Here is a 57,671-nt window from a genome sequence, read left to right on the forward strand (position 1 = left end):
CAACCCTAACGCAGAAGAACCCCTGGTTCCCTCCGGCTGTGGGTCGCAGAAACAATCAGGCGCCCCCCCCCTGGGGGGGGTGCGTTCCGCTCGCATGCCGCCCCGAGCCGGACCCCCAAGCTCGTACCCCGGGGCGGACGTGCCCTGGAGCGGACGTGCCCTGGAGGGCCGGACCGCCGAGCGGTCTCCCCGTGTCCGAGGGGTTTGACTCTCCGAGGGGTTTGGCTCCGAGAAGAGCGGCAAGCCGAACAGACAGGCACCGGAAGCAGGGTGACGGCCAGTCGGTCCACGGAACCCGCCCAGGAGGCGCTCATGTCGAACCCGACCCGAGTCCTCGTCCGCGGGGAGCCGTGCGCCGCACCGGTCAGCCGGCCCCGCCGCCCGACCCGCTCCCCGGCGACGCCGCCGTCGCGGCCGCCGGAGGCCGCCGTCCCGTCCGAGGACCCCAGTGCCTCGGGCCGGAGCGGGGAGAGTCGCACGTACTGCTCCCGCCGTGACCCCCGACGCGCCGCGCCGACGGGACGGGCGGGAGGGGCGGGCAGGAGGGGCGGGAGGGGCCGGACGGGCGGGCCGACGGTCGCGCCGCCGGTGACCACCGCGGGCGGCCCCCCGGCGACGGCGGGAACGCCCGTCGCGGACGGTGGCGGGCACCACGCGCCCCCGCGAACGGCCGGTACGGCGCGGGCCTGACTCCGCACCGTGCCGCGCCGGACGGAAGCCCCCGAGCTCGACGGGGGCTTCCGTCGTGCCCGCCCCGCTCCAGCGCGCCGTACATCCGCGCCGCCCCCGCGAACCGGTCAGGGGCGTGCCACCGGATCGGGGTGGCGCGAGTCCGCTCCCGCCCCGTGCTTCAGAGGAGGACCTTCATGAACGAACGGAACGGCGGCAGGCCGGAGTACGGGCCGACGGAGGCGCGGCACGCCGGGAAGGCGCGAGAGCCGGACCGGGCCCCCGGTGCCGGCACCGGGGGGCACGACGGGCGCGGCGAGACGGAGGAGGAGCGCGCGGACCGGCGCTGGCAGGAGCTCCTCCAGGAGATCCGGGTCGCCCAGACCGGCGTCCAGATCCTCCTCGGCTTCCTCCTCACCGTGGTGTTCACCCCGCCCTTCCACGCCCTGGAGCGGACGGACAGGACGGTCTACGTCGTCACGGTCGTCCTCGGTTCGCTGGCGACGGGTGCGCTGATCGGCCCCGTCTCCTTCCACCGGATCGTGGCGGGGCGGCGGGTCAAGCCCCAGGCCGTCGTCTGGGCCTCCCGGCTCACCTTCGCCGGCATCCTGCTGCTGCTCGCGACGCTGACGGCCGCCCTGTTCCTCATCCTGCGGGTGGCGACGCACGACCCGTACGTGCCCTGGCTGGTCTCCGGTGTCCTCGCCTGGTACCTGATCTGCTGGTTCGCCCTGCCGCTGTGGGTCCGCACCCACTACGCCGGCGGAAGCTGACCGGAGCACGGCCCGGGGGAGGCCCCGCGGCCCGACGCGCGTACCAGCCCCGTACCGCCGCCGGCGGGGGACGCCGCAGAGGGGCGGCCCGCCGGCCGGCGGGCCGCCCCTCTCCGTGCCGGACGAGGTGCCCTCGTCCGTCGGGTCAGTGCTTGAAGACGTCCTTCGCCTTCTCCTTCGCGCCGCGCGCGTCGCCCTTGGCCTGCTCGGCCCGGCCTTCCGCCTCGAGACGCTCGTCGTCGGTCATCCGGCCGACCGCCTCCTTGACCTTGCCCTTGGCCTGCTCGGCCTTGCCCTTCATCTTCTGCTCACCGGACACGAGGGATCGCTCCTTCTCCGTGCGACACATCTGACAACAGGACGCCTCACCGGAATCGGAGAGAACAAACCCATGGAAATCGGGTGCGGCGCCGCTCAGCGCGCACCGGAGGGGAGGTTCTCCTTGATCTTGGCGATGGCGAAGCCCCACCCCTGCGACACCGTCGGCTTCCCCGGCACGGCCACCTCCGCCGGATTGGTCAGCACGTCGAGGAGAACCGGGCCGGGGAGGGCGAGCGCCTTGCGCACGGCCTCGTCCAGCTCGCCCGGCGCGGTGACGCGGATGCCGGTCAGCCCGAGCGCCTCGGCCACCGCGGCGAAGTCGGGGTTGTCCAGTACCGTCCCGAACTCGGGGAGCCCCGCCTGCTCCTGCTCCAGCTTGACCATGCCGAGGCGGCGGTTGTCGAAGACGACGAGTTTCACCGGCAGCCGTTCGGAGCGGATGGTCATCAGGTCGCCGAGCAGCATGCCCAGACCGCCGTCGCCGCAGAAGGCCACGACCTGCCGGTCCGGCGCCCACAGCTGGGCCCCGATGGCCTGGGGCATGGCGTTGGCCATGGAGCCGAGGTTGTAGGAGCCGATCAGCCGGCGGGTGCCGCGCATCCGCACGAGCCGCGAGAGCCACACGGTGGCCATCCCGGTGTCCGAGGTGAAGATCGCGTCGTCGGCGGCGTGGCGGTCGACGGCCGCCGCGAGGGCCTCGGGACGGATGTCCGCCTCCCGGTTGTCGAACACGGCCCGCACCCGTCCGAGCAGCCGCCTGTCGTGGGCGGGATCGGCGAGGCCGGCCTGGCCCTTCCGCCAGTCCGCGTACCGCTCGCGGGCCTCGTCGAGGTGGGAGCGCGACGGGACGGGCGCCAGCAGCGGCAGCAGGGCCCGCAGCGTCGCGCCCACGTCCCCGGCGAGCCCGACGTCCACGGGAACGCGGCGCCCGAGGTGCTCCTCACGGGCGTCGATCTGCACGACCCGGCAGTCCTCCGGATACCAGTCCCGGTAGGGGAAGTCCGTCCCGAGCATGATCAGCGTGTCACAGGAGTCCATGGCGTGGGCGGCGGCCGGATTCCCGATGAGGCCGGTCTGACCGACCTCGTACGGGTTGTCGTCCTCGAAGCCCTCCTTGCCCTTCAGGGTCAGCACCATCGGCGCCGACAGCAGGTCGGCGGCTCGCAGCACCTCCTCGCGGGCCTCCCGGGCACCGCGCCCGACCAGGAGGGTGACCCGCGAGCCCCGGCCGATCGCCTCGGCCGCCTCGGCGAGCGCCGGGTCGTCGGGACGCGTGACGGCCGGGCGCGGCAGCGCGAACCGCGTCGGCCGGTCCTCCTCGACCTCCCGGTCGCCGAGGTCGCCGGGGACGGTCAGCACCGCGACGCCCCGCCCGGTCACGGCCGCCCGCACCGCGGACTCCAGCAGCCGGGGCATCTGGGAGGGAGAGGTCACGGTGGCCCGGTACACGGCCACGTCCCGGAACAAGAGGTCGTTGTCGACTTCCTGGAAGTAGTCCCCGCCCATCTCCGACAGCGGCACCTGACCGCAGACCGCCAGGACCGGCGCCCCGCTCTTGGCCGCGTCGTACAGTCCGTTCAGCAGGTGCACCGAGCCCGGTCCCACCGTGCCCATGCAGACGGCCAGTTCCTGGGAGAGCTGGGCGTGCGCTCCGGCGGCGAAGGCGGCCGCCTCCTCGTGGCGGAAGCCGGTCCAGTCGATCCCCTCAGTGGTCCGGATGGCATCGGTGAGCGGGTTGAGCGCGTCGCCGACCACGCCGAAGACACGGCTGACACCGAGGTCCGCGAGCCCGTCGACGATCACCTGTGCGACGGTACGAGTCATGGGGTCTCCCTTCACTGTGGACGCCGACCGGTCCACCGGACGGTGAACCGGTCCGGACGAGCCGCCTTCCCGTCGCCTGCCCAGGTGTCCGGAACCGATGCGGCGAGACCCGCGGGCCCGATCCCCCGGGTTTAGCCCGCGGGAGTCCGGCGAGACGAAGCCCATGAGTGCTTCGGAGAACACCGGAAGGAATCAGTTCCCCTGGACCGGCCCCTACGTCGTCCCGGACCAGCCCGGCCCCACGCGGGCGGACGACTCCGACGTGGACGAGGGGGACGAGCCGACCCCTCTCCGGGAGCCGCGCGTCCTGCCCGCGCCGTTCGCCGAGAAGGCCCGCGCGGCCGCGTACGTGGCCCGCGGCGCCGGGAGCGACCTGTGGGCCGCCGTGCGTGCGCACCGGACCGTGACGGCCGGTGCCGCCGCCGGCACGGCGGCCACGCTCGCCCTCGCGTACGGGTGGGGGCGCCGGGCCGGGCGCCGGGCCGCGCGGCGCGACCTCGGCCCGGTGGCCCTGCTCTTCGGACGCCGCGGCTGAGCGGGCGGCGCTTCCCGCCCTCCTGGGAGGCCGGTGCGCGTGTGTACGCCCTCCGGCCGTCCCCCTGCCTTTCGTCACCGTCCTCACGGAGGTAGATCCGCATGCTCCCCCTGCTTCTCGTCCTGCTGCTCGTCCTGCTCCTCTTCGGCGCCGGCTTCGCCGTCAAGGCGCTCTGGTGGGTCGCCGTCATCGTGCTCGTCCTGTGGCTGCTGGGCTTCGTCGCCCGGCCGAAGGGCGGCACGGGCCGCTGGTACCGCTGGTAGGCGGCCCCGCGGCGCCCGCCCTCCCAGGGCGTGACCGAGCCCGGCACCTCCGTCGGAGAGTGCCGGGCTCGGCCGTGTGCTCAGCCGCTCAGCACCGAGTCGTCCTCGGGGCGCGCGCCCGGCAGGCGATGGCGGGCCGCGATCAGCGCCGCGTCCACGTCACGCGTACCGGTGGCGACGCACAGCGTGTACGCGAGGTCGTCCATGCGCCGCCGTACCTCCTCGCCGCCGTTCTCGGCCTGGAGCACCTTGAGCGTCGTGTACTGCTCGATGAGATCGCGCAGGACCACGGGGTGGGCCATCAGCACGTACTGCTCCCCTCGTCGTCGGGGCGGGGGACCGCCCAGTTCGACGCCCGTGTACCCCGGCGCCGGTGTCGTACGCCCGTACGCCGTCAGTCCCCGGCCGGAGAGGACGGGTTCCGGCCGGATGACCGGCACCGGCCTCCTCTTGTCGATCACGGAGGGGTAGTGTCGCCATGATTGCCGTACGGCAACGATTGCGGCGGCCGGAGCCGGGTGCGACGCGCGCCGAGCGCGGACGACCGCTCTCCGGGTACAGCCGTCCGACAGCCTCGAACGCCGGCCCATGGAAAGCAGGGAACATGCTCGAGCGAGAACCGAATCTGGATGTCGAGGTCGAGATCCGCGACGACCGCACGGCGGTGCTGATCGTGGCCGGTGAGCTGGACATGGAGACGGCCGGCCGGCTGGAGGAGCTTCTGACGGAACAGTTCGGCCAGGGGCGGCGCCGTCTCGTGCTGGACCTGTCCGCCCTCGACTTCATGGACTCCTCGGGGCTGAACGTCCTGATCAGAGCCGTCATCAAGGCACGGGAGACCGGCGGCGACCTGTATCTCGCCGCGCCGACCCCGCCCGTGCGCCGCATCCTGGAGATCACCGGCGTGACGACGACGATCCCGCCGCACGACGGCGTGGCGGACGCGCTGGCCGCCGCCGGCGGCGCGAGATAGCGGACGATGGCGCGGCCCCCCTGTGCACGGATTACAGGGGAGCGGGCGGCCGGCCCGCGCGCTGAGGGGGACGCGGCTGCCGCGGCCCACGCAGATGCCGGGGGGTCAGGCCGAACTGACGTCCCTCAGCGCATCGCGCGCGGGTGACGGGGCGGCGGCCGCTCCGCTCCCTCCCACGGCCTCGTGGAACCCGGTGAGCCCCTGTAGCAGCGCCTCGCGGCTCGTCGGCGACATGCCCGCGATGACCGCGAGCAGGGCCTCCTCGCGCCGCGCCCTGAGGTCCCGCAGGTACGCCTTGCCGTGCACGGTCAGGTGCAGTTCCAGCTGGCGCCGGCTCACGGGGCTGGGCAGCCGCTGCACGAACCCCAGCGCCTCCAGCCGGTCGCACATGCGGCTCACCGAGGGCGGTGCGGAGCCGAGCAGCTCGCCCAGCGTGCGCAGGCTGATGCCCTCCTCGCGGTCCAGGCTGTACAGCACGCGCAGCTGACCCGCCGAGACGGGTCTCGACGACACCATGTGCCGGCCGCGCTCCCACAGCACCTCCAGCAGCTCGACGAGCTCCCGGGCGGACTCTGCCGTCCGCTGCCGTTCCCGCCGCGGTTCCCGTGGCGGCGGGGCGGGGTTGCCGTTCATGCCTGCCGACCCTCCTCGGACGCCCCGGGCCGGGAACAGCGGCCTTGCGACGGTCCGGTCATCTCTGCCTGTCTCGCGCACCTGCACGCCGCGACCTCCGCCGGCCTGCTGTCCGTCGACTGCGGACTCACGACCCCGCGCCCCGTGGAGCCCGTCCGGACACCTGCCGGGATGCCGCACGCGCCCGTGGACGCGGGCCCCGCCGGCCGCGTCTTCCGACCCGGCAACCCTATCTTTTCCGTGATGCCGGGCCCACGGCGACTGTTTCCCCGCCCGTTACGGTCCGCGGCGACCGATTCGGCGTCCCGGGGCGTCGCACAGGCGCCGCACGGGACACCCCGTGGCGCGCCGGACGCCGTCCTCGTACGCTGTCCCGACCGGCGCGGCCACGAGGCCGCGAAGCCGGGCGAGGGACGGCACAGGGGGCCCGCACCGACCGCACCGGCGTCCCCTGGACGCGCTGCCGGCGGGTGTGATCCGCGTTGCGGACGGTGTGGGAACCATGAACAGGGGAAAGGCGGGTACGAGGAGCCCAGCCGCCGACCCGGGACGAGGGGAGTACCAGCGCCATGACGGACGCGATCACCGCGGAGCGCGCGGTCCCGGAGCCCCTGCTGTCCGCGGGCGCGGTCTACGACGACGCCTCCCGCCGCGGGGCCATCGCCTCCGCCCGCGCCTTCACGGCCGACTTCCTCGCGGCCGCCCCGACCGTGCTGCCCGGACCGGTCCGTGAGGAGCGCGTCGAGCTCGCGCAGCTGGTGGTCAGCGAACTGGTCACCAACGCGATCCGGCACACGGCCGGCCCCTGCCGGCTCCTCCTCGAACTGGGCCGCGACGCCCTGGACATCTCGGTCTTCGACCAGGAGGCGGCCGCCCCCGTGCCCCGCGGACACGACCCTCGCCGCGTCGGTCAGCACGGCGTCGAGATCGTCGTCGCCGTCTGCGAGAGCGTCACGGTGGAGCCCGCCCCGGAGGGGAAGCGGGTCCGCGCCCGCCTCTTCCTCCTGCCGCAGTACGCCGGCACGGCGAAGCCGCCCGACCGGCCGTCGCGCTGACCCACCGGCACCTCACCGGCCCGCCGGGCGCCCCACGGCCCCCGAGGGACGTCGGAGGTCGCGATCCGACGGCCGGTCACCGGCGGTCGTCCGCCCGGCGGACCCGACGTTCCAACGCATGCCGCTCGGCCTCGGTCAGGCCGCCCCACACGCCCGACGGCGGGTGCGGCTGCGCCAGGGCCGAACGCAGGCACGGCTCGCGCACCGGGCAGCGCCGGCAGACCTTCTTGGCCTCCTCCGCCTGCGCGAGGGCGGGAGAGCCGGTCCCCACCGGGAAGAACAGATCGGGGTCGACCTCCTGACAGGCCGCGGCCGCACGCCAGCCGTCCATGTGAGCCTCCTGGCACATGCATGAGGGAACGAGGGGATTGGTCTCCCCGTTCGCCTGACCGTTCGTCCGTCCGTGAAACCCGGGCGGAACCGCCGGAACCGAAGGCGACACCCCGAGCGGCGCGGCGGAGGACCCCGTACCACCCGGTCCCTGACGGCCTTTCACGACCTTCACCGAATCGCGACCGAATCGGCGCATCCGCCACGACGGCTCGAGGTGTAACAGGGACGGGACGGGTCAGGCGAAGACGGACCCGCTCGCTGACAGCCCCTCAGCCGGAGGACCACCATGCCCCAGCACCCCGACGCGCCGCTCCCCGCACCGCGCGTCCTCACCCGGCCCATGGCCATGGCACTGCTCGCCCCGGACACGACGATCCGGATCGACGCCGTCGTCGGGTACGACTCCCGCGACCCCCACGCCCTGACCATCGCCTTCCACCTCCTCGGCGAGGACCCGGTGGTGTGGCGCGTCGACCGCGAGATGATCCTCACCGGATCGCTCCGGCCCACCGGCGACGGCGACATCCGTCTCCGTCCCGACCCCGACGGCGGACTCCTCCTGCGGCTCGGGCCCACGGGACAGCGCGCCGTCGTCAGGTGCGAGCAGGAGGCACTCGGCCGCTTCGTGCGCGACACCTTCGTCCTGGTGCCACAGGGCACGGAGGAACACCACATCGACTGGGAACCGCTGCTCGCGTCCCTGAGGCTCTGAAGTGCGGTGCGCCGGACCCGCCGTACGGGGACGACACCCGTCCGCTCACGGAGTCCGTGGACCGGCCGCCTCAGCCGGGAGTGCCGGGGGCGGCCGGGCGGAAACAGGCCGTGACGTCCTTGCCCCGCGGACAGGGGCGGGTCCGCACGTCGTCGGCGAGCGCGTCGACCAGGAGCAGTCCGCGCCCGCCCAGCGCGCCCTCGTCCGGGCTGCGGGGCTCGGGAACCAGCGGCGAGGCGTCGTGCACGGTGACGTGCAGGCACTCCTCGTCCCAGGTGAGGATCAGCTGTGCGTCGCTGTGGGCGTGCACATGGGCGTTGGTGACGAGTTCGGAGACCGTCAGCACGACGGAGTCCGCCACGCCGGGAGCGGTACGGTCCCAGCCGAGCGCCGCGAGGTGCTCGCGCGTCCAGTCCCGGGCCGTCTTCACGCTGCTGCCCAGCGGCAGCGACCGCGCCCAGCCGACGGCCCTCATCGAGGGATCCCGTGTCATGACTCTCCTTCGGACGACCGGTTCGGGGTTCGTCTGCCCTCGACCGTGAGGAAGGAACCGACCGGCAACACCGAGGAGTTGCCGGGTGTGGAAGCAAGAAGTCCGGGTACGCGAGAAGCCTCAGGGCCACGCGTCCGATGAGGAACACACGTGAAAGGGGAACGGTGTGACGGTCACCACGATGTCGGCCACGGGAATCGAGTCCGGAGCGGGGACGCTGCCGCAGATCCCTGACACGTCGGCGGTCGCGCCCAAGGACGCCAGGGCCCTGTCGAAGGTCTTCTTCCAGGAGCTCGCGACGCTGGAGGAGGGGACGCACGAGTACCAGTACGCGCGCAACACCCTCATCGAGATGAACATGAGCCTGGTCCGCTACGCCGCCGGGCGGTTCCGCCACCGCGCCGACGAGATGGAGGACATCGTCCAGGTCGGCATGATCGGCCTGATCAAGGCGATCGACCGGTTCGAGCTGTCGCGCGAGGTCGAGTTCACCACCTTCGCCGTCCCCTACATCGTCGGCGAGATCAAGCGGTTCTTCCGGGACACCTCCTGGGCGGTGCACGTACCCCGCCGGCTCCAGGAGGCGCGGGTGGAGCTGGCCAAGGCGACCGAGGAACTCAGCACCCGCCTCGGCCGGATGCCGACGGTCAAGGAGCTCGCCGACCTGATGAGCCTCACCGAGGAGGAGGTCACCGAGGCGCGGCTGGCCTCCAACGGCTACAACTCCTCGTCGCTGGACGCCGCCCTCAGCGGCGAGGACGAGGACGGCGACGCCTCGCTGGCCGACTTCATCGGCAGCGAGGACCCCGCCATGGAGCTGGTGGAGGACTTCCACTCGCTGGCCCCGCTCATCGCCGACCTCGACGAGCGCGACCGCCGGATCATCCACCTGCGGTTCGTCGAGGAACTGACCCAGGCCCAGATCGGTGAACGGCTGGGCTGCTCGCAGATGCACGTCTCGCGGCTGCTCGCGCGCACCGTGAAGCGCCTGCGCGAGGGCCTGCTGGGCACCGCCGCCGACTGACCGGGCGGGCCCGCCGGGGGCGCGGCGCCCCGCCTCCCGTCGCAGGTCCCGCCTCCCGAAGGCGCCCGACCGCCGGTCGGGCTCGAAGCCCGCGGTGCCGGCCCGGGAGGCCGGTGCCGGCCCGGGCGGCACCGGCCGGAAGGCCGTAGGGCACGGTGCGGACACTGCGGTCGCGCCCGCTCGGAAGGATGATGGGTCCATGGAAGGGCTGCCTTTCATTCCTCCCCCCGGGGCGGACGAAGGCGGGCCGCTCGGTCCGCCCCCGGCCGCCTTCGCCCTGCTCGCCGCGGACGGAGTGCTCGTCGGGTGGAGCCGCGAGGCCGAAGCCCTCCTGGGGTATCCCGCCGCGCAGGTCCTGGGGCGCCGGGCGGCCGACCTGCTCGTCACCCCGCACACCGATCGCCACGGACCGGAGGAGCGGGGGCCGGACCAGCGGCCGCGGCTCGACGGGACGCGCAGTGCCGTCGTCGACGTGCGCCATCGCGGCGGACACACCGTACGTGTGGCGGTGACCCTGCGCCCCCTGACCTCCAGCGCCGACGGGGACCCCGCCGGCCGGTCCCCCTCCGCCGTCCTCGTGGCGGCCGAGCTGGAGCAGCTCCGCTGGTGGGAGACCCGGCAGGCGATGCTGCAGGGGCTCGTGACCCAGTCGCCGGTGACACTGACCATCTACGGCCCCGGTGCGCGCCTCCTGTGGGCCAACGCGTCCAGTGTCCGGGAGCTCGGCGGCGACCTCACGGCGTCCCTGGGCCGCTCCATGACCGAACTCTTTCCCGGCGACGTCCTCACCACCCAGCACCTCGTCCCGCCCGAGGACTTCGTCCAGCAGATCCTCGACACCGGTGAACCGGTCATCGACGTGCACTTCCGAGGCCGGGCCCCGGCCGACCCGCGCCGTGAGCGCGTCTGGTCCTCGTCCTACTTCCGGCTCCTTGACGGCAGGGGAGAGCCGGTGGGGGTGTGCGAACAGTCCATCGACGTCACCGACCACTACCGCGCGCAGCAGCGCCTCGCCCTCCTCGCGGAGGCCGGTGCCCGGATCGGTACGTCGCTCGACCCGTTCGGAACGGCGGCGGAGCTCGCCGGGACCGCCGTGCCGCGGTACGCGGACACCGTCCTGGTCGACGTGGCGGCGGAGGTGCTCGCGGGAGAGGAACCGAGGCCCGCCACGGCGTGGGACCTGGTACGCGTGGCCGATTCCGACGCGGAACCCTCCCGGGTGGGCGAGCGGGTCTCGTACGCCGCCGGAACGCCGCAGGCCGAGAGTCTGGCCGGGCGCCGAGCGACCGCGGACGCCGAGATCGCGCCGACACGGCTGTACGTCCCGCTGATCGTGAGAGGGACGCCCTGGGGCCTCGTCACCTTCGTGCGGGGCGGCGAATCGGAACCCTTCGACGACGGCGACCGGGCGGTGGCGAAGGAGCTGGCGTCGCGGACCGCCGTGTGCATGGACAACGCCCGGCGGTACCGCCGGGAGCACACCGCCGCGTTCACGCTCCAGCGCAGTCTGCTGCCCCGGTCGCTGCCCGAGCTGAGCGCCGTCGAGGCGGCGAGCCGCTACCTGCCCGCCGACAGCCACCTCGGCGCCGGCGGCGACTGGTACGACGTCATTCCGCTGTCCGGCGCGCGTGTCGGACTCGTCGTGGGGGACGTCGTCGGCCACGGGCTTGGGGCCGCTGCCACCATGGGGCGCCTGCGCGCCATGGTGCGCACCCTGGCGGAGCTGGACCTCGCGCCCGACGAACTCCTGGCCCGGCTGAACGACCAGGTCGGCAGGGACGCGACCGACGTGCGGGGACCGGACGAAAGCGGCGCCGTCGGAGCGACGTGCCTGTACGGAATCTACGATCCGGCCTCCCGTACGAGCACCTGGGCGGCGGCGGGACACCCGGCGCCGGCCGTGGCGCAGCCGCACGGCGCCGTCGGCTTCCTCCGCCTGCCGCCCGGGCCTCCGCTGGGCGTGGGACGGCTTCCGTACGAGAGCGCGGAGGTGGAGCTCGCCGCCGGAAGCCTGCTCGTGCTGTTCACCGACGGCCTCGTGGAGGCCCGGGGCCAAGGCATCGCCGAGGGATCAGACCGTCTGGCGGCTGTGCTCGCGGAGCGACGAGGATCGCCGGCGGACCTGTTGTGCTCCCAGATCGTCGCCCAGCTGGTGCCGGACCGTGTGCGGGACGACGCGGCGCTGCTCGTCGTACGCACCCGTGCGCTGGACGCACGCCAGGTGGCGGCCTGGGAGCTGCCCCCGGACCCCGCGCTCGTCGCGCGCGCACGCGCGATGGCCGCGGAACAGCTCGGGCGGTGGGGACTGGACGATCTGGCCTTCACCACGGAACTGGTGGTCAGCGAGCTGGTCACCAACGCGATCCGCCACGCCTCCGGCCCGGTCGGTCTGCGCCTGATCCGGGACCGCAGTCTCATCTGTGAGGTCTCCGACTCGCAGCACACCTCACCGCACGCCCGTTACGCCGGCAACGACGAGGAGGGCGGACGCGGACTCTTCATGGTCGCCCAGCTCACCGACCACTGGGGTACGCGCTACATGCCGGCGGGCAAGACGATCTGGGCGGAACAGTCCTTGCCCGCACCGTGACGCCCGCCCGCCCTGGAGGTCACGGCGCGTGCAGGCGTACGGCCAGGGCGGCGATGTCGTCGTCGAGGCTGCCTCTGCTGTGGCGGAGGAGCTCGTGGTGCAGGGCCGTGAGCAGATCACGCGGAGGTGTGGGGGGCTGTCGACGCATCCACGCTGTCAACGGGAAGAACTCGCCGTCCCGGGCGCGGGTCTCGGCGATCCCGTCCGTGTAGAGGAGCAGGAGTTCACCGGGAGCGAAGTCGAAGGTGTCCCCGCGGTACTGGTCGCCGATCAGTTCCGCGAGGCTGAGCAGGGGCGACGGGGCGGACGGCTCGAGGGTGCGCACGCCGTACGCGCTGTGGACCAAGGGCGGGGGGTGACCGCAGTTGACGATGGTGATGCGGCTGCCCCGGTGCGGGACCTCGACGAGCAGCGCGGTGGCGAAGCGTTCCATCGGTGCCTCGGGCGGATGGGCGGCGTTGTGCCGGGCACAGCTGGCGTCGAGCCTGCGGGCGACGTCCGCCATGGACGCCTCGCCATGTGCCGCCTCCCGGAAGGCGTTGACGATCGCCGCGGCGGCCCCCACCGCCGGCAGGCCCTTGCCCCGTACGTCGCCGATGAGCAGCCGTACCCCGTACGGAGTGTCGACCACCTCGTAGAAGTCCCCGCCGATGCGGGCCTCCGCCGCGGCCGCGAGGTACAGCGACTCGATCTCGACGTTGCGGAAACGGTGCGGCAGGGGCCGCAGCACCACCTGCTGGGCCGCGTCGGCGACGAGCCGCACCTGAAAGAGCGTGCGTTCCCGTTGCAGCCGGACATGACTTCCGTACGCGGCGGCCACGGTGACCGCGACGATCCCGCCGCCCGTCCACCACGTCCCGAGATCCGGGAAGACGAGGCTGAGGCCGATCATCAGGAGGAGGCAGACGGTCCCGAGGAGGACGGTCGGAAGGACCGGCCACATGGCGGCGGCCAGCGCCGGCGCCGCGGGCAGGAGACGGCTGAAGGCCATCTCCGGCGGCGTGGCGTACGCCAGGGCGGCGATCACGACGGTCAGGATCACCGGCGACAGCCGCACGAGCCTGCCGTAGCCGAAGCTTCGACGGAGCCCCGGCCGTCCGGACTCGATCATGAATCCCAGAGTATCCGCGAGGAGCCCACCCAGCGACGCGACGACCGGACCGCACCCGTGACGAAAGGCCCGGACACCGCCACCTGGACGCCGCCACGCCCCGCCGGATCGGGCGGCGGTCAGGCCGGCGTGACCGAGCGGAGCGATGTTCCTCACAGTCTTCGAGTCGGGCGCATGCCGGTTGTAGAGTGAAGACCGCCTTTGACCTGCAGAAAGCAGGCAGGGAGCCGTCATCCAGGAGTCCATAGCGCTGCGCACCATGTTCAAGTCCAAGATCTAGCGTCTGGATGTTTCCGCAGCTCAGAGCCCTGATTGCCGCCTGCAGGTCAGCAAACGGTCAGCATGAGGCCGGCCGGTGTCCGGCTTGCTGACCTGAACCGCAGCATGGGCCTCCTGCGCCGCCTAGCGCCTTGCTTGGGAGGCTTGATACGTGGCTCGGCTCGCTCGTGGGATGGGGTCGCGCGGTTGTTCTAGGCCGACCCGTTGCCCGCACCCATACACGATTCGGTTCCGGGACGCTCTCGGCAAGCAGCGTGAAGAGGCCGGCCACGATTCGCAGGACGACGCGATCGAGCGCTTTACGCAGATCTACGCGGAGAAAAAGAAGACCGCGCCGTCCGTCACCGAGGCCCGCCGGGAATTCGGTCAGCAGACGGTCGCGGAATACGCGAAGCAACGGCGGCCCCGACAACGCAGGATGATGTACTTCACGGCTGGCCGTCGACAGCTCCATCAACGTGCACATCATCCCCCGTGTCGGATCAAGAAAGCTGAACTCCGTCATGCCGATCGTGGTCGAGCCTTTCCTGGACGTGTAGGAGGCCGATGGGGTGGGCCGCGGAAACCAGGTGAACACCTTCCGCACTCTGAAGGCGATCTTGCTGTATGCCTATGGCTGGGCTATGGCGGGCGATCCCGTGAAGGGGTTCCAGGAGCTGGAGTACGTCCGTCAGAAGGTGGTCATCCCGCCCGTCGCTAAGTGAAGAAGGCGCTGACTGCCGCTGACGAGTATCTCGCGCTGGAGATCGTCATGATGGTGGCAAGTGGCGCGTGATCTACGACGCTCTGCAATGGGGCCGCAGTCGGGCAGGCCATGGACGGGCCAAGCGATAGCGCCCGTGCGGACCTCGTCCAGGTCCCTGCGATGGGGCCGCAGCCAGGCAGGCCACGGGCAAGGCGACGACGTGGGCCCTCTCGTCGAAGCCCCATGATCTTGCGATGGGGTCGCGACCGAGCAGGCTGCGGACAGAACACCACCTTCTCCGGGTACCGATCCTGCGATGGGGCCGCGGCTGGACGAGCCGCGGACAAGTGTGCCTGAGCAAGATTCTGCAGCACCGCGACCATCCTGCGATGGTGCCGGGGCCGGGTAGGCCGCGGACAGCGCCTAAGGGCTCATGGTGTGCGTCCCGGGTGACGTCCTGCGATGGGGCCGCGACCAGGGAGGCCGCGGACAGGGGCAAGCTGGGCATCATCAGGGGCCAGCGCCGCATCCTGCGATGGGGCCGCGGACAGGTGCGAGCTTACCGACGATCGGACTCGCGAGGCCGTGGCTGGGATGGAGCCGCCGACAGCGTGGCAGCCCGCGGACAGCCTTGTCCAGCGCCTTTTCCTGGCCATCCGGGGTGACTCTGCGATGGGGTCGCGGCCAGGCAGGCCACGGACAGACGGTTGATCGGGGCGCCGCCGTCGTAGTGGAGGAACCTGGGATGGGGCCGCGGCCGGATAAGCCGCGGATAGCACCTACGCCGTCAACACCGGCACCGGCGACCTGCTGCTGCGATGGGGCCGCGGCCGGGAAGGCCGCGGATAGCGGGCTGAAGAAGGAGCCGATCGCCAACGACCGGGTCCTGCGATGGGGCCGCAGCCGGACAGGCCGTGGATAGGACGCGGGCCCGGTGATTGCGAACATCGTCGCGCACCTGTGATGGGGGCGCAGCCGGATAGGCCGCGGATAAGTGACCTGGTCATCATGGACGACTGCGTGGACAACACCCTGCGATGGGGCCACGCCCCGACAAGCCGCGGATAGTGGTGTAGGGAGCGTGGATCCAGCCCCGGAGGAGCCATCTGCGGTGGGGTCGCGGCCGGGCAGGCCACGGAATAGGGTCGTGCGGATCGGCAGCCCCAGGTACTCGTTCTCCTTGCGATGCGGCCGCGGACGGGAGCCTCGGATAGTGGTGGCGATGGTGATGTCCGGGGTGGTGCCACCGCTCCTGCGATGGGGCCGCAGCCCGACGGGCCGCGGATAGGAGCCAGTGCTGCGGGCTGTCGGGGTACGTCGTCCCGCTGCGATGGGGCCGCAACCAGGCAGGTAACGGACAGATCTGGTTGGCACCACCGAGAAAATAGGCACGGGCACACCGCGATGAAGCCGTGGCAAGACAGGCCACGGACAGACCAGGCGCCCGGCAATCCACGTTTTACCGACGCCGCTGCGATGGTGCCGAGGCTGGGCAGGTCGCGGACAGGATGCCGACCTTCCACGGGTCGGCCGGCGTGCAGTTTCCGCGACGGGGCCGCAGCCGAACGGGCCGCGGGTAGCAGCATGGTTGGGCCACTAGGGACAACCGGGACTAGCCGCGATGGGGCCGCAGCCCGACGGGCCGCTGATAGTGCACCACCGCACCGGAGCCAACGGCAGCCGGGAGCTCCTGCGAAGGGGCCGCGGCCGTTCAGGCCAGAAATGGCGTGACCGTGTACCCGCCCGAGCCGTTGTTCACGTCTCTGCGATGGGGCCGCGGCCGGACAGGCCACGGACAGGTTCGCGTCGGCAATGCGTCCCCGGGCGTGCAGATCGGCCTGCGATGGGGCGGCGGCCGGGTAGACCGCGGATAGAGGCGCAGGGTACGACCGACGGCCGCGACCCGAAGAACCTGCGATGGGGCCGCGGCCGGACAGACCGGGGACAGACCGACGATGCCGCCCCGCCGCCCTTCGTTGTCGATCCTGCGATGGGGCCACGGCCGGACAGGCCACGCATCGCTCGTCTCGGAGGTCGTGGGGACCTCGGGGTGGATGCTGCGATAGGGCCGCGGCCGGGCAGACCGAAGATAGCCGACAACCCGTCGCTGTACTGGGACACGCGTCTCCTGCTGCGATGGGGCCGCGGCCGGGCAGGCCGCAGATAGGCCACGTGAGCTGCAGGTCTGCGTATGGCCTGGAGGTCCTGTTGCTTTCCGGCATGGGCAGGTGCGGCTCTTTCGGACATTACGCTTGGGTGCGTTCTGCGTGTCGCTGATGTGCTTGTGGTTCCGAAGTGAGGGTGGGGAGGAGGAGTCCCAAGCCGAAGTGACTGTGGCGGCCGAGGGCGATTGGTCCGCTGATGGGTTCGTTGAAGGTGAGGTGGAGTCCTCGGCTGGGTCGGTTGTCGTTGCGGGTCTCGCGTTTTGTCCAGCGGTGCTGGGTATAGAGCGGCCAGTCGCCTTGGAGCAGCTTGCTCTGGGCCGGAGCGGGATATTGGCGATGGGCGAGTTCGCGGGCCGCTTCGGCGGTGAAGAACTCGGTGAGTGTCTGGCGTTTCTTCGGATGCCGCGTTGGGACGAATGGGGTGAGACTGGTGTAGCGAGTTGCAGGTTTGGTCCATTCGGCAGGGAGGACGTCGGCTGCTGCTCCGTAGGCAGTGACGCGGAGGTGGAGGCGGCGTGGGCCCGGGACGCCTTCCGGGACGCCGATAGTTCCGGTGGTGGCTTGGTGGATGGCGTCGAGTTCCTCGGTGTCGAGTCCTCCCGGGGTCCAGATGATGATTTCGTCGATGCGGCGGTCGTGGTTGGCGTCCCAGGGCAAGAAGTGGGCGTGGTGGTGGCCGGTTAGAGGCGTGCCGTCGGCGGCCTTGCCGGCGAGATTGCTGTGCCGCGGGGCCTGCCTGCCGTTGCCTGGGGTCAGGGGCTTGATGCAGCGGGATCGGAGTGTGTCGGTGAGCGGCAGGGTCTGGGTGAGCGGGGGAAGTGCGGGGCCGTTGATGGTGAGCCGGACCGCAGTGATCTTCTCCGTCTTGAATTTGGTCCTGGGCCGGTGCGCTGGTGGCTGTGCGTGGGAGTGCGTGAGGGGTGTCGCGTAGGACAGGAGTCGGCTGCCGGGAGGGTAGAGCAGTGAGCGGGCTCGGACGTCGGTGGGGCGCATGGTGAGCCCGTCGAGGTCCAAGGGGATGGTGGGTGCCAGGAGTTCGAGGTTCGTCCACCCGCTGGGGGCGAGGTCATCGTCGTGGAGCTGGACGGCTGGGGTGTGGGTGTCGGTGGGGGTGTCGTCGGCACTGGTTAGCAGGCGGGCTTCGACGATGCTGTCCGCGCGGCCGAGGTAGGGCAGGGATTCGGCGAGCTGGGCCAGGGTTTTGGCCTGGTCGGTGGCGAGGCCGCCGGGCCATTGCACGTAGATGGTTGCGTCACCGCCAAGGACGGCGAAGGCGTCCAGGGCGAGGTCGGTGCCTGCGCTGCTGCCGGAGCGATGCGTGCTGTCGGGGAAGTAGTGGCGGCTGTGGCTGAGGTGGTGTGGCGGGATGCGGTAGGTGGGCGGGGAGGACAGGCAGGCGAGGACCTGGTGGACTTGGTCGGCGTCCAGGTCGGGGCAGCGTTCTTTCCAGGTGGAGTAGAGGGCGCGCAGGATGCGCCAGGGTGAGGGGGGCAGTTCGACGGCACCTTCGTTGACGAAGTGTCCCCAGGGGGTGGCGTGGTACCGCTTCCAGGGAAAGCGCAGGGCAAGGGTGATCACTGGGCGCCGCCTGCGGTCTTCTTCTTGGGCTTTGCGCCGTTCCACAGCACGGTGAGGGCGCCGTGGGTGGGAAGGCTGGCGGTGACCTGCGGGAGGAGTTCGGCGATCCGGGCGGTGAGTTCGTCGCGTTCGGGGAGGTCTCCGGCGTTGCCGGTGGGCTTGGCGACGGGTTCGAGGTCGCAGGCGGTGCGCAGCCGCAGGCCGCCGTCGAGGAAGCTGCGGATCTCCCACAGAGCCAGCGTGATGAGGAGTTCGGTGCGGAGTTCGCCGAGTCCGTAGGAGCGCAGCAGGGCGGTGTCGATGGCGAACATCGCACGGATTTCGCGTGCGGTCCATTCCACGCGGTGGAAGGGGACCGATCCGTAGCCTTCGCTGGTGCCGCCGGCCCCTTCGCTCTGGTCGCCGAGAGCGTGCCGGACGCTGTCACTCTTGCGTCCGCCGCTGACGGCACGGCGTACATCGTGGGCTTCGATGACGGCGGAGACGGCACGGGTGAATCGCGGCTGGCCCCACCACGCCTTGTTGTTGAAGAAGGCGCCGTGCAGGAGCACGAAGGGGTCGAGGCTCATGAGCGCGTCGGCCATGGCCGGGAAGTTGAGCGGCTTGTCGTTTTCCAGCCCCAACTGGCTGGCGATGAGGTCGAGCATTTTGGTGCCGTCGAGGGTGGCTTCACGGACGAAGGCGGAGGCGATCCGGTGAGCCTCGAGGCGGCTGGAGGTCAGGAATTCTTCGGGCGCGCTGGCACGGTGGACCCGGATGTAGGGCAGATCGGCGATGAGGTCGACGGGCTGCTGGGCGCCGTAGTCCCAGGCGGTGGCCTCCAGGCGGTTGGCCATGGACTGCACGGACTCCACCAGGAGGGATGGAGTCGTGGTTCCGTCGTCGGTGAAGGTGTCGAAGGTGCCGGCACCGATGTCGGGGAAGCCGGTGGGCTGGAAGGTCGACCCGAAGGCCGGGCGCAGGGGGACCTCGAAGCGGATGCGGTGGAGATCGGTGGTGATCACGGAGCGTCCTTTCACGGGCCTGGTCTTCAGGCGGTGACGGGGGATGCCTTGTCGGGGCGGGTCGCGGTCGCGACGCTCAGCGCCTGGGCGCGGTCGCGGGTACGGACGCGCATCAGGAGTGCGGCGGCCAGGCGGGTGCCGTCGGTGTGGTGCACAGCCACGGAGTCGGCGCGGTCTGGTGGGCGGCCGACCAATGGCCGGCATCCGGCGAGCTGCAGCCGCAGCAGCGCGTCGTCGAGAACCCCGGCGGGGCCGGCAGCGATCAGGCGGGCGATCCAATCGGGGCGCGGGCGCAGCGTCGCGGCGAAGGCGACGGGGTCCGGTCCCCAGGTGGAGACCAGCCGGAACGGCTCGGCGGCGAAGAACGGCAGCAGCACGGACAGCACCGGGTTCAGTGCCCGCCCGTGGTGTGCCTGGGCTGGCTGGTTGGTGGTCCAGCCCAGGGCCATCAGGCCGCGCAGGTAGTTGGCGGTCAACTCGTCATCGCACTCCCCGTCCACGAAACTTTCGAGGACCGGGAGTGCCGCGGTCTGCCCGACGGGGAATTCCGCGGCGGGTGGTTGTGTGTCACCGGGTGCGGCTTTGAGGGGCTGCAGGCGCATGCGGTGGGCCTGGGCGAGTGCCTGCGCGAGGGTGGAGCCGAGGAGTTCGGTGCCCGTGGCGGGGCTGTCGGCCCACATCAGACGGTCCCTGCTGCGTGTCACCCGGGTCAGCAGTGGTCGCAGCGCGGGAATCCTGAGATCGCTGCGGGTCTCGGCGAGGGAGGCCAGGGCGGAGGCCAACTGCAGCTCGAGTTGGCCGGCAATGCCGGGCGGGGGTTCCCAGATGCGGGCTTGGCGCGGCTGGTAGGGGGCCATGTCTCCACGAAGGCGTCCGGAGCGGGCGACCGCCTCGTGCAGGTGGCCGAAGGAGATCACGAAGCGGGCCATGGCGGTGGTGTCGCTGCCGGTGATGGCGGCGAACAGGGCTTGATCACACTGGCGCAGCAGGGCGGCCACTCCTGCGGGGATCTTGTCTTTGCGGCGCAACCGGGTCAGCCACACGTACGGTTCTGCGAGCAGGGTGTGCTCGCTGCGTAGGGCGACGGGGACGTCTGTGGCCCGGATGGCGATAGGGCTTTGGCCGAGGCGTTCGACGATGACGAAGCGACGGAAGGTGGCCAGGTTGCGGTCGACGCCGAGGGCGGAGATGGCCAGGGCGAACAGCAGGCCGTCTTTGGCCTGGGCCCCGGCCCACCGTGCCCGGCCTTCACCGAAGAGCTGTTCGAGTTCGGCGAGGTTGGCGGGGCGCTCCCACAGAGGTGCCCAGATCTCGCCCTTGGCAGTCTCACCGGTCGAGGCGGTGGGGTGCCCGATGGGGGTGGCGTGAACGCTGAAGGGCCAGGCCGCCCCGGACTCGGCGGCGTTGCGGCGAACCGCGGCGCTGGCGAACAGCAGCAGTCCCTCGCAGGTCAGAATGGTGCGCCAGGGGTTGACGAAGCCTTGCTTGTCGGGTTCGCCCCAGATGGAAGCCAGGACTCCTCCGGCGCGGCCGGGGTCGAACTGGCCGACGGCTCCTCGTCTGTACGGGATGTCTTCGGCACCGGTCAGGGCGGCGCGTACCCACGCGGGGGCATGGCTTTGGTCGGCTTCGGGGCCGAGGACCAGGGCGAGATGCTGGAGGTAGGTCGCGGACAGCTCCTGGCGGCCGAAGTTGCCGCCCGTGCCGGCCACCGGGTTGAAGTGGACCTCCGGGCCGCTGAGGACGGCAGCCACGTCGATCCAGGGCAGCGCCTCATCGGGGAAGGTGTTGCGGCACAGGCTGATCACGGACTGCTTGTGCTGCTTGGCCCACAAGCTCTCACCCGCCCAGCCGCGCGCACGCGCTCCGGCCACGACCTCGCGACCTGCGGCGATGGCCTCTCGCAGTACCGCCAGGCGTGGATCGTGGCTGTCCTCGATCTGGGCCACGGCCCTTTCGGCTTCCACGCTCTTGCCGTTGCCGGCGAACCCCGCTCCGGCGTTCCACGGAGAGACGATGGGGCTCGGTTTGTAAGAGCTGACGAGCCACGCCGTCAGCTCATCGATGCTGCATGCGCTGGTCAGCACGGGAAGGTCGTCTGCCCAGCGCAGCCGAGTGGTGGTGTCGTGCTGTGTCGCCAAAATACGCAGCAGGCCGAGCGCACTGAGATAGCCGCCCAGCGTCGTAGCGCGCAATCCACGCAGCGGAATCTGGATACTCACCACAGCACCTCCTGCTCGAATGCGCCCGCCGGTGCAGGAATCGGAAGCAGAGCGGCCGACGACTGCTCGTCCGACGGAATGGCCTGGTCCGGCGCGGGCTGCGGTGTGCGGTACGCCTGACTGGCCCGCCAGTCCGCGACACGCACGAGCGCCTCCAGCAAGGCAAGCCGGAACGGTCCAAGCTGGGACAGAAGCTGGGAGATCCGCTGCGTCCAGGAGGGAGCTCCCTCCGGACCACTGCCGAGGAAGAGCACGGACGGGTCGACGACGATGCGCGGGAGCACCTTCCCGCCCGGCAGATCGACCGGGCCGACCTCCTCCGCCGGTTCGACGCCCAGAACCCGGGGAGGCACGCGTTCGGCCTCGCCCGGCATAGAACGCACCGACACCCGCACCTTGCCGTGGTGCGCCGCCGCAAGATAAGCGATCAAGTCCGAGTGCTCGCTCCCGTCCAGGAGGGTGCTGTCCGGATGCAACAGTGCCAGCGCACTGATCAGTTCGTGCCGGAAGTACTTACGCTTGTGCCGCCCCATCCGGTGAAGCGTTTTCGCCCAGGGGCCTTCGCCCGGCGGCTGCTCGCCCTCGGGACAACTGCGGCGGATCGTGTTGGCGAAAACGGAGTGCGCCTTGCCCAAGTCGTGATAGCGACCGGCCAGCCGAGCCGCTTCAAGGTGCCCGGCGGACAGCCCGTCCAACGGAGCCAAGCCCTCTGCCAGCAGCCCGACTTCCCGTTCGACGTCCTCAAGGTGCTCGATCAGGTCCACCCATCGGTCGGCGCAGGAGGCATCGTCCTTGCTCATGCCGTCCGGAGCTTTCCCGGTCCGGGCGCGGGAGGTCACCCGGCCTCGGTGCTTCAGGCCCCACCCGAGCCTCGAGTCGTACCAGCCCGAGGCGGTAGAGGTCAGCAGCACGGCGCCGGGGCGAATGTCCGCGAACTGGGCACGCCGCCAGGCGCCCTCCGCCGCGTCCAGGACCCACAACGGGCCCAAAGAGTCCTTCACGATCGTCTTAAGGTCCTGGACCGGCGCGGCGCACAACTCCTCACGGGCAGGAAACGCGTCACGCTCGCCCGGCCTGTCGTTCGCCAAGTCGCGCCAAGCCACCAGGGCCGTAGTGTCCTGGCCGTTCCTGATCCACTGGGAGACGTCGATGTCCGCACCGCTCAGGTCTGGCATGGTGTCGAACAACTGCAACAGATCACGGCGCCGCAGGACCGGATGGACAACGGGCTTGGGGACGACCGGCATCTCCTGGAGCCTCGTGGAAGTCACCCAGGTGCCCTCAAACGAGGTGAGTGCCTCCACCGCCGTCTCGACATCCTCTGGCTCATACGGCGCGTACTGCCCCCGTCCGGAGGGAGGCGGAGCCCACAGCAGGTTGGCACCTTCCGGAAATTCACCGGCGCGGTTACACCGCCCCGCCCGTTGCACCACCGAGGAAAACAGAGCGGCCTCGGTGAACAGCACCCGAGATGAGAGATCGACGCCAGCTTCCAGGACCTGGGTGCTCACCACGATTTGACCTGCCGCAGACGACGGGGCCATAAGCTCGTCCATCAGCCTCTCCCGCTCGGGCGGCCGGAACCGGGAATGCAACAGCACCACGTCCGGCCCGCCCCGGCGAACGAGCTTGGCCAACGCCGCCTGAACCGCCATGGCGCGCTCTACCGTGTTGAACACTGCGATCGTCCGCGTTCCCGGCACGTGACGCGCCACCAGGACCTGCGCCACCCCGGCCGGGTAGGCAGCCGCCGACTCGGGCACCTCGACCCGCTCAACCTGCCGCACCGCGTTCAACCGCACGGCCAGGCCACCGACCCGGTCGTCTTCCCCTAGCTCCACCACACCCCGCACCTCGCGGTGGTCGGGCGTGCATACCTCTTGCGGCGCAAGCGTCGCCGACATCCACATCGACCGCGATGGCACGCCCGTACCCAACTGCTCCCGCAACCCCTGCAACTGCGCGGACGTCGGCAGCCCGGGCCCCATCAGCTGCGTCTCGTCAAAGACGAACTGCACACCGCTGTGGAGCAGCCCGAATGACACCGGCCATTGCGCACGCGACTCCCCGTACCCGCGCATCAGCAGGCGGGACAGCAACATGTCCTGCGTTCCGACGAACACCGCGGTCCGCGACGGATCTATACGCCACGCGTCATCGTCGCGGTCCTCGCCCCCCATGAAGACATGGACCCCCACCGCCCCGGCTAGGCCAGCGTTGGCGATCCACTCCCGTGTCACGGCCGCCGTCTGCTCGACCAACGACCGCAGCGGCAGAACGAACACGAGCCACCGGGCCTCACCGGCGCGCACTGCGGTATCTGGATGCTCGAGGCGGCGCCACAACCAGGGCAGAACTCCAGCCGCTGTCTTACCCGCCCCGGTGGGAACCCGCAGCAACTCCGGCAGGCCCTCCGCAGCAAGCCGCTCCTGGTACGGATACGGCCTCGCATCCACATCGTTCATCGCAGCACGGAACAACTCTACGAACGTGCGCTTCACGCGCACCCCTCCCCATATACAGCGCAGTTGGCAGCTGGGCCGCACACTGACATGCCCCACTGACAAACCAGCGGTGTCAGTCCTCGTTGGGCCACTCGTACACGGTCGACTCCACGGACAGGTCGCGTACGCCCTTGAGGCGGACGTCCGTCGGCGGTTCGACGTCGAAGCGGTGCACGGGGTCGTTCACCAGACGGAGGGTCGGCGTGCCGACGCCCTCTTCCAAGTGCGACGCGATCACGAGGGTGTAGTTCTCACGCTCGGTCCAGGCCCGCACGAACTCCGCACGAGTCAGGGACAGTTCGGCCGGGACCGCGCGTCCGTGGGCCTTGATCTCGTAATAGCGTCCGGTCGAGTCGTACGCGTCGGCGCCCACACCCGACGCACCCCGCTGGTCCTCCAGCTCGACGCCCTGTTCCCGCAGGATGCGGCGGAGCGCCTGGAGGACGAGTTCCTCCTTGTCATGGTCTTCGTAGCCGACCGGTGACGCCTTGCTGCGGGGCGGGGCCCCTCCGGGCCTGGGGTGGGGGAGCGGGGCGCCGTGCCGGTGGGGCGCGGGTCCCCCCGTCCCCGGTGTCCGGGCAGGGCCACTGCCCGGTGTGGACGGCGCTCCGGTGTGGGTGACCTTGCCGGGCAACCCGTCGAAGACGACCGCGTCCACCAGGGGGCGCGCGGCCGGCGCCCGCTGCGGGCCGAACCGGTTGCCGGACCCGGGGTTTCCGGGTGCCGGCGCGGGAGCCGAACCGCTGCGGGGCGACGGCAGGAAGCCGGTCGGGCCGCCGGGTACGGCCGGGCCGGTGTCCCGTTGCGGGGCCGGCTTCACCTTCGGCACCGGCGCGGCGGGAGGCGCGAGCCGCGCACGCCGGCGCAGTTCTTCGGCGAGCCGTTGCCGCTCCTCGCGGTCGCGCTGCCCCGCCGAGGTGAGCGCCGTCCCAGGCTCCGCCTCCGCCAGGCGTTCCTCCCAGACGTCCCGCCAGGTGTGGCCCACGCGTGACCGCGCTTCCGGGAAGTGCGCGGCGATCGCCGCTCCCGCTCCCGACTTGGTGGGCAGCGCCGCGTGCGAGTCCAGGAACAGCGTGTTGCGGTCGCGGTCGATCTGCGCGTCGACGGGCAGGGTGAGGGGCCCGTGGGCGGGTCCCGGATCGATGCGGATCCGCAGGCCGGGGAGCAGTCGCACGTCCAGGCCGGCGAGCCAGGCCCAGCCGGTGAACGCCTCGGCCGTTTCGGGTTCGTCGCGCACCAGCAGGTCCTGGAGTGCGGCGACTCCCCGCCGGAAGTCCTCGGTGAGGCTCGCGTCGACCGGCCGGTCCAGGAGTGCGCCCTCGGCCGCGTTCACATCTCCGGTCTCGTACGTGACCTGGGCACCCGCGACGTCCAGGGGCGTGACGTGCAGCCGTCCGAACAGTGCCGTGAACTGTTGTACGTTTCCTCCGGGCTTCCACAGCGGCAGGCGGCCCGTCAGGGCTCGCTCGACCCGGGCGTCGGCCACGGCGAACACCGGCTGGCCCGTGCCCTTGACCCAGCCGGCCGTGGTCCACAGCGGCATATTGCGCAGCCTGCTCTGCAGCCCCGGCGGCATGGGCTTGTCGTCGGCGGAGATCATGTCCCGCAGCCGACGCAGAGCCTCGAGCATGACCCTTTCGCCCTCGGCGTCGGGGGCGGCGCCGGTCGCGGACATCTCCCTCAGTACGTCGATGAGGTCGTCGAGCCCCGGTTCGGGGATGCCCAGCGCCTGCCACAGAGGGTCGACGTCCGCCCCGGTGAGGGTGAAGGGACGGAAGCCGCGCAGGATCGCGGGTCCGCGGAAGCACTCATGGGACCTCGACCAGCCCCGGTCGGTCAGGACGAGATCCTTGTACGAGAACGCGTTGCGGATCTGCTTCTCGACCGCGGTCGGGGAGGCGTCGGCCGAGCGGTGCGTCAGACGCCGGGCCAGGGACTGGTAGACCAGCAGCGCCTCGGCCCTGAGGCTGTCCGGCACGCCGACATCGGTGTCGCTGTCGGCGTCGTGGCAGCGGTCGCGGAGTTCCCGCAGCCGTTCCATCAGGCGTGGGACGTCGGGATCGCCGGAGACACCGAGTGCGGTGAGGACCTCCGTGCGGGTGGCCAGGGCCTGGTGGATCGCCGGGTGCAGGTAGCCGGGATCCTCCGGCCCGTACAGGGCTTGCGTGTCCCGTGTCCGCAAGGTGAGGCGGGCTGGCGGCTTGAGCTGGCCGTGGCTGTCCTCCAGCCAGGCGGTCTCCCGGAGCCGCCACACCCAGAGGGCCGCCGTCTCACCCGTGAGGTTCCACTTGTAGTGGCCCCGGGCCATGGGGACGACGGCCTGGTCCGTACCGGTCAGCGGTGCGGTGAGGGTGCGCAGCAGTGCGGCTGTGCGGCGGCGTCGCTCGTCCACGTCCTTCTCGGCGACGATGTTCTCGACCACGGCGAAGAGGTCGGCACTGGTCAGGTCATCCAGGGTGTGGTCGGCTCCCTTGGCCGCCATCTCCGACCGCCGGCCCGTGACGGACCACCTGCAGTTCCGCGCGAGGCCGAGACGGGAATCTCCCGGGTACGTCTTGGTGTCCCACGGGTTGTACAGCTCGCACACTGGAGTGAGCCGTGGAGTGCCCGCCACGCCCAGCAGCCGGAGGAAGGCCGTTCCGCTCAGACCGCCTGCCCGGGCGGCGGGGAGCAGCGATCGCGCGTAGGAGCGGCGTACCCAGACGAGACCGGGCGTCCTGCGTGCCGCGACCTCGAACCGGTCCCCGTCGGCGCTCTCCAGCGCCTGGGGGAGATAGGCGGCGCCGGGTTGCACACGGCGGGCCTGTTCGGTCCCGTCCTTGTCGTAGGCGAAGCCGTTGAGGAGAACGGCCCGTCCGATGCCCGGACCGAGCCGGTCGCGCTGCTTCTTGGGCAGCTCGCCGAGCGCCTGCTGCAGGGCGACGAGCCGGGCGGTCTCCATCGCCTCGTCGCCGTCGGTAAGTCGTCTACCGGCTTGTCCGAGCTGGGAGACGATCCGCAGTACGGCTGCCGTGTCGTCGCGGCGCACCAGGCAGTCCCGCCGACGCAGCCAGGCGGTGACGGTCTTCGCCCAGACGTTGTCCTCCGCGTAGGCGGGATGCAGGTCCAGAACGACGCCCAGCAAATCCAGGGGGCCGGTGGCCCCGCCGGACGCGTCGGCGAACGCGTTCGCCGCGAGCTGCGGCCGAAGTCGGCGCCCGTCGGCGGTGACCAGGCACGTCCGGCCGGTCAGCGCGTACTCATGGCCAGCCTCGAGGGCGACCGCGGCAAGCCGTACGAACCGCGTGACGTCCTGCCACTCGTCGTCGGAGAACAAGGCGAGGGCATCCATGACCCGCACCTCTGCGCGCAGGGACGCGGCACCCGCCGCACGCCAGTCCGCGAGGACGTTCCGCCAGCGGCCGCCGCTGTCGCGGACGGCGGCAGGCAGGGAGTACCGGGCTTCGCCCAGCCGTGCGATGTCGGTGTAGTCGAGGACCCCCGACAGTGCGGCCTCCTCGACCGCGAAATCGGACAGCGGGACCGCGGGCCCACCCTCCGCGACCGGCAGGACCAGCTCGGCAGCGAGTGACTGCCGGGCGCGCATGAGCAGCTCGGTGCGGATCCGGTCCTGGAGCAGGTGCGCCGGTGCGGAGCCCGGCGGGCGGGGAAGCGGAACAAGGTGCCACGCCGTGTGATCCACCCTCTCCAGGACGTCGCGTACGGCGGTTTCCCACAGGTCGGCGATCACGGGGACGAGCTGTGCGTTGAGGCGGCTGTCGGCAAACCCTTCGCGGCTGGCGACGGGGTCGAACTGGGTGTGGACGCGGGCCGCCACGTCCAACGGGGCGACGGGCAGGCCGGCATGGACACTGCCGGACACCTCGCCCCCCAGGGGGAGCGCGATGCCCACGGGCACGACCGGGCCCAGTGCCTTGTGGCTCCGTTCCCATTCCGGTTGTGGTTCCACCTGCGCCGTGTACACACGCCACACCGCTCCGTCGGTCGTCCGGGCGTGCCGCACTCTCACCTCATGCTCGATGCCCTGGACCACTAGCCGATGCCGTGCCACGTCAGCCCAGGCCAGGGTCAGTCTGGCGCTGTGCTCGCCGGCCGTCACCTCCAAATCGCGGAGATGGCGCAGGAAGAGCAGGGAAGCGTCGCTCCAGTCGTCGAACCATTCGAGGAGCTGGGCCGCGCTCAGTTTCCCGGGGGCCAGTGGAATACGGAAGACGGTCCACTCGGGACCGGAAATCTCGTCGGGGAGTTTGGGCGGCGGCGCGGGCTCGAGGTCGGTCCCGCAGAAGCGCACGTGGAACGGGTGGCAGTGCACCTCCCACACCGTAGAGAGGGCCCTCAGCGTGGACAGTCCGATGCCGAACCGGCCGGTGGCCGCGGCGTCAGCGGTCTTGCCGGTGAGCCAGGGCATGCCGAGCGGGAGCACATCGGCCAGACGCAGGCCGGCTCCGTCGTGGGCGACCAGCATGTCGTCGGACCGAAGCAGGACGCGCAACTGTCCGGCTCCCGCGTCATCGGAGTTCTGGACGAACTCGGAGAGGACCTGCAGGCGGTCCGTCGAGAGCGTCTCAGCGCCGTGCAACGCGCCCTCGGCCATCCTGCGGTGGACCCCACGACCGCTACGCAGTCCCTGGTCGAAGAGCCGGACGGCGCGCGCCGCTTCCTCCGGCGTCGACACCTCCACTTCCACGGATGCGTCCGGATCCTCCAGAAGCGTGCGCACAGCCGTCGTGAGAGCATCCACGTCGGTATCCCTCCCCCTTGGTGCCTTGTGACACCGACAAGGCTGAGGCTGGGGACGGTTTCCCGATGACCGTGTGGACGTAATCCAGCCATTTGCGCGCACAGTTACGGCGAGGGCTTTGGTCTGGCTGTCCGCTGTCGGCACTGCGGGTGCAGGAAGCGGGGCGGATGACAAGCGGCTCCGACAGCAACGGGAACACGGCGAAATCTGATCCCGGGCGCCCCTCGATTGTCAGACCGTCCTGGTAGAGCGCCTCGGTCGACGAAAACGCCCGACCTGGTCGTAGTTTTTCGCCCGCTCCGTCCCGGTCGTCGGCGGGGGAGGTTTAGTCGATGATCACCGGACGGCGGCAGATCAACCCGTCGCTAGTCAGTGACCCGTACATGAAGGTGACACGATCCGTACGGCTGCTGGTGAGGGTGCCCCTCATCTTCAGCAGGTGCGGTCCGATGGGTGCCCCGAGGCGGAGCTGTCAGTCGGGCGGGTGGGGTACACGATGGTCCGGTTCAGCGGGTTGGAGCGTCGGCGTAGATCGCCCGCGGGAGGGCACGGTGCCTTGCGTCCGGTATTTCCTTTTCATTGCCATGCGGCTTGGAGTGGCAGGCTGGGCAGGCGGCCGGAACGTAACTGCCCACCAGGTGGTAGTGGTCGCGATCGATCGGTCACAGTCGGGTGCCGGGACCGGATGAAGCCCGGGCTGCCGGGCGCGTTGAACGACTTCCAGGTCGATGCGGAGAGTGGCTCCGTGCTCGACGAAGCGCGTATCTGGCGCATCGTCAGGTAAGTCAGCACCTGGTCAGCATCAGTTCCCGAACATGCTGAAAAGGCTGTCCGAACAGGCGCCCGGTCGGTGGCGCCACAACAGCCTGGTTGGCGCGGAAGCCCAGGCAGGGAGCCCTATCCCCAATGAGAAGCGATGTTCCTCACAATCATCGACTTCGATGCGTGCCCGTGTAGAGTGGAGAACGCCCTTGACCTGCAGAAAGCAGGCAGGGAGCCGTCTTACAGGAGTCCAAAGTGCTGCGTACTCTGTTCAAGTCCAAGATCTGACTATTTGGCGTTGCCGCAGGTCAGGGGCATCATGTGCCCCCCTCAGGTCAGCAAACGGTCAGCATGCGTCCGCATGGTGTCCGCGCTTGCTGACCTTCGACCTGCAGCAGGCGCCTGAGCATGATTCTTGGGCTGGATCGGATGGTTCGCGACATGGCCCGACAGCTCGCCCGCGGCATGGGCTCCTTCTTCAAGGACTGCGGCTGCGCCAAGCCCACCCGCTGCCCCCACCCCTACTCGATCCGTTTCCGCGACGCGCTCGGCAAGCAGCGCGAGGAGTCCGGATACGACACGCAGGACGACGCGATCGAACGCCTCACTCAGCTGTATGCGGAAAAGAAGACCACGGCTCCGTCCGTGGCGGCGGCCCGCCGCGAACTGGGCCAGCTGACGGTCGAGGAGTACGCCAAGCAGTGGCGGCCCCGGCAGCGCCGGATGACGGACTACTCCACCGGCGAGCACGTCGACAGCTCGATCAACGTGCACATCGTCCCCCGCCTGGGAGCGCGGAAGCTGAACTCGGTCACCCCGATGGTGATCGAACGCTTCCTGGACGAGATGGAGAACGACGGAGTCGGCCGGGGAAACCAGGTGAACATCTTCCGGGTCCTGAAGACCATCCTTCGGGATGCGTATGCCAAGGGAGCCATGGCGGACGACCCGGTGAAGGGGGTCCAGGAACCGGAGTATGTGCGCGAGCAGGTTGCCATTCCCTCTCTCGCCTACGTGACGAAAGCGCTGACGGTCGCCGACGAGGACCTCGCGCTGGAGATCGTCATGATGGCGGGATGCGGTCTGCGCAACGGTGAGGCGCGGGCGGTGAACGTCAACAACGTCGTGGCGCAGGACGTCTACCGGGTGCGAGAGCAGATCCACTCCAACACGCTGAGGCCGGCAAAGCTGAAGCACCGCAAGACGGGGGAGTTCCGGGAGGTACCCCTGCCGCGGTCGGTGCGGGAGGTGATCGAGCGGTACGCGGCCAAGCACGGTACCACGAAGGACGGCTACCTGCTGCGCGGTCCGGGCGGCTACTTCACCGAAGGTATGGAGCGACGCCGGGTGAAGAAGCTCTTCGCGGACCTGCCGCCGGAGGAGGGGGTGGGGATGTACGGCTTCCGGCACTACTTCGCCTCGAACGCCCTCGGCAACGGCATCCCCATCACTGACGTGGCGGAGTGGATGGGTCACAAGTCCATCGAGGAGACGTACCGCACGTACCGGCACCTGATGCCGGGCAGCATCACCAAGGCCGCCCGTATCCTGGACGCCGGCCTCTGGCAAGCAGCCTGATTCCCGGTTTTGAGGTAACCGCAGGTGCTTGGTGTGCTGGTGGTACACGCCTTGTGCGGCCGCTGACTAGCGGAAACGGCCACGACTCGGCCAAGCTGCAGGCGGCTGGTCCGCGTGTGGCCCGGACCTTGGTCGGCACGGAGGGGACTTCGGACCGATGGCCCGTGGCGGCGGCGAGTTGGCCCCCGAGCGAGGGGCGGGCCGACAGGTCGCCACGGAGCATGCCGCTGCCTGGGCCTGTAGCGGCTGGTTGCGTACCGCCGCCCTTGCGCCGATCACTCTCCCCATTGTCGTCGCCCGTACGCAGCCGCCAGGTGCTCCGGCGCGTGCGAAGCCGCTCGTCCTCAGTCCAGGTGGGAGACCTTGAACACGAGATGTGCGATCTCGCTGTCGGTGTGCTGGGACAGGTGCCGTATGTCGGAGTGGTCGGCGTGCAGGAAACCCGGTGCGCTTGAGGCGGCGGCGCCGTCGGCCAGCAACTGCCAGAGCCGGGGGTTGTCGGCGAGCAGGTTTGGGCTCAATGAGATCCGCGCGCCGTGGACGTCCTGTAGGAGCACGTGACGTGAGGGGCCGGCCGACCACCCCACGCGCACGAGGCGGTCGATTCGCACTGTGCGTCGGCGCACCAGCCCGTGCGTGGCGAGCCAGCCTTCCCCCGCAGTGACTCGGTCCGGAAGCAGTACGACGAAGAGGAGGACGGCGAGTCCGCTCCACAGGGCGCCGCGGACCGGAGAGAGCGCCTCGGCGACGGCGTCGACCAGGAGGAGCAGTCCCAGCAGCGTGGCGGCGCAGATGACCGCGGTCCGCAGTGCGTGGGGCCAGTCCGCATTGTGAGCCAGGGGCATGGGTGACCGGGTGTCAGCCGATGGGTGGCGTCCCATGGGGCTGAGGCTAGAAGAGCGGGAGGTGGTTGCCGTGGATCTTGACGGGTCGCTGACGTGTTGTGTACGCGACTTAGTCGCCGGGCGCGGCCTACGCCACCTGGGCGTATGGGCGTCCCTTCCTCGCTGCGGCCGACTTACGCTCGCGCTGTGCCGAAGGTGACGGGGATGCTCAAGCGCCTGGTGATCGGGCGTGCCAAGCGTAGTGAGGAACTGGGGGAGACGCTGCTGCCCAAGCGGCTCGCCCTGCCGATCTTCGCCTCGGACCCGCTGTCCTCGGTGGCGTACGCCACCCAGGAGATCCTCCTTGTCCTCACCCTCGGCGGCCTGGCGTATCTGCACTTCACGCCATGGATCGCGGCCGCGGTCGTCGCGCTCATGACCGTGGTGGTGCTCTCGTACCGGCAGGTGGTCAACGCCTATCCGAGCGGCGGCGGCTCGTACGAGGTCGCCTCGACCAACCTGGGAGCGTCCGCCGGCCTGGTGGTGGCGGCCTCGCTGCTGGTGGACTACGTCATGACCGTGGCCGTGTCGGTCGCCTCCGGAGTGGACAACATCATCTCGGCGCTGCCGTCGCTGGCCGACTACAGAGTGGTGATGGCGCTCGGCTTCGTCGCCTTGCTGACCGCCATGAACCTTCGAGGGGTACGTGAGTCCGGCCGGTTGTTCGCCGCTCCCACGTACCTGTTCATCGGCGGCGTCCTGATCATGGTGGGCACGGGCCTGTTCCGTTACCTCCTCGGCGATGCCCCGGTTGCCGAGAGCGCCGCGTACGGCATTATCCCGGAGGAAGGAGACGCGGACCTGGCGGGCCTGGCCCTGCTCATGCTGGTCCTGCGCGCCTTCTCCAGCGGCTGTACGGCCCTGACGGGCGTTGAGGCGATCTCCAACGGAGTGCCGGCCTTCCGTAAGCCCAAGCCCCGGAACGCGGCGACCACCATGGCCGCGATGGGCATCATCGCGATCACCATGTTCGCCGGCGTTACCACCCTCGCGATCATCTCCAAGGTGCACATCGTCGAGGACGCGTGCCGCCTCACCGGCCTTGACGCCGACTGCGAGAGTTACACCCAGCGCACTGTCATCGCCCAGCTGGCCGCGTCCGTCTTCGGCGGCAACGACAGCGTCGGCTTCTACTACATCCAGGCCGCCACCGCGCTCATCCTGATCCTCGCCGCGAACACCGCCTTCAACGGCTTCCCGCTGCTGTCCTCGATCCTCGCCCAGCACCGCTACCTGCCGCGCCAGCTGCACAACCGCGGCGACCGGCTCGCCTTCTCCAACGGCATCCTGGCACTGGCCATCGTCGCCGGCCTGCTGCTGTGGGGCTTCGAGGCGAACGTCACCAGCCTGATCCACCTGTACATCCTGGGCGTCTTCACGTCCTTCACGCTCTCTCAGAGCGGGATGGTCCGGCACTGGAACCGCGAACTGCGCACCGAGACCGACCTGACGGTGCGTCGACGCCACCAGCTGTCCCGGGTCGTCAACGCCACCGGTGCGGTCGTCACCGGCCTGGTACTGGTGATCGTGCTCGCCACCAAGTTCACCCAGGGCGCGTGGCTGGCGGTGCTCGCGGCGGTCCTGCTGTGGCTGATGATGCGCGCCATCCGCCGTCACTACGACCGGACCGCCGCCGAGCTCGCGGTCACCGACCCGCACATGGAGCGGCGGCTTCCGTCAAGGGTGTTCGCGATCGTCCTGGTCTCCACCGTGCACAAGCCCACCATGCGTGCCCTCGCGTACGCACGCGCCTTCCGGCCCGACCATTTGGAGGCGCTCACGGTGGCGGTCGACCGCGAGGGCCTTGACCGGCTTCGCAGGCAGTGGGACGACTTCGAGATCGACGTTCCGCTGAAGGTCCTCCAGTCCCCGTACCGCGAGATCACGAAGCCCGTCGTCGAGTACGTACGGTCCATCCGGCATGCGGGACCACGAGACGTAGTCGCCGTCTTCATCCCCGAATACGTCGTCGGCCACTGGTGGGAGAACCTCCTGCACAACCAGTCCGCCCTCTGGCTCAAGAGCCGCCTGCTCTTCACCCCCGGCGTGATGGTCACCAGCGTCCCCTGGCAGCTCACCTCGTCCGCCCGCGCCGATCGCCCAGCCGCCCGCGCACCGGGCGCGGTCCGCCGTGGCGAGCCGATCACACTCCATGAACACGCAGCGGCCCGCCACGCTCCGCCGGGCACGACTCAGGAGTGACCGGTGACCGGGTGGTGCAGGCGGCGGGTCCCGTGGCGTAGTGGACGTATTGGCGGGACAGCCGGAATCCGGCCGTCCGGGCGAGGAGGCGGTTGGGGCGGTTGTCGCCGGAGCGGCTTCAGTTGCCATGGTGCCCGCGCGCCGTGATGTCCTCCGTGAGGCGGGTGACGCACGTCAGTGCGAGGTTTTGCCGACGGACGTCGGGCGCGGTGGCGCAGGCGATGTCCTCGTACCGGTGGCCGAGCAGGCGGGTGCAGGCCACAGCCATGACGCGGCCCTTGTGGAACGGCGCCCAACCCAATCCGGAGGCGGCGAGGGACGCGGGGGCTCTCCCAGCTTTCGTGGATCCAGACCATGCCGGGGTCGAGTGCGGCCAGCGCGGGGCGCCCTCGGGACGAGACGGCGCACGGTCACCCCTCGCGGAACACGGGGCGGGGTGGCCGGGGCGCGAGGGATGTAGAGCATCCGCTCCCACGGCACGAGCCGAAGACGACATGAGACCGGCGGCGGGCCCGGCGCGGTCAGCCGACCTCGGGCCGCGCCTGCGGCACCTCCAGAGCGAGCTCGCAGGGGTACTCCCGCCCCTCGCGCAGGAAGGTGAGGCGGACTGTGAGGACACGGGCGGAAGGGGCGACGGCCGGCTGCCCGGTGATCGTGCCGTCCGTGTGGCTGCCGTCCACGCTCACGCCGTACGCCCCGCCCCAGTCGGTGTACTCGTTGCCGGCGTCGTCGCAGGCCTCCAGCGTCAGCAGGACGAGTGACTCGCCGTCGTCCCCTTCCGGCAAGGGCGGCGTGACCGTGTAGTGGAGGGTGAACGAGTCCTGCGCCAGAGACAGGCCGTCGACGACGAGTTCGTGGTGGCCGTCGAGGAAGCGGGCGGTGGGGCAGGGTGTACGGCTGTTCATGGGGTGCTCACGCGCTTCCGGGCTTGGGGACCTGGCAGGTGATGTAGCGGTCGGCGGCGGAGTTGGGCTTGGAGCCCTTCAGGAACCAGTAGAAGGTCGATGGTGCCGGAGCCGCCGCCGACGTACTGGTACTTGTTCATGCTGCCGCGGAAGTTGTACGTGCTGATCGCGCCCCCCCGCGGGGCAGTCCGTCACTGATGCGGGACGGGGATGCCCGCCGCGCGCAGGTGCGCCTCGACCAGCCCGTTCAACCGGGCGATGGACGGTGCCTCGTCCTCCCGGTGGTGGTTGACCACGCCGTACCGGGAGGCCGCGTCGGGCCCGTGCGGTCGCTCGGCCGGCAGCGTCAGCAGCGCGCGGACGCCCAGCAGGTTGGCGGCCACCGCTGAGGCCAGCTCCTCGATCCGCGGGTCGTCGGGATCCCAGGACCTCGCCTCCCAGCCGCGCTTGGTCAGCTCGACGAACTCGGGGTCGTCGAGCCGGTGTTCGAGGTTGGCCAGGAAGAGGTCGAAGACCTCGGGAGTGAGCGCCCGCGACAGCACCAGGGCTTCCCGCTGGGTGGTGACGTAGTCGGCGCTGAAGTCGAGCTCGGCGAGTCGATCCAGGACCGCGCAGGCCCGGTCGGGCAGCAGGGCGCGGTCACCGTGGGCGAGCCGGTGCAGGGTGTCGCGGCGGGCGGTCAGCTCCTCGATCTGTTCGGTGAGCCGGCGGCGGACGTCGTCCAGGGCGGTGGCGAACCGCTCGGGCTCGGCGTCGAGCAGCTCGCCGATCTCGGCCAGCGGCACGCCCGCCCCGGCCAGGGCCCGGACCTGGACAAGGCGCAGCAGGTCGGCCGAACCGTAGCGCCGGTAGCCGGAATGGTCCCGTTCCGGTTCGGCGACCAGGCCGAGCCGGTGGTAGTGCCGCACCGTCTTGACGGTGATCCCGACGAAAGCCGCCGCCTGACCGATCGTGAGCCCCTCTGTCATGGGGTGAGAGTAACGCTCCTCCGTCGCCTTGACCTTGACCTTGGGTCAGGGTCCACGCTCATCTCACACCCGCTGACGCGAGATGAGGAATCACCATGACCGAGCAGAACACCGCCGCCGCGCAGGACCGCCCCGAGCTGCGGAAGGCCATGCAGGAGATCGTCGACGCCGGTTTCGCCGGAGTGCAGTTGCGCGTGAACGACGAGCTCGGCGAGTGGGTCGGCAGCGCCGGCGTGAGCGAGCTGGGCCGGACCGCGAAGCCGCCGACCGACGGGCACTTCCGGGTCGGCAGCGTCACCAAGACCTTCGTCGCGACCGTCGTCCTGCAGCTGGTGGCCGAGGGCCGGCTCGGCCTCGAGGACCTGGTGGCCGAGCACTTGCCCGAGTTCGGGCTCGACCGGCGGATCACGGTAGGGATGCTCCTGCAGCACACCAGCGGGCTGTTCAACTTCACCGGCGAGTTCGCCAAGGACGGGTCGGTCGAACCCGGTGTGGTCGCCGGATGGGGCAAGGAGTGGGTGGACCTGCAGCACGCGACCTACCGGCCGGAGGAGCTGGTGCGGGGGGCGTTGGCGAAGCCGGCGCGGTTCGAGCCGGGGACGGCCTGGAGCTACTCCAACACCAACTATGTCCTGGCCAGGCTGCTGATCGAGCAGGTCACCGGCCGCTCGCTGCCCGAGGAGACGCACCGGCTGATCCTGGGCCCGCTCGGTCTGACGGGCACCCTCCTGCCGGAGACCCGGGAGGACATCCCGGAGCCGCACGCCCACGGCTACTTCGGATACGACGACGCCGGACAGTGGAAGGTGGTCGACACCACCCGCTTCAACCCCTCCTGGGTATCCGCCGCCGGCGACATGATCTCGACCAGCCGGGACCTCCACACGTTCTTCTCCGCGCTGAACAGCGGCAAACTCATCTCGACCGAGCTTCTGGCCGAGATGCGCGTCGCGGACCCCACGATGGGTTACGGCCTGGGGGTGTTCGTGGAGGAGCTGGACGGCGGCGGCACCGTCCTCCACCACAACGGAGGGTTCTGGGGCTGGGGCGCGCTGATGTACAGCACGCCCGACGGCACCAAGACCCTGACCGGCTCGCTGACGTCCGGGGACGTCGAGATGGACCTGCCCACGATGGCCGGGACGTTCGAGAAGGTGAAGAAGACCCTGGTCAAGGCGGTGTTCGCCTAGGGGGCGTCCCCGGGGGCGTGTCCGGAAAGGTCCGGGCCGGCTCCGCGGGCGGACGCCCATGCATTCCGGACACCCTCAGCGGAGGACGTTGCGCTGCCTGCCGACAGGCTCCGTCACACGACGCCTCCGCCCGGCGTCCGGGTGGAGGCCGAGCGTGGGATCGGTTTGCACTGCTTCTGCACCGTCGGCCCGTGTCAAGAACGCGTGAAGACAGGGCACCCGGGCGCAAAGAACCCGCCAGGAACGGCAGAAGTCGTCCTCGCCAGGGCTCACTCTGAGCGGACATGAGTCCGAAGGAGTCGACCGCATGACCACCCTGACCGCTGAGACGGACGCCGTACCCGGTGCCGAGGAGCCTCCCGATACCGGCGCACGGCACAAGCTGACCGCCGTCACCGGACTCGCCGCGCTGTCGCTGGACGCGATGGCGTCGGTGGCGTACGGGCCCGAGGCTATCGTGCTGGTCCTCGCGGCGGCCGGGGGGTACGGGCTCGGGTTCACGCTGCCGGTCACGCTGGCGATCGCCGGTCTGCTCGCAGTGCTGGTCGCCTCGTACCGCCAGGTCATCGCGGCCTTCCCGGACGGCGGCGGTTCCTACGCCGTGGCCAAGAGCCACCTGGGACGCCGTACGAGCCTGGTCGCGGCCGCCTCCCTGGTCCTGGACTACGTTCTCAACGTGGCCGTCGCCGTCACCGCCGGCGTGGCCGCGCTGACCTCCGCTTTCCCGGGTCTCTACGATGACCGGCTGGTCATCTGCCTCGGCGTGCTCGTGCTGATCACAGCCGTGAACCTGCGGGGGATCGTAGACTCGGCTCGGGCGTTCATCGTGCCCACCGCCGTCTTCGTCGGCGCGATACTGGGGCTGATCGTCGTCGGCCTGTTCCGTGACGCCCCTGTCTCTGTGGCCGCGTCTGCCGGCCACGCCTCGGTTCTCGCCGACAACGCCACCACCGTGGGCGCTCTGCTGCTCCTGAAGGCGTTCGCCTCCGGCTGTTCGGCGCTGACTGGTGTGGAGGCCATAGCGAACGCCGTGCCGTCGTTCCGGGCTCCGGCCGCCCGGCGCGCGATGCGCGCGGAGGTGGCGCTGGGAGCGCTGCTCGGTGTGATGCTGATCGGGCTCTCGGTGCTGATCTCCCGCTTCGGGCTGCAGCCAGTGGAGGGCGTCACCGTCCTTGCCCAGCTCGCCGATGCCTCACTGGGCCACAACTGGGCCTTCTACGTGCTGCAGTTCACCACCATGGTGCTCCTTGCGTTGTCTGCGAACACGTCCTTCGGCGGCCTGCCCGTCCTGCTGAAGCTGTTGGCGCGCGACAACTACGTGCCGCACGTCTTCGGTCTGAAGGCCGACCGTCAGGTTCACCGGCACGGAGTCGTCTGGCTCGCCCTCGTCTCGGCCGCGCTGCTGGTCTTCTCCAGGGGCGACACCAACACACTCGTCCCGCTCTTCGCGATCGGTGTCTTCGTCGGCTTCACGATCGCCCAGACGGGCATGGTCCTGCACTGGCGCAGGGAGCGCGGAACCGGGTGGGTGGGGAAGACCCTGCTGAACGGAGCCGGGGCAGTGCTGACTGGGGTCTCCGCCGTCGTCGTCACCGCCACGAAGTTCCACGACGGGGCCTGGCTGATCGTGATTGCTCTGCCCCTTCTCGTCGCCGTCTTCGAGGCTGTCCACCAGGCGTACGGAAGGATCGGCGAGCGCCTGGGCGTGGGGCAGATCCCCGAACCGCCGCACCGCGAGCGCTCCCTGGTCCTGGTGCCGGTCTCCTCACTGACCCGGCTCACCAGCGAGGCCCTCACCGCCGCCGTCTCCCTCGGCGACGAGGTCCGGGCGGTGACCGTCTGCCACCCGGACCCCGAGGACCGTGCGCAGACCGAAGCCCTGGAACGGGACTGGGCGCTGTGGAACCCGGGCGTTCCACTGGTCCGGCTGCCGGCCGAGCGACGCTCGCTCGGCCGGCCCGTCAGCGCCTACATACGCGAGCTGCGATCGACCGAGCCGCGCACCCGGGTGACCGTCCTGATCCCGGAGGCCGAGCCGCAACACCTGTGGCAGCGGCTGCTGCAGAACCAGCGAGGCGCGGTCGTCGCCCACGCTGTCCGCCGGGACACGGATGCCGTGATCTGCCGGCTGAGGTTCCGGCTCGGGGCCCCCTAGCCGGCTACTTCGTCGCCCTCAGCAGCGCCTCGAAGCCGTCGAGGATCGCGTCCAAGCCGAACTCGAAGGTGCGGTCCGGGGCCGCGCTGTACTCGGCAGCGGCGCTGCCGCCGAGGCGTTCGCGCAGGCGGGGGAAGGCCATGGCGACCTCGGTGGCCGCCGCCATCGTGTCGGCCAGTTCCTTCTCCGGGTCGCCGCTCTTGCTCAGCCGGCGGGTCAGCGAGACCTGCGCGGCGGCGCCCAGCGCACTGCCCAGGACGTAGACGAAGACGGTGGCCGCGGCCCGGTCGGCGTCCGCGGGGGCGAAGCCGGCCTTCTCGTGCAGGGCGAGGCTGTGATCGTCGTGCCGGGACTTGCCGGGGCCGTAGAGCAGGTGGCTGCCGAAGGCCTGGCCGAGCCACGGGTGCCGGGTGAGCATCGCGTGCATGCTGCAGGCCATGGCGGCGGCGGCCGGCCGCCAGCCCGTCGCGTCGAGGTCGGGCAGCTCGACCTCGCTCCAGACCTCGTCGCCGGCGAGCCTTACCAGCTCGTCCTTGGTCTTGATGTGCCAGTAGACGGCGGTGGCGGCGGTGCCGAGCCGCGCGCCCAGGCTGCGCATGTTGAGGCCGTCGAGGCCCTCGTCGTCGAGCAGCTCGATCGCCGCGCGGACGATCTGGTCGGGGGTGAGAGTGTTTCGCGCCATGCCCGGACTCTACTTGAACTTAGTGCAACGATGGGTTTACAGTGCTCTTGCACTTAGTTCAAGAAGCCCGGGTTCGAGCCGGGCTCGAAACGCAGTCCCAGGGGGAACTCGTCATGCAGCCGCACCAGCAGCACGAGAACGATCAGCAGAACCAGCAGGACCGCGAGATCGAGTTCGCCGCGATCGTCGCGGCCCTCGCCGAGGAGCACGGCGTGCCCGGCGCCTCCGTCGGAGTCCTGGCCGGCAACCAAACGACCTTCGTGAACCACGGGGTCACGAGCCTCGCCCACCCGCGCCCGGTCGACGAGCACACCGTCTTCCACCTGGCGTCGATCTCGAAGACCTTCACCGCGACCGCCCTCCTCCGCCTGGTCGAACAGGGCCGGGTCGACCTCGACGCGCCGGTCCGGCGCTACGTGCCCGAGCTCGTCCTCGCCGACGAGGAGGCCGCCGACCGGATCACCGTCCTCAACCTGCTCAACCACACCGCGGGCCTCGACTGGAACCTGATCGACACGGAGGGCGAGGACGGCTCCCTCGCCGCGTTCGTCGCCAAGCTGGACCGCCTCCCGCTGATCGCCGAGCCCGGCGCCCGCGCCTCCTACAGCCAGGCCGGCTACAACCTCGCCGGGCGGATCGTCGAGAACGTCACCGGCCGCACCTTCGAGCAGGCCGTGGCCGCCCTCGTCCTCGAGCCGCTCGGCCTCACGGACACCGTCTTCGACGTGGACGACGTCATGGTCCGGCCGTTCGCCACGGGCCACGTCCACGCCGAGGACGGCGAACTGAAGGCCGCCCGCCCCTGGAAGGCCTTCCGCGCTGGCACCCGCGGCGACAACCCCGGCGGCGGCATCGCCTCCACCACGGCCGACCTACTCGCCTGGGCCCGCTTCCACCTGGGCGACGGCGACGGCCTGCTGCGCACCGGCACCCTGCACGGCATGCGCGAGGAGACGGCGCCGCTGCGCGGCAGCACGATGGGCGACGGCTTCGGCATCTGCTGGTTCCGCCGCGCCGTCGACGGCGTCCGCACCATCGGCCACGGCGGATCCGGCAACGGACAGTACGCCGAACTGCACCTCGCGCCCGAGCACGACTTCGCCGTCGTGACCCTCGCCAACAGCGAGGAGGGCTACCTCTTCAACCAGGCCGTCGTCCGCGCCGCCTTCGCGCACTTCCTCGGCCTGGTCGAGAAGGACCCCGAGCCCGTGCCGTACGACGAGACCCGCGCCCGCGAGGTCGCCGGGCGCTACGAGATCGACGCCATGAACCTCGACATCGCCACCGACGGGCAGCGGCTCACCCTCGCGGTGGAGATCAAGCCGGAGATCCGCCAGGCCTCGGACGCGGACATGCCGCCGGACATCGCCCCGGCCGCCATGGGCTTCCTGCCCGGCGACGGCGACGAGTACGTCCTCACCGAGGGCACCCTCGCGGGCCAGCGCGGCTTCTTCACCCGCGACGCCGACGGCCGTGTCACGGGCGTCGACCTGGGAGGCCGTCTCTTCAGCCGGACGGCCGGCTGACTAGCCGACGTGGACGCGGGGGCGGCGGTCCCGGTCGGATTCCGCCTCGCGCAGGATCTCGCGGGTGACGGGGGCGATCTCGCCCTGGCCGAAGAGGAAGAAGCGGAGGAAGTTGGCGAAGGGGTTGCCTTCGGTCCACTCGAAGTAGATGTGTGGACGGGTGCCGGTGAGGTCGCGGGCGTGGAGCAGGAGTGCCGCGAGGGCGTTGGGCACGGAGGAGCTCTCCACCGTGAGGACCCGGAAGCGGTCGTGGAGGACCTCGCCCTTCACCGTGAGACCGGCCTCGAACTCGGACGGGTCGGTGATCTTCACCTCGACGAAGACGAAGTCCTCGGTGCCGGGGATGTCATTGTCGGCGCGGATCTGGTCCTTCTTCGCCCGGTACTCCTCGGCGTCGCGGTTGTCGGGCTCGTTGGCGATGAAGCGGGGCGTGCGCTTGGAGATGTCGCGGATGAAGCGCTCGGCCATGTCGTCCAGCTCCACATGGGTGACCCGCAGCTCGAAGGCGCGACCGAGGCGGGAGAGGAGCGAGATGAGGATGATGCCGGCGATGAAGCACGCACCGATCTTCACGCCGTCGGGGCGCTCGATGACGTTGAGGACGGTGGTGTAGAGGAAGACGGCCGAGATGATCCCGAAGCCGATGGTCCAGCCCTTCTGGCCGGCCTTGCGGGCGGCGATGGTCACGGCGATGGCGGCCGAGCAGATCAGGACGAGGACACCGGTGGCGTACGCGCCGCCCTGGGCGTCGACGTCCGCGTCGAAGATCCAGGTCACGAGGAAGGCGACCAAGGTGAAGACGATGACCATCGGGCGCACGGCGCGCGCCCAGTGCGGGGCCATGCCGTACTTCGGCAGGTAGCGCGGCATCAGGTTGAGCAGGCCCGCCATGGCCGACGCGCCGGCGAACCACAGGATGAGGATGGTGGAGACGTCGTAGACGGTGCCGAAGGTGTTGCCGAGGTACTCGTGAGCGAGATAGGCGAGCGCGCGGCCGTTGGCGCTGCCGCCGGACTCGAACTCCTTCTCCGGGATGAGGACCGTGGTGATGAAGCTGGTCGTGATCAGGAAGACGCTCATGATGAGCGCGGCCGTCGTCAGCAGCTTCTTGGTGCCGCGGATCCGCCCGGTCGGCTTCGCCTCGGTGTCGCCGGGCTCGCCCTGGACGTGGGGCATGACGGCCACGCCGGTCTCGAAGCCGGAAAGACCGAGCGCCAGCTTCGGGAAGACGAGCAGGGCGACGCCGATCATCGCGAAGACGTTGCCGTGCTCCTGGGTCAGTGCGGCGGTCCAGTCGGTGACGACGTGGCCCTCGGTCAGGACGTGCCACAGGCCGTTGACCACGACGACCGCGTTGAGCGCGAGGTAGATGCCGACCAGGGCGACGGCGACGCCGATCGCCTCCAGGAAGCCCTTGAGGAACACCGCGCCTAGCAGCGCGATGAGGATCATGGTGATCAGGACCTGCTTGTCGTGCAGCGCCGATTCCAGGTGCGGGTTCTCCACCAGGTGGGTCGAGGCGTCGGCGGCCGACAGCGTGATGGTGATGAGGAAGTCGGTAGCCGCGAAGCCCAGCAGGGTCAGGACGAAGAGCTTGCCCTTCCAGAAGGACAGCAGCCGCGCCAGCATCGCGATCGAGCCCTCGCCGTGCGGGCTCTCCTCGGCCACCCGGCGGTAGACCGGCAGGGCGCCGGCCAGGGTCACGATCACGAGCACGATCGTGGCCACGGGGGAGAGGAGACCGGCGGCCAGGGCGGCGATGCCCGGCTGGTAGCCGAGGGTGGAGAAGTAGTCGACACCGGTCAGGCACATCACCCGGTACCAGGGCTGACCCTTGTGCCCGGCGTCCGCGGCCGGTTCCTTGGGTCGGGAGGGTTTGCCCTTGCCCATGTCGGACAGGCCCTCCAGCATCCACGCTCGCAATCGGCTGGTGCGAGCGTCGTTCGTGGTGGCCATCGGTTGTCCCCGGGTGTTCGTAGGCGATCGTTCTTGGCCGTCACACGGACGGCCGGGCAAGCCTAAGCAGGACGCCCCTCGCAGACCCCGGTTCGCGCGTCAGGAAAGCGTCAAGATGGCCCGGTCGGGCGTCGGATCCCTCACACCACGGGCAGCCTTGAGTCGTATACGGAGGAGGTCTGGGATGCGGACGTCACTCCGGGACGCAGTCGCGATGGCGGCCGCGCTCCTCGCACCGTTTCTGATGGCGTTGGTGCTGCTGCCGTTGCGTACGAGCCTCACGCACACCAACCTGGCGCTGCTGCTGGTTGTCGTGGTCGTCGCCGTGTCGGCCCTGGGTAACAGGTTCGCCGGGGCGCTGGCCGCCCTGTCGGCTGCGGCCTGGTTCGACTTCTTCCACACCGAGCCGTACCAGAGCTTCCACATCCAGGACCGTGCCGACGTCGAGACGGCGGTTCTGCTGCTGCTCGTCGGCCTGGCGGTGTCCCAGCTCTCGGCGCGTGCCCGCGTGTTGCGGCGGGTCGCGGTCTCGGACGCGGAGCATCTGGAGCGGGTGCATGCTGTGTCGAGGCTGGTCCGGTCGGGCGGATGCTCGGCTGACGAGCTCGTCGAGCGGATCCGGGAGGACCTCATCGCGCTCCTCGACTTGCGCGACTGCCGCTTCGAGCCCGGCGCGGAGTCCGCCGCCGATCGGCTACCCAGGCTGGAACCCGACGGCTCGCTGCGGGTCGAAGGATGGATCTGGGACATGGACCGGCAGGGATGGCCGGACGGGCAGACCGAGCTGTGGGCCGTCGCTCAGGGGCGCTGCCAAGGGATCTTTCTTCTGACGCCTGCCCCCGGCGTCGTGCCGGCGTCGCCGGAGGCCCGACTGGTCGCGGTCGACCTGGCGGGCCTGGCCGCCCTCGCGCTTGCAGGGCAAACGGATCTATCCCAGCCCTGACGCCTTGAGGACCGATCGCGCCGTCTCGGCGTGGATGTAGAGGGAGAGCCGAGCGAGATCGCTGGTGTCGCGGCTCAGCGTGCCGCGCCGCACGGAGGCTCGGGCGCCGGCCTCGAGCCGGAGCCAGATCGCCGGATTGGCGGACAAAACCCGTAGGTCGACCTCGACTCGGCCGCCCTCCGCATCTCTCAGGATCACGCGATGCGAAGTGCCCCCGGACGGCCAGGCGACGCACGAGAGCCGGTCGATGCGGACCGTCCTCGCCACCCAGAGGCCCTGGACGATCAGCAGGTCCGATGCTGCGGTGACCCGCGCGGGCAGCAGGATCACCAGCAATACCGACGCGAGAGTGATGAATGCCGCGGTGCGGAGGACGGCTAGGCCGTGCGTACCGGCGTCGACGATCAGCGACATCAACAGCAGCATGACGGCGCATCCGACGGCGGTCCGGGCCTCTCCCGGCCATCCCACGTCGGAAAGGACATCGCCGGGGACGCCCGGTACGGGTCGGGCGATGCGACGGGGCATCTTCATGGCGCTCACGCTAGGCGCACAGTCCCGCCAGATCATCGAGCTCCTACGCCGTGCTTACGCTGCCTCGCCCAGAATTGACGCGTTGCTGACGGGCACGGGCCCAGTCGTGTGGTGGACGTACTCGCGGATGAGGCGGAAGCCGGCGGTCCAGGCCAGGAGGCGGCTGGCGCGGTTGTCGCGCGAGCAGCTCCAGGTGGCGATTCGGCCTCGGGCGGAGATGTCGTCGGTCAGGCCCTGGACGCAGGCGAGGGCGAGGGGCTGTCGTCGCTCGGAGGGGTCGGTGGCGCAGGCGACGTCCTCGTACCGGCTGCCGGTGAAGCGCGTGCACGCCACTGCCAGCACGCGGCCCTTGCGGAAGGCGGCCCAGCCAAGTCCGGAGGCGGCGAGGCCGGCCGGACCGCCCCACGTGGCGTGGATCCAGCTCATGGTGGGGACTATCGCGGCGAGCGCCGGACCGTCCTCGGGACGGAGCCGCCGTACCGTCACCCCGCGTGGCACACGCGGCGGTACGCCGGTCGCGTGGTGCACGTACAGCATGCGGTCCCAGGAGTGCAGGCGGTCGAAGGCGGCGCCGAGGAGCGGCAGGAAGCGGTCGGAGGCCTCGACGCAGAGACCGGCCAGTGGGGCGAGGTCGGCAGAAGTGAGGGCTGTGGGGTCACCGGCCAGGAGGGCGTGATCGCCGCAGGTGACAGCGATGACGCGGGGCCGGACGGTGCGGTCGGTCCACCAGGAGCCGTGGCCCGTGGTGAGGACGTGTTCGGCGAGGGCGGCGGTGCCACGCCCTCCGATGGGGAACACACGGGTGCAAGAAGGTGGTTGGTGGGCGGGGTGTGGGATCACGGGAGAACCTCCGGTACGGACACGGGGCGGCTCGCCGAGGGGCGGGCCGCCCCGGTCGGGTCAGCGCTGGCCGGCCTTGCGGCCGTGGTTGGCCTTCTTCTTGCGGCGGGCCTTCTTCTTGCGGGCGCGCTTCGACATGGCGGGTCGCTCCTTCAGGCGGTGTGGCCGACGAGGACGTCGGCGAGCTTGGTGAGGCGCTTGACCGTGCGCTCCTCGGTGGCGGCGGGCGCCGGGGCGACTCGCTGGTCGCGGTCGTAGTACGCCCCGTTGACGATCTCGACGGCCGGGTCGCAGAGCCGCACGACATGGGCGGCGCCCTCCGCCGGCGACACGCCTTCGTGGGCATACAGCGGCAGCAGGCTGGTGGTGCAGATGCCGGGGTGGACGGAGACGGCGGTGACGCGCGGGTCGGCGGCGAAGACGGTCAGGGCCAGCTGGGACTGGGCGTAGGCGGCGAGCCGGGAGTAGCGGCGGGCCCGGTTGGGGTCGGCCCACTGGATGGAGCCGGACCGGTGCAGTGACGAGGACACGTTGACCACCCGGCCGCCCGACTCCGAGGTCAGGGCCGGCTCCAGGAGGTTGGTCAGGAGGTAGTGCGCCAGGAAGTTGACCTGGAAGGCGATCTCGTTGCCGTCGACGGTGACGGTGTGCCGCTCGGGCGCCGCCATGCCCGCGTTGTTCACCAGGACGTCCAGGTGCGGGTGTTCGGCGCGGACCCGTGCGGCGAGCTGCTCGACCTCCTCCAGGCGGGAGAAGTCCGCGCCGAACGCGCACACGCGCTCGGCGGACACGTCGGAGAGCGTGACGAGCCGGTCGACGGCCGCGTGCGCCTCCTCAGTGGTCCGCCCGTGCACGAGCGCGGTCGCACCGCGCTCGGCGAGCAGCCGGGCGGTCTGGTGGCCGATGCCGGAGGTGGCGCCCGTGACGAGCACGGTGCGTCCGGACAGGGAAGAAGAAGACATGGTTCGTCCAGGGATGGTTGATGCCGATGAGGTACGAGAAGAGGGGCGCCGAGACCGGTAACGACGGTCACGGCGCCCCTGTGACGTGGCGCGGGCAGGCGTCAGCGCAGGGCGGACGCGCCCGGACGGCAGCGGGGCGTGCGACTCGGCGACGCCTGATGAGGCGGCCGGTCCAGCAGGAGCCACGCGCTGTTCACGCTTCTCATCCAATCCCTGGCCGCGTCCCCGGGCAAGCCCAACGACGTTTCTCTGACGCTCCCCTGACGTGCGTTCACCCGAGGCTCGGGATCGTCGACACGAGCAGGTCGATGGCCTTGATGCCGACGAACGGAAGGACCAGGCCACCGAGGCCGTACAGCAGCAGATTGCGGCGCAGTAGGTCGTGCGCGGACGCCGGCGTGTAGCGGACTCCGCGCAGGGCGAGCGGAATGAGCGCCACGATGATCAGGGCGTTGAAGATGATGGCGGAGGTGATCGCCGAGGTGGGGCTGTGCAGGCCCATGATGTTGAGCGCTTCCAGACCGGGGTAGGCGCCGGCGAACATCGCGGGGATGATGGCGAAGTACTTCGCCACGTCGTTCGTGATGGAGAAGGTCGTCAAGGCGCCTCGTGTGATGAGGAGTTGCTTGCCGATTTGGACGATCTCGATGAGCTTGGTCGGGTTGGAGTCGAGGTCGACCATGTTGCCGGCCTCCTTCGCGGCCGACGTGCCCGTGTTCATCGCCACGCCGACGTCAGCCTGCGCGAGCGCCGGGGCGTCGTTCGTGCCGTCGCCCGTCATGGCCACGAGCTTGCCGCCCTCCTGCTCCTTCTTGATGAGGGCGAGCTTGTCCTCGGGGGTGGCTTCGGCGAGGAAGTCGTCGACGCCGGCCTCGGCGGCGATCGCGCGGGCGGTCAGCGGGTTGTCGCCGGTGATCATCACCGTGCGGATGCCCATGCGCCGCAGCTCGGCGAACCGTTCCTTGATGCCTTCCTTGACGACGTCCTTGAGATGGACGATGCCGAGCACCCGAGGGCCGTCCCAGTCGTGCACGGCCACCAGCAGCGGCGTGCCTCCAGAGGCGGCGATCGCGTCGCTCCAGAGGCGCGCCTCGGCCGGCACCGCACCGCCGTACATCTCTACCCAGGCGATGACCTGCGCGGCGGCGCCCTTGCGGATGTGGCAGACGGCGCCGTTGCCCCAGCGCAGGTCGATGCCGCTCATCCGGGTCTGCGCGCTGAACTTCACGAACCGGGCGTTGGACAACTCGCCTTCGGTCGGCGCCCGCAGCCCGAAGCGCTCCTTCGCGAGCACCACGACCGAGCGTCCCTCGGGCGTCTCGTCGGCGAGGGAGGAGAGCTGGGCGGCGTCCGCGAGCTTGGCCTCGTCGACTCCCGGGAGCGGTACGAAGTCTGCTGCCTCCCGGTTTCCCAGGGTGATCGTGCCCGTCTTGTCGAGGAGCAGGGTGTTGATGTCGCCGGCGGCTTCGACGGCGCGGCCCGACATCGCGAGCACATTGCGCTGCACGAGACGGTCCATGCCGGCGATGCCGATCGCCGACAGCAGCGCGCCGATCGTCGTCGGGATCAGGGTCACAAGCAGGGCGACCAGCACGGTGGTGGACGGAGCGGCCCCCGCGTACGCGGCCATCGGCTGCAGGGCGACGGTGACGAGGACGAAGACGGTCGTCAGCGCGGCGAGCAAGATGTTGAGCGCTATCTCGTTCGGGGTCTTCTGCCGTGAGGCGCCCTCGACCAGGGCGATCATCCGGTCCATGAACGAGTGGCCGGGGCGGGAGGTGACCCGTACGACGATCCGGTCCGAGAGCACCGTCGTACCGCCTGTCACGCCCGACCGGTCGCCACCGGCCTCCCGGACCACGGGTGCGGACTCGCCGGTGATGGCGGACTCGTCGACCGCCGCGACGCCGTCCACGACGTCGCCGTCGGCCGGGATCAGCTCGCCCGCCTCGACGAGCACGAAGTCGAACATCGCCAGATCGGTGGCGGCGACGGCCTCCGTCTCGGCCGTGTGGAGATTGGTGCCGTAGCGCCAGTGCTTCAGCCGTAGCGCCACCGTGTCCGTCCGGGCCTTGCGCAGCGACTCGGCCTGGGCCCGGCCGCGCCCTTCGGCGACCGCCTCGGCCAGGTTGGCGAAGACGACCGTCAGCCACAGCCAGACGCTGATGACCCAGGTGAAGACCGAGGGGTGGACGATGGCGGAGAGGGTGGTGAGCACCGATCCGACGGCGACGACGAAGAGCACAGGGTTGCGGACCAGGTGCCGCGGATGCAGTTTGCGCAGGGCGTCGGGGAATGAGCTGAGCATCTGGGCGGGGTCGAGCAGCCCGCCCTCCACGCGGCGTCTGCGCCGTGGTGGGCGTGCGGTGGGCGGGACGGAAGGCGCCTGCTGGACTGGAGCGGCGGGATTCATGGGGCCAGGACCTTCATGAAGGAGCCGCCGCCCGGGACGGTGGGCGGCGGCTGGATCGGCAGGACGCACCGGGCGAGGCCCCGGGTGCGCCGGATGGACGAGCGGACAGAGGAACGGGAGAGAGGGGGCGGCATCCCGCCGAGCCCTGAAGAGGTAGGGCGATCGGCGGGACGCCGGCCCCGCTCGGCGCATGCGGATGGGAGGCACGGCACCGAGCGGCCTTCGTCGAGGGGTCGAGCCACTGACGTCCTCGGCGGTGAGCGGCGGTTGCCGAATCTAGTCCCCGACTCGGGCCGCGCTGGGAGTCGTTGACGTCCTTCTGACGGTTGAGACGCTTCCTCTGACGGCTTCTTTGCACCGCGCAAGTGCTGTCCGTCAAGGCGGTGTCAGGACCCACGGGCGGCGCGTCAGAAGCACGTCAACAGCAATCGATTTCGGTCTTCGTCCGGTCAAGGATGATCGACACGGGGGGCGGACGACCGTTGAGATCGGCGGGCGCGTGACCATCAGCGCCGGTACCGGGAACAGTCAGGGGGCGGGGGCCCCGACTGAAGCCCAACGCCATGCGACGGCCGTCCGGCCAGGGGCCTCGTTCGGCCTGTGACCCAGAGGGGGGTCGCGGGTCGGGCCGGCCGCGGGCCGGGGTGTCCCAGGAGTTCTGACACGCACTCCTGGAACGGCACCCCGGCCCGTTTCGGCTGTCCCGCCCGGCCGTGCCGGCCGCGGACGACGCCCGTACGGATCGCGTCAAGAGCCTGACAGCATCGCGGCCCGGCGCGCCAGAGAGCCGTCAAAGTGGCTGTGCAGGACCCAGCGGGAGGCGTTTCCTCCGAGTGTGCGTGCGCAGCACGAGCGCAACTCCGATGAAACGCAAGGCAGTCGAAGGGGCAGTCCGGAACATGAGTGTCGAGAACGTCGTCGGTCTGATCGTCGCGGTCGCGCTGGTCGGCTACCTGGTGGCCGCCTTCGTCAAGCCCGAGAAGTTTTGAACGCCCGCCATCCCACCGAGGCGGCTCGTGGTCGCACCGGCCGGCTCAAGGTCTACCTCGGGGCCGCCCGTGGCGCGGGCAAGACCTGCCGGATGCTCGACGAAGGCCGCCGCAGGGCAGCGCGGGGTACGGACGTGGTCGCCGGGCTCGTGGAGTGCCGCGGACGGCCGTACACCGAGACCCTGCTCGAGGGGCTCGAATGGATCCCGCCCCGGGGCCGGGAGCTCGACCTGGATGCGGTGCTGAGCCGCCGCCCGGAGGTCGTCCTCGTCGACGATCTCGCCCACGTCAACGCCCCAGGCGGCCGCAACGAACGGCGTTGGCAGGACGTGGCCGAACTCCTTGCCGCCGGCATGGACGTCGTCACCACACTGGACATCCAGCACCTGGAATCGCTCAGCGACGTCGTCGAGCGCATCACCGAACTGCCCGGCGGCGACACCGTCCCCGACACGGTCGTGCGCGGCGCGGACCAGATCGAGCTCGTCGACGTGGCGCCCGAGGCGCTGCGCCGCCGGATGGCCCACGGCGACATACTCCCGCCCGGCGAGGTCGACGCCGCTCTCGCCCGCTACTTCCGCATCGGCAACCTCACCGCGCTGCGTGAACTCGCCCTGCTGTGGCTGGCCGACCGCGTGGACGACGCCCTGCGCGCCTATCGTTCGGAACACCGCATCGGCGGCGTCTGGGAGACCCGCGAGCGGGTCGTCGTGGCGCTCACCGGCGGGCCGGAGGGGGAGACCCTGATCCGCCGCGCCGCCCGGATCGCCGCCCGTGCCGCCCACGGCGAACTCCTCGCCGTGTACGTGGCCCGCAGCGACGCCCTGACCGCGGGTGCCTCGGCCGCCGCCCTCGGCCGGCAGCGCCGGCTCGTCGAAGACCTGGGCGGCAGCTACCACACGGTCGTCGGCGAGGACGTGCCCACGGCCCTGATCGACTTCGCCCGAGCGGAGAACGCCACCCAGCTCGTCGTCGGCACCAGCCGGCGCGGGCGGCTGGAACGATTCCTCACCGGGCGCGGCATCGGCGAGACGACGGTGGCGCTCTCCGGCGACATCGACGTCCACATGGTCACCCACGAACGGGCCGGGCGGGGCCGTCTGCTGCCTTCCCGGCGGCGCACGCTGCCGACGTCCCGGCTCGTCGCCGGGCCGGTCGCCGGCCTGGTCCTCCCCGTACTTCTGACCCTGCTGCTCGACCGCGCCCGCGGCACGCTCAACCTCACCAGCGAGGCGCTGCTCTTCCTCCTCACCGTGGTGGGCGTCGCGTGCATCGGCGGTGTCGCCTCCGCGCTCGTCGCCGCGCTCACCGCCTCCCTGCTGCTCAACTACTGGTTCATACCGCCCGTCGGGCAGTTCAGCTTTCAGGACCCCGACAACCTCCTCGCCCTCGTCGTCTTCGCCGTCGTCGCGGGAGTCGTCGCCGTGGCCGTCGACCGCTCCCTACGGCTCTCCCGCAGGGCCGCACGCGCCACCGCCGAAGCCGAGACCCTGTCCTCGCTCGCGGGCTCCATCGTCCGCGGCGAGGAGGCCATCTCCGCCCTGCTCAGCCGCGCCAAGGAGGCCTTCGGCATGGCATCGGCCGAGCTCATGGACTCGACCGAACTCGCCGCCGCCCGGCAGGCAGAACCGGACGACAGCATGGCCACCACCGGCGTCGCCGTCGGCGACGACCTGCACCTCGTGCTGCGCGGCCGACTCCTGTCGTCCTCCGACCGCAGGGTCCTCGCCGCCTTCGCAGCCCACGTCTCCGCCGCCACCGAACGCGACCGGCTCGCCGAAGCCGCCGCCCAGGTGGAACCCGTACGGGCCGCGGACCGCATGCGCACCGCGCTCCTCGCCGCCGTCAGCCACGACCTGCGCACGCCGCTCGCCAGTGGCTGGGCCGCCGTCGCCTCGCTGCGCAGCCCCGACGTCGACTTCACCGAGGAGGAACGGCGGGAACTCCTCGACACCGCCGACACCTCCATGGCCCGGCTCGGCCACCTCATCGACAACCTCCTCGACATGAGCCGCCTCCAGGCCGGGGCGCTCTCCCTGTCGCTACGGCCCACCGCCCTGGAGGAGGTCATCCCCTCGGCTCTCGACACCCTGCCGCCCGGCTCCCGGCCGCCGACGCTCGGCGCCCTGGAGGACACTCCCGAGGTCCTCGCCGACCCGCCCCTCCTCGAACGGGTCGTCGCCAACCTGGTCGCCAACGCCACCCGCTTCGCCCCGCCCGAGCACCCGGTCCTGATCACCGCCAGCACCCTGGCCGGCCGGGTGGAGCTGCGGATCGTCGACCGCGGCCCCGGTCTGCCCGCAGACGCCCATGAACGGGCCTTCGAGCCCTTCCAGCGCCTCGGCGACACCGACAACACCACGGGCGTCGGCCTCGGCCTCGCGCTCTCCCGAGGCTTGACCGAGGCCATGGGCGGCACACTCACGCCCGAGGACACCCCAGGCGGCGGCCTGACCATGGTCCTCAGCCTGCCCTGCGCACCGCTGGAGGCGAGTGGTGCCGGGGGAGCCACGAAGGCGGCCAGGTGAGCGAGCCGACCTGGGTGTCTCCGTCAGGCCAGGTCATTCGTTCAGGCGTGTGCGGATCAGTGTGTCGAGACGCCGCCACGCCGGCGACTCGGCGTTGACCGTGCCCTGGATGAGGGCGGGGATCTCGGAGGCCGTGTCCAGCTCGGGCACCGCGTCGCGTCCGTAGCGTGCCCGGGTCTCCTCGACGATCCGACGGGCGAGGTCGACGAGGCGAGGGTCGTCGGGATCGCGGTCGTGCGCGTGGTCGTAGTCGAGGAAGAGCTGCCGCCGCGCTGGGTCGGACACGATCTCGCTCTGGTCCTCGAAGAGCGTGATCGCCTGGTCCGGATGGGTGGCGAACACGAGGATCCACAGGTCACGTTGCAGGTCCACCCAGCGGGAGGTGAATCCCCAGCGGGTCAGCCGCTCCAGAAAGGCGACGACCTCGGCGGGCAGGGGCGACAGTTCCCCCGCCGCAAGCCGTCGCAAGCGCACTTGGTTCGCCCGCAGGCCACGGATGCGGGCGGTGAGCTCGTCATCGATCTCATGCAGCGCCTGCTGGAAGTCCTCATCGGCCGCCGCTCTGAGGTCCCGGATACGGGCCAAGGGGACTCCGGCTTCCGCGAGTGCGCGGATCTTGATCAGCTCGATCGCGTCAGTAGCGCTGTACCGCCGGTAACCGGATGCGTCGCGGTCGGGCTCGGCGAGCAGCCCTTTGTCGTGATAGACGCGAATCGTCTTCGTCGACACTCCGACATACCTGGCCAGCTGCCCGATGGTGATCACGCAGCCATCGTCCCATTTGACCTTTCCCCAGGGGCAAGGTCGCACCCTGGCGCCATGACGAACACGAACATCGATCGGGAAACCCTGCGGGCGCTGGCCGAGGAGGGCAACGAGACGGCTCTGGACAGGCTCGCCGACCTCGCCGACGCCGACGGCGACCTGGAGGAGCTGAGCGAGCTGCTGGACGAGGGATCCATGCGGGCCGGGCTCCTGCTCACGCGACGCGCGGCCGCGGCGGGCGACCTGCGCGAGCTGCAACGGATCTCGGACGCCGGGTACGACGATGCCGGGGACGAGCTGAACCGTCTGCTGAAGGGGCAGGCCGGCGGGGAAGACGACTGATCCAGGACGAGGGCGCGTACGGGATGTGTAAAGACGACCGCAGTGCACGTTAGGAGGGCGTCAACGCCGACGGTGTGCTGGCTGAAATGAGCTTTCCTCTAACAGGTCCGTTCGGACCGCTCATCTCATCCACACACATTCGGGAGCTCACGATGGCCGACGTGGCCTTCGTCGTCACCACGGTCGCGATCTTCGCGCTGGTGGCTTTCGTCGCCAAGGGGGTGGCGAAGCTGTGACTGTCGAGAACATCGTCGGTCTGGTGGTCGCCACCGGCCTGCTGGTCTATCTCGTCCTCGCCCTCGTCAAGCCGGAGAGGTTCTGAGTACGGATATGAGTCCCGTCCTGGCTGGAGTACTCCAGCTCGTCGCCCTCGTCGTCGCCCTCGGTCTCTCCTACCGGCCGCTCGGTGACTACATGGCCAAGGTGTACTCCTCGGAGAAGCACTACCGGCCCGAAAAGTGGCTCTACAAGGCGATCGGTGCCAATCCGAACGTCGAGATGCGCTGGCCTGCGTATCTGCGCGGTGTGCTGGCCTTCTCCGCGGTGAGCGTCCTCTTCCTCTACCTGCTGCAGCGTCTCCAGGGTGCGCTGCCCGGCTCGCTCGGCTTCGTGTCGATCGACCCCGACCAGGCGTTCAACACCGCCGCGTCGTTCGTGGCGAACACGAACTGGCAGTCGTACTACGGTGAGCAGGCCATGGGCCACGTCGTGCAGACCGGCGGCCTCGCGGTGCAGAACTTCGTGTCGGCGGCCGTGGGTATTGCGGTCGCGGTCGCGCTGGTGCGAGGCTTCGCCCGGTCGCGCACCGGTGAGCTGGGCAACTTCTGGGCCGACCTGGTCCGGGGTGTCGTCCGGATCCTGCTGCCGATCTCGGTGATCGGCGCGCTCGTCCTCGTGGCGTGCGGTGCGATCCAGAACTTCTCCGGCATCCACGAGGTCGGCCAGTTCACGGGCGGTACGCAGCAGTGGAACGGCGGCGCGGTTGCCTCGCAGGAGGTCATCAAGGAGCTGGGCACGAACGGCGGCGGCTACTTCAACGCCAACTCCGCCCACCCCTTCGAGAACCCGAACGGTCTCTCCAACCTCTTCGAGGTCTACCTGATCCTCGTCATCCCGTTCGCGCTGACGCGGACCTTCGGCCGCATGGTCGGCTCGCTGAAGCAGGGCTACGCGATCCTGGCCACGATGGCCACCATCTGGCTCGTCTTCACGGGCCTGATGATGTGGACCGAGTTCGCGGGCAAGGGCCCGGCCTTCGACATCGCGGGTGGTGCGATGGAGGGCAAGGAGACCCGGTTCGGCATCGGGGCCTCGGCGATCTTCTCGGTGGCCACCACGCTGACGTCGACCGGCGCCGTGAACTCCTTCCACTCCTCCAACACCGGCTTCGGCGGCGGCATCAACCTCCTGGGCATGCAGCTCGGCGAGATCGCGCCCGGCGGCGTCGGCTCCGGGCTGTACGGCATGCTGATCATGGCGATCATCGCGGTGTTCATCGCCGGCCTGATGGTCGGCCGCACGCCCGAGTACCTGGGCAAGAAGATCGGCACCCGCGAGATCAAGTTCGCCGCGCTGTACATCCTGATCACCCCGGCACTCGTGCTCTGCTTCACGGCGGCGTCGTTCGTCCTGGACACCCCGGCCAACTCGATGACGAACTCCGGCGCGCACGGCTTCTCCGAGATCCTCTACGCGTACACGTCGGGCGCCAACAACAACGGCTCCGCGTTCGCCGGTCTGAACGCCGACACCCAGTGGTTCAACTCGACCATCGGCATCGCGATGCTGCTCGGCCGGTTCCTGCCCATGGTGTTCGTCCTCGCCCTCGCCGGCTCGCTCGCCGAGCAGACCCCCGTCCCCGAGACCGCGGGCACCCTGCGCACCGAGAAGCCGCTGTTCACCGGCCTGCTGGTCGGCACGATCATGATCATCACGGGTCTCACCTACTTCCCGGCCCTCGCGCTGGGACCGCTCGCCGAAGGGCTCGCGGCATGACCATCGACGTAAAGAAGCAAGAGGACGCTGTGAACCAGCCGTCTACCTCCACGGCGACCAAGGCGCCGCACGGCGACCTGTCAGCCGGACACCAGGCTCCCGGCCGCGTCGGCGGCGGTCTGTTCGACCCGAAGCAGCTGGTGAAGTCCTTCCCAGACGCCATCAAGAAGCTCGACCCCCGGGTGATGGTCAAGTCCCCCGTGATGTTCGTGGTGCTCGTCGGCTCGGTGGTCACCACCGCGCTCGCGATCAAGAACCCGGGCGACTGGTTCGGCTGGGCGATCACCGCCTGGCTCTGGCTGACGACGATCTTCGCCAACCTCGCGGAGGCGGTCGCCGAGGGCCGCGGCAAGGCGCAGGCCGACACCCTGCGCAAGGCCAAGACCGACACCGTCGCCCGCCGTCTCACCAAGGACGGCAAGGGCGAGGAGCAGGTGCCCGGCACCGAGCTCAGGATCGGCGACCTGGTGGTCTGCGAGGCCGGCGACGTCATCCCCGGCGACGGTGACGTCGTCGAGGGCGTCGCGAGCGTCGACGAGTCCGCCATCACGGGCGAGTCGGCCCCGGTCATCCGTGAGTCCGGCGGCGACCGTTCGGCCGTCACCGGCGGTACGAAGGTGTTGTCCGACCGGATCGTCATCAAGATCACGACGAAGCCCGGCGAGACCTTCATCGACCGGATGATCAACCTGGTGGAGGGCGCCGCACGGCAGAAGACGCCGAACGAGATCGCGCTCAACATCCTGCTGGCGTCCCTCACCATCGTCTTCCTGCTGGCCGTGGTCACGCTCAAGCCCTTCGCGATCTATGCCGGGGCCGACGAGCAGACCTCGATGATCGTCCTCACGGCGCTGCTGGTCTGCCTCATCCCGACGACGATCGGCGCCCTTCTCTCCGCGATCGGCATCGCCGGCATGGACCGGCTCGTCCAGCGCAACGTCCTCGCCATGTCCGGCCGCGCCGTCGAGGCCGCCGGCGACGTGTCGACCCTGCTCCTGGACAAGACCGGCACGATCACGCTGGGCAACCGCCAGGCGTCGGAGTTCGTTCCGGTCAAGGGCACCACCGAGGCCGAGGTCGCCGACGCCGCGCAGCTTTCCTCGCTGGCCGACGAGACGCCCGAGGGCCGCTCGATCGTGGTGCTCGCCAAGGAGAAGTACGGGCTGCGCGAGCGCCACCAGGGTGAACTCGCCCATGCCGAGTGGATCGAGTTCACCGCCCAGACCCGCATGTCCGGCGTCGACGTCGACGGCCGCAAGGTCCGCAAGGGCGCGACCGGTTCGGTCGTGACGTGGGTGAAGGAACGCGGTGGCGAGGTCGCGAAGGATGCCCAGGAACTCACCGACGCCATTTCCCAGGCCGGCGGCACGCCGCTGCTGGTGGCCGTGGAGGACGACAAGGGCGCGCGCGTCCTCGGTGTCATCCATCTGAAGGACGTCGTCAAGGAGGGCATGCGCGAGCGGTTCGACGAGCTGCGCCGCATGGGCATCAAGACGATCATGATCACGGGTGACAACCCGCTGACCGCCAAGGCCATCGCCGAAGAGGCCGGCGTCGACGACTTCCTCGCCGAGGCCACGCCCGAGGACAAGATGGCCCTCATCAAGCGGGAACAGGCCGGCGGCAAACTGGTCGCGATGACCGGCGACGGCACCAACGACGCGCCCGCGCTCGCGCAGGCCGACGTCGGCGTCGCGATGAACACGGGCACGTCGGCCGCGAAGGAGGCCGGCAACATGGTCGACCTCGACTCGAACCCGACCAAGCTCATCGAGATCGTCGAGATCGGCAAGCAGCTCCTCATCACCCGAGGCGCGCTGACCACCTTCTCCATCGCCAACGACGTCGCGAAGTACTTCGCGATCATCCCGGCCATGTTCGCGGTCGCCTACCCATCGCTCGACAAGCTCAACATCATGGGCCTGGCCTCGCCCGAGTCCGCGATCCTGTCCGCGGTCATCTTCAACGCGCTGATCATCATCGCCCTGGTCCCGCTCGCCCTGAAGGGCGTGCAGTACCGGCCCTCCAGCGCGGACTCGATGCTGCGCCGCAACCTGGGCCTCTA

General features: G+C 70.5%; 45 protein-coding genes (1 of these 45 running past the window's edge). 22 read left to right on the forward strand and 23 right to left on the reverse strand.

What is annotated here, in order from left to right:
• Nucleotides 1–866: 866 nt before the first annotated feature.
• Nucleotides 867–1,442: a DUF6328 family protein gene (locus ACFWJO_RS25705; RefSeq protein WP_386868721.1), complete on the forward strand. Its 576-nt coding sequence runs from the start codon at nt 867–869 to the stop codon at nt 1,440–1,442.
• Between the two features lie 145 nt (nt 1,443–1,587).
• Here ACFWJO_RS25705 and ACFWJO_RS25710 read toward each other — a convergent pair whose 3' ends face one another.
• On the reverse strand, nt 1,588–1,761 hold the full coding sequence (locus ACFWJO_RS25710) for a CsbD family protein (RefSeq protein ID WP_384421624.1): 174 nt from the start codon (nt 1,759–1,761) through the stop codon (nt 1,588–1,590).
• A gap of 95 nt (nt 1,762–1,856) precedes the next feature.
• A complete protein-coding gene (locus ACFWJO_RS25715) occupies nt 1,857–3,587 on the reverse strand; it encodes a thiamine pyrophosphate-dependent enzyme (RefSeq protein ID WP_386868723.1) in 1,731 nt (576 codons plus the stop codon).
• Nucleotides 3,588–3,750: 163 nt separating this feature from the next.
• Here ACFWJO_RS25715 and ACFWJO_RS25720 point away from each other — a divergent pair, with 163 nt between their 5' ends.
• A complete protein-coding gene (locus tag ACFWJO_RS25720; protein ID WP_386868725.1) occupies nt 3,751–4,122 on the forward strand; it encodes a hypothetical protein in 372 nt (123 codons plus the stop codon).
• A 101-nt stretch (nt 4,123–4,223) separates the two neighbouring features.
• Complete coding sequence (locus ACFWJO_RS25725; protein ID WP_386868727.1) at nt 4,224–4,385, forward strand: hydrophobic protein; 162 nt, start codon at nt 4,224–4,226, stop codon at nt 4,383–4,385.
• A gap of 80 nt (nt 4,386–4,465) precedes the next feature.
• On the opposite strand, the gene ACFWJO_RS25730 is transcribed toward ACFWJO_RS25725, so the two are convergent.
• The gene (locus ACFWJO_RS25730; RefSeq protein WP_384421617.1) at nt 4,466–4,693 is read right to left on the reverse strand and encodes a DUF5133 domain-containing protein; all 228 of its coding nucleotides are present in this window, start codon (nt 4,691–4,693) and stop codon (nt 4,466–4,468) included.
• Nucleotides 4,694–4,989: 296 nt separating this feature from the next.
• On the opposite strand from ACFWJO_RS25730, the gene ACFWJO_RS25735 reads away from it, so the two are divergent.
• The gene (locus tag ACFWJO_RS25735) at nt 4,990–5,358 is read left to right on the forward strand and encodes an STAS domain-containing protein (RefSeq protein WP_386868729.1); all 369 of its coding nucleotides are present in this window, start codon (nt 4,990–4,992) and stop codon (nt 5,356–5,358) included.
• 105 nt (nt 5,359–5,463) lie between these two features.
• On the opposite strand, the gene ACFWJO_RS25740 is transcribed toward ACFWJO_RS25735, so the two are convergent.
• Nucleotides 5,464–5,991: a MarR family transcriptional regulator gene (locus ACFWJO_RS25740; RefSeq protein ID WP_386868730.1), complete on the reverse strand. Its 528-nt coding sequence runs from the start codon at nt 5,989–5,991 to the stop codon at nt 5,464–5,466.
• 569 nt (nt 5,992–6,560) lie between these two features.
• Here ACFWJO_RS25740 and ACFWJO_RS25745 point away from each other — a divergent pair.
• The gene (locus tag ACFWJO_RS25745; RefSeq protein WP_386868732.1) at nt 6,561–7,046 is read left to right on the forward strand and encodes an ATP-binding protein; all 486 of its coding nucleotides are present in this window, start codon (nt 6,561–6,563) and stop codon (nt 7,044–7,046) included.
• A 76-nt stretch (nt 7,047–7,122) separates the two neighbouring features.
• Here the strand turns inward: ACFWJO_RS25745 and ACFWJO_RS25750 are convergent, their stop codons facing one another.
• Entirely contained in the window at nt 7,123–7,377 is a 255-nt protein-coding gene (locus ACFWJO_RS25750) for a WhiB family transcriptional regulator (RefSeq protein WP_386868734.1), read from the reverse strand.
• Nucleotides 7,378–7,665: 288 nt separating this feature from the next.
• Between ACFWJO_RS25750 and ACFWJO_RS25755 the strand changes: the two genes are divergently transcribed.
• Nucleotides 7,666–8,091 (forward strand): SsgA family sporulation/cell division regulator, encoded by a 426-nt coding sequence (locus tag ACFWJO_RS25755; RefSeq protein ID WP_386868736.1) that lies wholly within the window; start codon nt 7,666–7,668, stop codon nt 8,089–8,091.
• Between the two features lie 70 nt (nt 8,092–8,161).
• Here ACFWJO_RS25755 and ACFWJO_RS25760 read toward each other — a convergent pair whose 3' ends face one another.
• Entirely contained in the window at nt 8,162–8,584 is a 423-nt protein-coding gene (locus ACFWJO_RS25760; RefSeq protein WP_386868738.1) for an ATP-binding protein, read from the reverse strand.
• A 166-nt stretch (nt 8,585–8,750) separates the two neighbouring features.
• On the opposite strand from ACFWJO_RS25760, the gene ACFWJO_RS25765 reads away from it, so the two are divergent.
• On the forward strand, nt 8,751–9,608 hold the full coding sequence (locus tag ACFWJO_RS25765; protein WP_386868740.1) for an RNA polymerase sigma factor SigF: 858 nt from the start codon (nt 8,751–8,753) through the stop codon (nt 9,606–9,608).
• Nucleotides 9,609–9,807: 199 nt separating this feature from the next.
• A complete protein-coding gene (locus ACFWJO_RS25770) occupies nt 9,808–12,198 on the forward strand; it encodes a SpoIIE family protein phosphatase (RefSeq protein WP_386868741.1) in 2,391 nt (796 codons plus the stop codon).
• Nucleotides 12,199–12,217: 19 nt separating this feature from the next.
• Here the strand turns inward: ACFWJO_RS25770 and ACFWJO_RS25775 are convergent, their stop codons facing one another.
• The gene (locus ACFWJO_RS25775; RefSeq protein WP_386868743.1) at nt 12,218–13,309 is read right to left on the reverse strand and encodes a PP2C family protein-serine/threonine phosphatase; all 1,092 of its coding nucleotides are present in this window, start codon (nt 13,307–13,309) and stop codon (nt 12,218–12,220) included.
• A gap of 848 nt (nt 13,310–14,157) precedes the next feature.
• On the opposite strand from ACFWJO_RS25775, the gene ACFWJO_RS25780 reads away from it, so the two are divergent.
• Complete coding sequence (locus ACFWJO_RS25780) at nt 14,158–14,292, forward strand: hypothetical protein (protein WP_386868745.1); 135 nt, start codon at nt 14,158–14,160, stop codon at nt 14,290–14,292.
• 2,227 nt (nt 14,293–16,519) lie between these two features.
• Here the strand turns inward: ACFWJO_RS25780 and csb2 are convergent.
• From csb2 to ACFWJO_RS25805, 5 genes are all read right to left on the reverse strand, one after another.
• Nucleotides 16,520–18,016 carry a type I-U CRISPR-associated protein Csb2 gene (csb2, locus tag ACFWJO_RS25785; RefSeq protein WP_386868747.1) on the reverse strand — a complete coding sequence of 499 codons (1,497 nt, stop codon included), beginning with the start codon at nt 18,014–18,016 and terminating at the stop codon, nt 16,520–16,522.
• Nucleotides 18,013–19,020, reverse strand: a complete 1,008-nt coding sequence (gene cas7u, locus ACFWJO_RS25790) for a type I-U CRISPR-associated RAMP protein Csb1/Cas7u (RefSeq protein WP_386868749.1) — start codon at nt 19,018–19,020, stop codon at nt 18,013–18,015. The genes csb2 and cas7u overlap by 4 nt, the downstream gene beginning before the upstream one ends.
• Nucleotides 19,021–19,046: 26 nt before the next feature.
• Nucleotides 19,047–21,242, reverse strand: a complete 2,196-nt coding sequence (gene csx17 / locus ACFWJO_RS25795) for a type I-U CRISPR-associated protein Csx17 (RefSeq protein ID WP_386868751.1) — start codon at nt 21,240–21,242, stop codon at nt 19,047–19,049.
• The gene (locus ACFWJO_RS25800; RefSeq protein ID WP_386868752.1) at nt 21,239–23,743 is read right to left on the reverse strand and encodes a DEAD/DEAH box helicase; all 2,505 of its coding nucleotides are present in this window, start codon (nt 23,741–23,743) and stop codon (nt 21,239–21,241) included. The genes csx17 and ACFWJO_RS25800 overlap by 4 nt, the downstream gene beginning before the upstream one ends.
• Nucleotides 23,744–23,819: 76 nt before the next feature.
• Nucleotides 23,820–28,433 carry a sacsin N-terminal ATP-binding-like domain-containing protein gene (locus ACFWJO_RS25805; protein ID WP_386868754.1) on the reverse strand — a complete coding sequence of 1,538 codons (4,614 nt, stop codon included), beginning with the start codon at nt 28,431–28,433 and terminating at the stop codon, nt 23,820–23,822.
• A 1,257-nt stretch (nt 28,434–29,690) separates the two neighbouring features.
• Between ACFWJO_RS25805 and ACFWJO_RS25810 the strand changes: the two genes are divergently transcribed.
• On the forward strand, nt 29,691–30,827 hold the full coding sequence (locus ACFWJO_RS25810) for a tyrosine-type recombinase/integrase (protein ID WP_386868756.1): 1,137 nt from the start codon (nt 29,691–29,693) through the stop codon (nt 30,825–30,827).
• A gap of 344 nt (nt 30,828–31,171) precedes the next feature.
• On the opposite strand, the gene ACFWJO_RS25815 is transcribed toward ACFWJO_RS25810, so the two are convergent.
• The gene (locus tag ACFWJO_RS25815; protein ID WP_386868757.1) at nt 31,172–31,672 is read right to left on the reverse strand and encodes a hypothetical protein; all 501 of its coding nucleotides are present in this window, start codon (nt 31,670–31,672) and stop codon (nt 31,172–31,174) included.
• A gap of 204 nt (nt 31,673–31,876) precedes the next feature.
• Between ACFWJO_RS25815 and ACFWJO_RS25820 the strand changes: the two genes are divergently transcribed.
• A complete protein-coding gene (locus ACFWJO_RS25820; RefSeq protein ID WP_386868862.1) occupies nt 31,877–33,913 on the forward strand; it encodes an APC family permease in 2,037 nt (678 codons plus the stop codon).
• 118 nt (nt 33,914–34,031) lie between these two features.
• Here ACFWJO_RS25820 and ACFWJO_RS25825 read toward each other — a convergent pair whose 3' ends face one another.
• The 3 genes from ACFWJO_RS25825 to ACFWJO_RS25835 form a co-directional block, all read right to left on the reverse strand.
• A complete protein-coding gene (locus tag ACFWJO_RS25825) occupies nt 34,032–34,181 on the reverse strand; it encodes a hypothetical protein (RefSeq protein ID WP_386868759.1) in 150 nt (49 codons plus the stop codon).
• A gap of 253 nt (nt 34,182–34,434) precedes the next feature.
• Complete coding sequence (locus ACFWJO_RS25830; protein ID WP_386868760.1) at nt 34,435–34,818, reverse strand: hypothetical protein; 384 nt, start codon at nt 34,816–34,818, stop codon at nt 34,435–34,437.
• Between the two features lie 191 nt (nt 34,819–35,009).
• Entirely contained in the window at nt 35,010–35,786 is a 777-nt protein-coding gene (locus ACFWJO_RS25835; protein WP_386868762.1) for a MerR family transcriptional regulator, read from the reverse strand.
• Between the two features lie 95 nt (nt 35,787–35,881).
• On the opposite strand from ACFWJO_RS25835, the gene ACFWJO_RS25840 reads away from it, so the two are divergent.
• Nucleotides 35,882–36,976: a serine hydrolase domain-containing protein gene (locus ACFWJO_RS25840; protein ID WP_386868764.1), complete on the forward strand. Its 1,095-nt coding sequence runs from the start codon at nt 35,882–35,884 to the stop codon at nt 36,974–36,976.
• 307 nt (nt 36,977–37,283) lie between these two features.
• Nucleotides 37,284–39,131: an APC family permease gene (locus ACFWJO_RS25845; RefSeq protein ID WP_386868766.1), complete on the forward strand. Its 1,848-nt coding sequence runs from the start codon at nt 37,284–37,286 to the stop codon at nt 39,129–39,131.
• Between the two features lie 4 nt (nt 39,132–39,135).
• Here ACFWJO_RS25845 and ACFWJO_RS25850 read toward each other — a convergent pair whose 3' ends face one another.
• Nucleotides 39,136–39,813: a TetR/AcrR family transcriptional regulator gene (locus tag ACFWJO_RS25850; RefSeq protein ID WP_386868768.1), complete on the reverse strand. Its 678-nt coding sequence runs from the start codon at nt 39,811–39,813 to the stop codon at nt 39,136–39,138.
• 113 nt (nt 39,814–39,926) lie between these two features.
• Here ACFWJO_RS25850 and ACFWJO_RS25855 point away from each other — a divergent pair, with 113 nt between their 5' ends.
• The gene (locus ACFWJO_RS25855) at nt 39,927–41,339 is read left to right on the forward strand and encodes a serine hydrolase domain-containing protein (RefSeq protein WP_386868770.1); all 1,413 of its coding nucleotides are present in this window, start codon (nt 39,927–39,929) and stop codon (nt 41,337–41,339) included.
• On the opposite strand, the gene ACFWJO_RS25860 is transcribed toward ACFWJO_RS25855, so the two are convergent.
• A complete protein-coding gene (locus ACFWJO_RS25860) occupies nt 41,340–43,295 on the reverse strand; it encodes an amino acid transporter (protein WP_386868772.1) in 1,956 nt (651 codons plus the stop codon).
• Between the two features lie 184 nt (nt 43,296–43,479).
• On the opposite strand from ACFWJO_RS25860, the gene ACFWJO_RS25865 reads away from it, so the two are divergent.
• Entirely contained in the window at nt 43,480–44,238 is a 759-nt protein-coding gene (locus ACFWJO_RS25865) for a DUF4118 domain-containing protein (RefSeq protein WP_386868774.1), read from the forward strand.
• On the opposite strand, the gene ACFWJO_RS25870 is transcribed toward ACFWJO_RS25865, so the two are convergent.
• The 4 genes from ACFWJO_RS25870 to kdpB (ACFWJO_RS25885) form a co-directional block, all read right to left on the reverse strand.
• Entirely contained in the window at nt 44,224–44,772 is a 549-nt protein-coding gene (locus ACFWJO_RS25870) for a hypothetical protein (protein ID WP_386868776.1), read from the reverse strand. The two genes, ACFWJO_RS25865 and ACFWJO_RS25870, sit on opposite strands and share 15 nt — an antisense overlap.
• A gap of 54 nt (nt 44,773–44,826) precedes the next feature.
• Nucleotides 44,827–45,570 carry a GNAT family N-acetyltransferase gene (locus ACFWJO_RS25875; protein WP_386868777.1) on the reverse strand — a complete coding sequence of 248 codons (744 nt, stop codon included), beginning with the start codon at nt 45,568–45,570 and terminating at the stop codon, nt 44,827–44,829.
• Nucleotides 45,571–45,764: 194 nt separating this feature from the next.
• Complete coding sequence (locus tag ACFWJO_RS25880) at nt 45,765–46,574, reverse strand: SDR family NAD(P)-dependent oxidoreductase (protein ID WP_386868778.1); 810 nt, start codon at nt 46,572–46,574, stop codon at nt 45,765–45,767.
• Between the two features lie 271 nt (nt 46,575–46,845).
• On the reverse strand, nt 46,846–48,987 hold the full coding sequence (gene kdpB / locus ACFWJO_RS25885; RefSeq protein WP_386868780.1) for a potassium-transporting ATPase subunit KdpB: 2,142 nt from the start codon (nt 48,985–48,987) through the stop codon (nt 46,846–46,848).
• Nucleotides 48,988–49,886: 899 nt separating this feature from the next.
• Here kdpB (ACFWJO_RS25885) and kdpF (ACFWJO_RS25890) point away from each other — a divergent pair.
• Nucleotides 49,887–49,976 carry a K(+)-transporting ATPase subunit F gene (kdpF, locus tag ACFWJO_RS25890; RefSeq protein ID WP_386868782.1) on the forward strand — a complete coding sequence of 30 codons (90 nt, stop codon included), beginning with the start codon at nt 49,887–49,889 and terminating at the stop codon, nt 49,974–49,976.
• Nucleotides 49,973–52,504 carry an ATP-binding protein gene (locus tag ACFWJO_RS25895; protein ID WP_386868784.1) on the forward strand — a complete coding sequence of 844 codons (2,532 nt, stop codon included), beginning with the start codon at nt 49,973–49,975 and terminating at the stop codon, nt 52,502–52,504. The genes kdpF (ACFWJO_RS25890) and ACFWJO_RS25895 overlap by 4 nt, the downstream gene beginning before the upstream one ends.
• A 33-nt stretch (nt 52,505–52,537) precedes the next feature.
• Here the strand turns inward: ACFWJO_RS25895 and ACFWJO_RS25900 are convergent, their stop codons facing one another.
• The gene (locus ACFWJO_RS25900; RefSeq protein WP_386868786.1) at nt 52,538–53,269 is read right to left on the reverse strand and encodes a MerR family transcriptional regulator; all 732 of its coding nucleotides are present in this window, start codon (nt 53,267–53,269) and stop codon (nt 52,538–52,540) included.
• A 54-nt stretch (nt 53,270–53,323) separates the two neighbouring features.
• Here ACFWJO_RS25900 and ACFWJO_RS25905 point away from each other — a divergent pair, with 54 nt between their 5' ends.
• From ACFWJO_RS25905 to kdpB (ACFWJO_RS25925), 5 genes are all read left to right on the forward strand, one after another.
• On the forward strand, nt 53,324–53,611 hold the full coding sequence (locus ACFWJO_RS25905; protein ID WP_386868787.1) for a hypothetical protein: 288 nt from the start codon (nt 53,324–53,326) through the stop codon (nt 53,609–53,611).
• Between the two features lie 74 nt (nt 53,612–53,685).
• Nucleotides 53,686–53,847, forward strand: coding sequence for a hypothetical protein (locus tag ACFWJO_RS25910; protein WP_386868788.1), 162 nt, complete (start codon nt 53,686–53,688; stop codon nt 53,845–53,847).
• Nucleotides 53,844–53,933, forward strand: a complete 90-nt coding sequence (gene kdpF / locus ACFWJO_RS25915) for a K(+)-transporting ATPase subunit F (RefSeq protein ID WP_386868790.1) — start codon at nt 53,844–53,846, stop codon at nt 53,931–53,933. The genes ACFWJO_RS25910 and kdpF (ACFWJO_RS25915) overlap by 4 nt, the downstream gene beginning before the upstream one ends.
• A gap of 8 nt (nt 53,934–53,941) precedes the next feature.
• Complete coding sequence (kdpA, locus tag ACFWJO_RS25920) at nt 53,942–55,606, forward strand: potassium-transporting ATPase subunit KdpA (protein ID WP_386868792.1); 1,665 nt, start codon at nt 53,942–53,944, stop codon at nt 55,604–55,606.
• A protein-coding gene (kdpB, locus tag ACFWJO_RS25925; RefSeq protein WP_386868794.1) for a potassium-transporting ATPase subunit KdpB crosses the window boundary here: on the forward strand, nt 55,603–57,671 show its 5' portion. Its footprint extends 82 nt past the window's final position; only the first 2,069 of its 2,151 coding nucleotides appear in the window; it begins with the start codon at nt 55,603–55,605; its stop codon lies beyond the right edge, outside the window. Before kdpA ends, kdpB (ACFWJO_RS25925) begins: the two co-directional genes overlap by 4 nt.

It is taken from the genome of Streptomyces sp. NPDC127092 (genome assembly GCF_042722475.1).
In the GTDB taxonomy this organism is placed as follows: Bacteria; Actinomycetota; Actinomycetes; order Streptomycetales; family Streptomycetaceae; genus Streptomyces.

What these genes read in the sequence shown, in the direction of transcription:
- ACFWJO_RS25705 (WP_386868721.1), top strand. Translation starts at nt 867, where the DNA reads ATGAACGAACGGAACGGCGGCAGGCCGGAGTACGGGCCGACGGAGGCG.
- ACFWJO_RS25715 (WP_386868723.1), bottom strand. Translation starts at nt 3,587, where the DNA reads ATGACTCGTACCGTCGCACAGGTGATCGTCGACGGGCTCGCGGACCTC.
- ACFWJO_RS25720 (WP_386868725.1), top strand. Translation starts at nt 3,751, where the DNA reads ATGAGTGCTTCGGAGAACACCGGAAGGAATCAGTTCCCCTGGACCGGC.
- ACFWJO_RS25725 (WP_386868727.1), top strand. Translation starts at nt 4,224, where the DNA reads ATGCTCCCCCTGCTTCTCGTCCTGCTGCTCGTCCTGCTCCTCTTCGGC.
- ACFWJO_RS25735 (WP_386868729.1), top strand. Translation starts at nt 4,990, where the DNA reads ATGCTCGAGCGAGAACCGAATCTGGATGTCGAGGTCGAGATCCGCGAC.
- ACFWJO_RS25740 (WP_386868730.1), bottom strand. Translation starts at nt 5,991, where the DNA reads ATGAACGGCAACCCCGCCCCGCCGCCACGGGAACCGCGGCGGGAACGG.
- ACFWJO_RS25745 (WP_386868732.1), top strand. Translation starts at nt 6,561, where the DNA reads ATGACGGACGCGATCACCGCGGAGCGCGCGGTCCCGGAGCCCCTGCTG.
- ACFWJO_RS25750 (WP_386868734.1), bottom strand. Translation starts at nt 7,377, where the DNA reads ATGGACGGCTGGCGTGCGGCCGCGGCCTGTCAGGAGGTCGACCCCGAT.
- ACFWJO_RS25755 (WP_386868736.1), top strand. Translation starts at nt 7,666, where the DNA reads ATGCCCCAGCACCCCGACGCGCCGCTCCCCGCACCGCGCGTCCTCACC.
- ACFWJO_RS25760 (WP_386868738.1), bottom strand. Translation starts at nt 8,584, where the DNA reads ATGACACGGGATCCCTCGATGAGGGCCGTCGGCTGGGCGCGGTCGCTG.
- ACFWJO_RS25770 (WP_386868741.1), top strand. Translation starts at nt 9,808, where the DNA reads ATGGAAGGGCTGCCTTTCATTCCTCCCCCCGGGGCGGACGAAGGCGGG.
- ACFWJO_RS25775 (WP_386868743.1), bottom strand. Translation starts at nt 13,309, where the DNA reads ATGATCGAGTCCGGACGGCCGGGGCTCCGTCGAAGCTTCGGCTACGGC.
- ACFWJO_RS25810 (WP_386868756.1), top strand. Translation starts at nt 29,691, where the DNA reads ATGGCCCGACAGCTCGCCCGCGGCATGGGCTCCTTCTTCAAGGACTGC.
- ACFWJO_RS25815 (WP_386868757.1), bottom strand. Translation starts at nt 31,672, where the DNA reads ATGCCCCTGGCTCACAATGCGGACTGGCCCCACGCACTGCGGACCGCG.
- ACFWJO_RS25820 (WP_386868862.1), top strand. Translation starts at nt 31,877, where the DNA reads ATGCTCAAGCGCCTGGTGATCGGGCGTGCCAAGCGTAGTGAGGAACTG.
- ACFWJO_RS25825 (WP_386868759.1), bottom strand. Translation starts at nt 34,181, where the DNA reads ATGGCTGTGGCCTGCACCCGCCTGCTCGGCCACCGGTACGAGGACATC.
- ACFWJO_RS25830 (WP_386868760.1), bottom strand. Translation starts at nt 34,818, where the DNA reads ATGAACAGCCGTACACCCTGCCCCACCGCCCGCTTCCTCGACGGCCAC.
- ACFWJO_RS25835 (WP_386868762.1), bottom strand. Translation starts at nt 35,786, where the DNA reads ATGACAGAGGGGCTCACGATCGGTCAGGCGGCGGCTTTCGTCGGGATC.
- ACFWJO_RS25840 (WP_386868764.1), top strand. Translation starts at nt 35,882, where the DNA reads ATGACCGAGCAGAACACCGCCGCCGCGCAGGACCGCCCCGAGCTGCGG.
- ACFWJO_RS25845 (WP_386868766.1), top strand. Translation starts at nt 37,284, where the DNA reads ATGACCACCCTGACCGCTGAGACGGACGCCGTACCCGGTGCCGAGGAG.
- ACFWJO_RS25850 (WP_386868768.1), bottom strand. Translation starts at nt 39,813, where the DNA reads ATGGCGCGAAACACTCTCACCCCCGACCAGATCGTCCGCGCGGCGATC.
- ACFWJO_RS25855 (WP_386868770.1), top strand. Translation starts at nt 39,927, where the DNA reads ATGCAGCCGCACCAGCAGCACGAGAACGATCAGCAGAACCAGCAGGAC.
- ACFWJO_RS25860 (WP_386868772.1), bottom strand. Translation starts at nt 43,295, where the DNA reads ATGGCCACCACGAACGACGCTCGCACCAGCCGATTGCGAGCGTGGATG.
- ACFWJO_RS25865 (WP_386868774.1), top strand. Translation starts at nt 43,480, where the DNA reads ATGCGGACGTCACTCCGGGACGCAGTCGCGATGGCGGCCGCGCTCCTC.
- ACFWJO_RS25870 (WP_386868776.1), bottom strand. Translation starts at nt 44,772, where the DNA reads ATGAAGATGCCCCGTCGCATCGCCCGACCCGTACCGGGCGTCCCCGGC.
- ACFWJO_RS25880 (WP_386868778.1), bottom strand. Translation starts at nt 46,574, where the DNA reads ATGTCTTCTTCTTCCCTGTCCGGACGCACCGTGCTCGTCACGGGCGCC.
- kdpB (WP_386868780.1), bottom strand. Translation starts at nt 48,987, where the DNA reads ATGAATCCCGCCGCTCCAGTCCAGCAGGCGCCTTCCGTCCCGCCCACC.
- kdpF (WP_386868782.1), top strand. Translation starts at nt 49,887, where the DNA reads ATGAGTGTCGAGAACGTCGTCGGTCTGATCGTCGCGGTCGCGCTGGTC.
- ACFWJO_RS25905 (WP_386868787.1), top strand. Translation starts at nt 53,324, where the DNA reads ATGACGAACACGAACATCGATCGGGAAACCCTGCGGGCGCTGGCCGAG.
- kdpA (WP_386868792.1), top strand. Translation starts at nt 53,942, where the DNA reads ATGAGTCCCGTCCTGGCTGGAGTACTCCAGCTCGTCGCCCTCGTCGTC.